The 57671-nt window shown below is 53.9% G+C and carries 53 protein-coding genes and 1 tRNA gene; 20 read left to right on the top strand and 34 right to left on the bottom strand.

Translation table 11 applies throughout. The annotated features are described in order from the left end of the window. Positions 1–160 precede the first annotated feature (160 nt). The gene (gene tssA / locus VNZ60_RS22915; RefSeq protein ID WP_325663331.1) at positions 161–1243 is read left to right on the top strand and encodes a type VI secretion system protein TssA; all 1083 of its coding nucleotides are present in this window, start codon (positions 161–163) and stop codon (positions 1241–1243) included. Positions 1244–1248: 5 nt separating this feature from the next. Here the strand turns inward: tssA and VNZ60_RS22910 are convergent, their stop codons facing one another. The 4 genes from VNZ60_RS22910 to VNZ60_RS22895 form a co-directional block, all read right to left on the bottom strand. Beyond that, positions 1249–2031, bottom strand: coding sequence for an OmpA family protein (locus tag VNZ60_RS22910; RefSeq protein ID WP_325663329.1), 783 nt, complete (start codon positions 2029–2031; stop codon positions 1249–1251). 3 nt (positions 2032–2034) lie between these two features. After that, positions 2035–3021: a type VI secretion system-associated protein TagF gene (tagF, locus tag VNZ60_RS22905; RefSeq protein WP_325663326.1), complete on the bottom strand. Its 987-nt coding sequence runs from the start codon at positions 3019–3021 to the stop codon at positions 2035–2037. Next, complete coding sequence (gene tssM / locus VNZ60_RS22900) at positions 3018–6935, bottom strand: type VI secretion system membrane subunit TssM (protein ID WP_325663324.1); 3918 nt, start codon at positions 6933–6935, stop codon at positions 3018–3020. Before tssM ends, tagF begins: the two co-directional genes overlap by 4 nt. 315 nt (positions 6936–7250) lie before the next feature. After that, positions 7251–8090, bottom strand: coding sequence for a M15 family metallopeptidase (locus VNZ60_RS22895; protein ID WP_325663322.1), 840 nt, complete (start codon positions 8088–8090; stop codon positions 7251–7253). A 395-nt stretch (positions 8091–8485) separates the two neighbouring features. Here VNZ60_RS22895 and VNZ60_RS22890 point away from each other — a divergent pair, with 395 nt between their 5' ends. Continuing rightward, positions 8486–9163, top strand: coding sequence for a hypothetical protein (locus VNZ60_RS22890; protein ID WP_325663320.1), 678 nt, complete (start codon positions 8486–8488; stop codon positions 9161–9163). A 639-nt stretch (positions 9164–9802) separates the two neighbouring features. Here VNZ60_RS22890 and VNZ60_RS22885 read toward each other — a convergent pair. The 4 genes from VNZ60_RS22885 to VNZ60_RS22870 all read right to left on the bottom strand — a co-directional run bounded on the left by VNZ60_RS22885 (position 9803) and on the right by VNZ60_RS22870 (position 11779). Further along, positions 9803–10027, bottom strand: coding sequence for a hypothetical protein (locus VNZ60_RS22885; protein WP_325663318.1), 225 nt, complete (start codon positions 10025–10027; stop codon positions 9803–9805). 85 nt (positions 10028–10112) lie between these two features. Beyond that, entirely contained in the window at positions 10113–10607 is a 495-nt protein-coding gene (locus VNZ60_RS22880) for a DUF6941 family protein (protein WP_325663317.1), read from the bottom strand. Then, positions 10604–11050, bottom strand: a complete 447-nt coding sequence (locus tag VNZ60_RS22875; RefSeq protein ID WP_325663315.1) for a hypothetical protein — start codon at positions 11048–11050, stop codon at positions 10604–10606. The genes VNZ60_RS22880 and VNZ60_RS22875 overlap by 4 nt, the downstream gene beginning before the upstream one ends. 3 nt (positions 11051–11053) lie before the next feature. Further along, the gene (locus VNZ60_RS22870; protein WP_325663313.1) at positions 11054–11779 is read right to left on the bottom strand and encodes a hypothetical protein; all 726 of its coding nucleotides are present in this window, start codon (positions 11777–11779) and stop codon (positions 11054–11056) included. A gap of 115 nt (positions 11780–11894) precedes the next feature. On the opposite strand from VNZ60_RS22870, the gene VNZ60_RS22865 reads away from it, so the two are divergent. Beyond that, the gene (locus VNZ60_RS22865; RefSeq protein WP_325663311.1) at positions 11895–12134 is read left to right on the top strand and encodes an SEL1-like repeat protein; all 240 of its coding nucleotides are present in this window, start codon (positions 11895–11897) and stop codon (positions 12132–12134) included. 511 nt (positions 12135–12645) lie between these two features. Here the strand turns inward: VNZ60_RS22865 and VNZ60_RS22860 are convergent. Continuing rightward, positions 12646–13545, bottom strand: a complete 900-nt coding sequence (locus VNZ60_RS22860) for a replication initiation factor domain-containing protein (RefSeq protein WP_325663309.1) — start codon at positions 13543–13545, stop codon at positions 12646–12648. A 219-nt stretch (positions 13546–13764) separates the two neighbouring features. Then, positions 13765–14040 (bottom strand): helix-turn-helix transcriptional regulator, encoded by a 276-nt coding sequence (locus tag VNZ60_RS22855; RefSeq protein WP_325663307.1) that lies wholly within the window; start codon positions 14038–14040, stop codon positions 13765–13767. 98 nt (positions 14041–14138) lie between these two features. Between VNZ60_RS22855 and VNZ60_RS22850 the strand changes: the two genes are divergently transcribed. Further along, positions 14139–14549 carry a hypothetical protein gene (locus tag VNZ60_RS22850; protein WP_325663305.1) on the top strand — a complete coding sequence of 137 codons (411 nt, stop codon included), beginning with the start codon at positions 14139–14141 and terminating at the stop codon, positions 14547–14549. A 1-nt stretch (position 14550) separates the two neighbouring features. Further along, positions 14551–15786 (top strand): tyrosine-type recombinase/integrase, encoded by a 1236-nt coding sequence (locus VNZ60_RS22845; RefSeq protein ID WP_325663303.1) that lies wholly within the window; start codon positions 14551–14553, stop codon positions 15784–15786. 71 nt (positions 15787–15857) lie between these two features. Here the strand turns inward: VNZ60_RS22845 and VNZ60_RS22840 are convergent. Both VNZ60_RS22840 and rpoD read right to left on the bottom strand, forming a co-directional pair. After that, positions 15858–15936: transfer RNA gene (locus tag VNZ60_RS22840), tRNA-Ile, on the bottom strand. 168 nt (positions 15937–16104) lie between these two features. Further along, positions 16105–18342 carry an RNA polymerase sigma factor RpoD gene (gene rpoD, locus VNZ60_RS22835; RefSeq protein ID WP_325663301.1) on the bottom strand — a complete coding sequence of 746 codons (2238 nt, stop codon included), beginning with the start codon at positions 18340–18342 and terminating at the stop codon, positions 16105–16107. Between rpoD and VNZ60_RS22830 the strand changes: the two genes are divergently transcribed. Further along, the gene (locus VNZ60_RS22830) at positions 18257–18616 is read left to right on the top strand and encodes a hypothetical protein (RefSeq protein ID WP_325663386.1); all 360 of its coding nucleotides are present in this window, start codon (positions 18257–18259) and stop codon (positions 18614–18616) included. The two genes, rpoD and VNZ60_RS22830, sit on opposite strands and share 86 nt — an antisense overlap. Positions 18617–18915: 299 nt before the next feature. Here the strand turns inward: VNZ60_RS22830 and dnaG are convergent, their stop codons facing one another. From dnaG to ybiB, 8 genes are all read right to left on the bottom strand, one after another. Continuing rightward, positions 18916–20712, bottom strand: a complete 1797-nt coding sequence (gene dnaG / locus VNZ60_RS22825; RefSeq protein WP_325663299.1) for a DNA primase — start codon at positions 20710–20712, stop codon at positions 18916–18918. Between the two features lie 43 nt (positions 20713–20755). Further along, a complete protein-coding gene (locus tag VNZ60_RS22820) occupies positions 20756–21205 on the bottom strand; it encodes a GatB/YqeY domain-containing protein (protein WP_325663297.1) in 450 nt (149 codons plus the stop codon). A 200-nt stretch (positions 21206–21405) separates the two neighbouring features. Beyond that, on the bottom strand, positions 21406–21618 hold the full coding sequence (gene rpsU, locus VNZ60_RS22815; protein WP_005665410.1) for a 30S ribosomal protein S21: 213 nt from the start codon (positions 21616–21618) through the stop codon (positions 21406–21408). A gap of 115 nt (positions 21619–21733) precedes the next feature. Next, on the bottom strand, positions 21734–22612 hold the full coding sequence (locus VNZ60_RS22810) for a Wzz/FepE/Etk N-terminal domain-containing protein (protein WP_325663295.1): 879 nt from the start codon (positions 22610–22612) through the stop codon (positions 21734–21736). Between the two features lie 82 nt (positions 22613–22694). Next, complete coding sequence (locus tag VNZ60_RS22805; RefSeq protein ID WP_325663293.1) at positions 22695–23891, bottom strand: BaiN/RdsA family NAD(P)/FAD-dependent oxidoreductase; 1197 nt, start codon at positions 23889–23891, stop codon at positions 22695–22697. A gap of 38 nt (positions 23892–23929) precedes the next feature. Next, the gene (locus VNZ60_RS22800; RefSeq protein ID WP_325663291.1) at positions 23930–25129 is read right to left on the bottom strand and encodes a YbdK family carboxylate-amine ligase; all 1200 of its coding nucleotides are present in this window, start codon (positions 25127–25129) and stop codon (positions 23930–23932) included. A 19-nt stretch (positions 25130–25148) separates the two neighbouring features. After that, positions 25149–26357, bottom strand: a complete 1209-nt coding sequence (locus tag VNZ60_RS22795) for a cation:proton antiporter (protein WP_325663289.1) — start codon at positions 26355–26357, stop codon at positions 25149–25151. Positions 26358–26693: 336 nt separating this feature from the next. Continuing rightward, positions 26694–27692, bottom strand: coding sequence for a DNA-binding protein YbiB (ybiB, locus tag VNZ60_RS22790; RefSeq protein ID WP_325663287.1), 999 nt, complete (start codon positions 27690–27692; stop codon positions 26694–26696). A 146-nt stretch (positions 27693–27838) separates the two neighbouring features. Between ybiB and VNZ60_RS22785 the strand changes: the two genes are divergently transcribed. The 4 genes from VNZ60_RS22785 to VNZ60_RS22770 all read left to right on the top strand — a co-directional run bounded on the left by VNZ60_RS22785 (position 27839) and on the right by VNZ60_RS22770 (position 31586). After that, entirely contained in the window at positions 27839–28408 is a 570-nt protein-coding gene (locus VNZ60_RS22785) for a sigma-70 family RNA polymerase sigma factor (RefSeq protein ID WP_325663286.1), read from the top strand. 128 nt (positions 28409–28536) lie between these two features. Further along, positions 28537–28728, top strand: a complete 192-nt coding sequence (locus VNZ60_RS22780; RefSeq protein ID WP_325663284.1) for a zf-HC2 domain-containing protein — start codon at positions 28537–28539, stop codon at positions 28726–28728. A 71-nt stretch (positions 28729–28799) separates the two neighbouring features. Next, on the top strand, positions 28800–29825 hold the full coding sequence (gene tsaD, locus VNZ60_RS22775) for a tRNA (adenosine(37)-N6)-threonylcarbamoyltransferase complex transferase subunit TsaD (RefSeq protein WP_325663282.1): 1026 nt from the start codon (positions 28800–28802) through the stop codon (positions 29823–29825). Positions 29826–30089: 264 nt separating this feature from the next. Next, positions 30090–31586 carry a DEAD/DEAH box helicase gene (locus VNZ60_RS22770; protein WP_325663280.1) on the top strand — a complete coding sequence of 499 codons (1497 nt, stop codon included), beginning with the start codon at positions 30090–30092 and terminating at the stop codon, positions 31584–31586. Positions 31587–31599: 13 nt separating this feature from the next. Here the strand turns inward: VNZ60_RS22770 and gluQRS are convergent, their stop codons facing one another. Together gluQRS and VNZ60_RS22760 are read right to left on the bottom strand one after the other, a co-directional pair. Next, positions 31600–32493 (bottom strand): tRNA glutamyl-Q(34) synthetase GluQRS, encoded by an 894-nt coding sequence (gene gluQRS / locus VNZ60_RS22765; RefSeq protein WP_325663278.1) that lies wholly within the window; start codon positions 32491–32493, stop codon positions 31600–31602. Beyond that, on the bottom strand, positions 32486–33451 hold the full coding sequence (locus VNZ60_RS22760; RefSeq protein ID WP_325663276.1) for a LysR family transcriptional regulator: 966 nt from the start codon (positions 33449–33451) through the stop codon (positions 32486–32488). Before VNZ60_RS22760 ends, gluQRS begins: the two co-directional genes overlap by 8 nt. A 382-nt stretch (positions 33452–33833) precedes the next feature. Between VNZ60_RS22760 and VNZ60_RS22755 the strand changes: the two genes are divergently transcribed. Then, complete coding sequence (locus VNZ60_RS22755) at positions 33834–34409, top strand: flavodoxin family protein (RefSeq protein ID WP_325663274.1); 576 nt, start codon at positions 33834–33836, stop codon at positions 34407–34409. A 103-nt stretch (positions 34410–34512) separates the two neighbouring features. Here the strand turns inward: VNZ60_RS22755 and VNZ60_RS22750 are convergent, their stop codons facing one another. After that, the gene (locus tag VNZ60_RS22750; RefSeq protein WP_325663272.1) at positions 34513–35391 is read right to left on the bottom strand and encodes a sulfurtransferase; all 879 of its coding nucleotides are present in this window, start codon (positions 35389–35391) and stop codon (positions 34513–34515) included. Between the two features lie 106 nt (positions 35392–35497). Here VNZ60_RS22750 and dnaE point away from each other — a divergent pair, with 106 nt between their 5' ends. From dnaE to VNZ60_RS22730, 4 genes are all read left to right on the top strand, one after another. Next, positions 35498–38965, top strand: coding sequence for a DNA polymerase III subunit alpha (gene dnaE / locus VNZ60_RS22745; RefSeq protein WP_325663270.1), 3468 nt, complete (start codon positions 35498–35500; stop codon positions 38963–38965). A 68-nt stretch (positions 38966–39033) separates the two neighbouring features. Then, positions 39034–40281 (top strand): O-antigen ligase family protein, encoded by a 1248-nt coding sequence (locus VNZ60_RS22740; RefSeq protein WP_325663268.1) that lies wholly within the window; start codon positions 39034–39036, stop codon positions 40279–40281. Beyond that, complete coding sequence (gene msbA / locus VNZ60_RS22735; protein WP_325663266.1) at positions 40278–42035, top strand: lipid A export permease/ATP-binding protein MsbA; 1758 nt, start codon at positions 40278–40280, stop codon at positions 42033–42035. Before VNZ60_RS22740 ends, msbA begins: the two co-directional genes overlap by 4 nt. 75 nt (positions 42036–42110) lie before the next feature. Beyond that, positions 42111–43235, top strand: a complete 1125-nt coding sequence (locus VNZ60_RS22730; protein ID WP_325663264.1) for a glycosyltransferase family 9 protein — start codon at positions 42111–42113, stop codon at positions 43233–43235. On the opposite strand, the gene VNZ60_RS22725 is transcribed toward VNZ60_RS22730, so the two are convergent. After that, positions 43210–44034, bottom strand: coding sequence for a glycosyltransferase family 9 protein (locus VNZ60_RS22725; RefSeq protein WP_325663380.1), 825 nt, complete (start codon positions 44032–44034; stop codon positions 43210–43212). The genes VNZ60_RS22730 and VNZ60_RS22725 overlap by 26 nt on opposite strands. Between VNZ60_RS22725 and VNZ60_RS22720 the strand changes: the two genes are divergently transcribed. Next, positions 43957–44214 carry a hypothetical protein gene (locus tag VNZ60_RS22720; RefSeq protein ID WP_325663384.1) on the top strand — a complete coding sequence of 86 codons (258 nt, stop codon included), beginning with the start codon at positions 43957–43959 and terminating at the stop codon, positions 44212–44214. The genes VNZ60_RS22725 and VNZ60_RS22720 overlap by 78 nt on opposite strands. Positions 44215–44394: 180 nt before the next feature. Here VNZ60_RS22720 and VNZ60_RS22715 read toward each other — a convergent pair whose 3' ends face one another. The 9 genes from VNZ60_RS22715 to VNZ60_RS22675 all read right to left on the bottom strand — a co-directional run bounded on the left by VNZ60_RS22715 (position 44395) and on the right by VNZ60_RS22675 (position 52512). Then, positions 44395–45369 carry a glycosyltransferase family 8 protein gene (locus VNZ60_RS22715; protein WP_325663262.1) on the bottom strand — a complete coding sequence of 325 codons (975 nt, stop codon included), beginning with the start codon at positions 45367–45369 and terminating at the stop codon, positions 44395–44397. 7 nt (positions 45370–45376) lie between these two features. Further along, positions 45377–46840 (bottom strand): ribonuclease G, encoded by a 1464-nt coding sequence (gene rng / locus VNZ60_RS22710; RefSeq protein WP_325663260.1) that lies wholly within the window; start codon positions 46838–46840, stop codon positions 45377–45379. Beyond that, a complete protein-coding gene (locus VNZ60_RS22705) occupies positions 46837–47457 on the bottom strand; it encodes a Maf family protein (protein WP_325663258.1) in 621 nt (206 codons plus the stop codon). Before VNZ60_RS22705 ends, rng begins: the two co-directional genes overlap by 4 nt. Before the next feature lie 95 nt (positions 47458–47552). Then, on the bottom strand, positions 47553–48023 hold the full coding sequence (gene rlmH / locus VNZ60_RS22700) for a 23S rRNA (pseudouridine(1915)-N(3))-methyltransferase RlmH (RefSeq protein ID WP_325663256.1): 471 nt from the start codon (positions 48021–48023) through the stop codon (positions 47553–47555). A gap of 23 nt (positions 48024–48046) precedes the next feature. Then, entirely contained in the window at positions 48047–48676 is a 630-nt protein-coding gene (gene rsfS / locus VNZ60_RS22695; protein ID WP_325663255.1) for a ribosome silencing factor, read from the bottom strand. Further along, positions 48677–49357 (bottom strand): nicotinate-nucleotide adenylyltransferase, encoded by a 681-nt coding sequence (locus VNZ60_RS22690; RefSeq protein WP_325663253.1) that lies wholly within the window; start codon positions 49355–49357, stop codon positions 48677–48679. A 14-nt stretch (positions 49358–49371) separates the two neighbouring features. After that, entirely contained in the window at positions 49372–50316 is a 945-nt protein-coding gene (hemF, locus tag VNZ60_RS22685; protein WP_325663251.1) for an oxygen-dependent coproporphyrinogen oxidase, read from the bottom strand. Between the two features lie 177 nt (positions 50317–50493). After that, positions 50494–51768, bottom strand: coding sequence for a phosphoribosylamine--glycine ligase (purD, locus tag VNZ60_RS22680; protein WP_325663249.1), 1275 nt, complete (start codon positions 51766–51768; stop codon positions 50494–50496). Between the two features lie 18 nt (positions 51769–51786). After that, the gene (locus VNZ60_RS22675) at positions 51787–52512 is read right to left on the bottom strand and encodes a YebC/PmpR family DNA-binding transcriptional regulator (protein ID WP_325663247.1); all 726 of its coding nucleotides are present in this window, start codon (positions 52510–52512) and stop codon (positions 51787–51789) included. 101 nt (positions 52513–52613) lie between these two features. On the opposite strand from VNZ60_RS22675, the gene VNZ60_RS22670 reads away from it, so the two are divergent. The 4 genes from VNZ60_RS22670 (at position 52614) to VNZ60_RS22655 (ending at position 56397) form a co-directional block, all read left to right on the top strand. Next, positions 52614–54116, top strand: coding sequence for a helicase HerA-like C-terminal domain-containing protein (locus VNZ60_RS22670; protein ID WP_325663246.1), 1503 nt, complete (start codon positions 52614–52616; stop codon positions 54114–54116). Positions 54117–54243: 127 nt separating this feature from the next. Beyond that, entirely contained in the window at positions 54244–55155 is a 912-nt protein-coding gene (locus VNZ60_RS22665) for a DMT family transporter (RefSeq protein ID WP_325663244.1), read from the top strand. Between the two features lie 80 nt (positions 55156–55235). Continuing rightward, positions 55236–56210 carry a quinone oxidoreductase family protein gene (locus VNZ60_RS22660; RefSeq protein ID WP_325663242.1) on the top strand — a complete coding sequence of 325 codons (975 nt, stop codon included), beginning with the start codon at positions 55236–55238 and terminating at the stop codon, positions 56208–56210. Between the two features lie 7 nt (positions 56211–56217). Further along, a complete protein-coding gene (locus VNZ60_RS22655) occupies positions 56218–56397 on the top strand; it encodes a hypothetical protein (RefSeq protein ID WP_325663240.1) in 180 nt (59 codons plus the stop codon). A 110-nt stretch (positions 56398–56507) separates the two neighbouring features. Here the strand turns inward: VNZ60_RS22655 and VNZ60_RS22650 are convergent, their stop codons facing one another. After that, positions 56508–57140: a DUF4136 domain-containing protein gene (locus tag VNZ60_RS22650; protein WP_325663238.1), complete on the bottom strand. Its 633-nt coding sequence runs from the start codon at positions 57138–57140 to the stop codon at positions 56508–56510. Between the last annotated feature and the right edge of the window lie 531 nt (positions 57141–57671).

Below are 57671 nucleotides of genomic sequence, written 5' to 3'. Positions count from 1 at the left end.
ATATTTCATGTGGTTTTGAAGTGTTGCGTGGGCAATATTTTATTTATTTCTGCGATAAATTCCTGACCGTGGCGGCAACAGGCTTGCGATGAATGCCTTGCAAGAGCGGCGCCACTTCCTGGCTCGAGTCACTTATCATTTTTATTTGGGTTTGCTATTTATGTTTTCTGTCGATCAATTACTCAATCCTGTCAGCGATTCCGCGCCATGCGGCGGCGACCTGTCTTTTTCCAACGACCTTGACGCAATTGCGCACGCCCGTCGTTTTGATGATCCGTCGCTGGACCAAGGCGAATGGGTCACCGAACTCAAAGAAGCGGATTGGGGTTTCGTCGTCGACAATTGCGCACGGCTGATCGAAACCCAAAGCAAGGACCTGCGCCTGGCAGTCTGGCTGGCGGAAGCCAATGCCAAAATCCGTTATTTCAGCGGCTTGGCCGACGGCTATCAGCTGCTGGCCGGCTTGAGCGACAAGTATTGGGAAGGCCTGCACCCGGTGCCTGACGATGGCGACCAAGAGCTGCGGGTCGGTAATCTGAGCTGGCTATTGTCGCGCTCGGTGCAACTGATACGTGAGATCCCCATCACTGAAGGCCGCGGCACGGCCTTTTCCACAGTCGATTTTGAGTCGGCCAGAATCCGTGCGGCCAATGAGGAAAGAGGCGACGGCGCTGCTGGCGATGGCGTAAAACTGGCGGACATCGAATCGGCAAGGCGCAAATCGTCGCCGAAATTTTATGAAGCATTGCTGGCGGATGCCCGTTTGTGCCAGCAAGCGCTGTTGCAACTGGAAAAATCGATCGATTTCCGGGTAGGTCAGGATGGACCGGCCTTTTCGGCGACTAAAGACGCGCTGGAAAATGTGATCTCGGTCATTACCCGTTTCGCCCAGGAAGCGGGGATCAATACCGGCGCCGGCGCTGCGGCGAAAACCGCCAGCGACCCGCAAACCGCACCCAAGGTGCAGCAGGAGGCAAGCAAGGTGGAAGCAACCCAGACCGTGCTGAACGGCCCGATACAGAACCGTACCCAGGCCTTGATGCAGTTACGCCATGTGGCGGATTTTTTCCGGCGCACCGAACCGCACAGTCCGGTCGCCTACCTGGCGGAAAAAGCCGCCGACTGGGGCGACCTGCCGCTGCACCACTGGCTGCGCACGGTGATCAAGGATCCATCGTCACTGGCACATGTAGAGGAATTACTGGGACTGCAGGGGGCAGGCCAGCAAAACGACGAAAACTGAACCGTCTATTGCGATACCCGGAACTCGATACGACGGTTGCGTGAGCGGCCGTCGGCGGTATCGTTGGTCGTGATCGGCCGGTCCGGCCCCTGGCCGGAAGTTACGATCGCATCCGGATTGATGCCTTTCTGCGCCAGGTAATCCTTCACTGCATCGGCGCGCGCTTTACTCAGCGAAACGTTACGCACCCGCAAACCCTGGTTGTCGGTATGGCCGATGACCTCGACTTTCTTGTCTTTCAACTTCAGCAGCGCGGCTGACATTTCATCAAGGATCCGCATACCGGACGGCGTCAGCGTGGCTTGTCCGCTTTCGAATTCGATGGTGCGGTTGGCCAGGGTCTGGTCCAGGATATTCTGCTCGGAGGCGGAAACCCGCAGACCATTCTTGACGGTATAAGTCGGATTCAGGTTGCCGGCGATTTCGCTGGCGATCTGCTGACGCTGTGCTTCGTTGCTGACTTCACCGTTGATGCTGACTGTATTGCCGTCGATCTTCAGCTGGCCGCGGCTGACCTGCTTCAGGCCAGGATTGATCAGCTTCTGCACGTAGCCGTTCCAGTTGGCCGGCGCCACGACCGCACCGACCGCGATCTGGTCGACTACGCGGTCGGCGCCATATAACTCCTGCAGCTTGCTCAACGCACTCTGCTTGCTGGCCTCGTCAGGCACGGTGCCGCTGACCAGGATCTGCCCCGGTTTCGGGGTAGCGACGGGCGGCGCGGCATTTTGTGCCAGCGCCAGGTTTGACACGAATACCGATGTCAGGGCAATGCTCAGATAACGCATGCGTCAAGCTCCAATAAATACGTCACGAAACGAATCATGAGCGGATTTTAAAGATAGGGTGGGTTGCGCCAGGTAGCTGGCGATTTTCGTGATGCTGTAATCCGACTTGACTTGATCTTCGACCCAGCTGGCGTCCTCGAAAGAAATATGGTGATCGAGAGCGACCTGCGGATCCATGAGGGCTTGCAAGGTGCGCGGCGAGGCGCCGCTGAAGCCGATCACCATTGATGGCTGGTCATTGATCCTGGTCACGAATGTGGCCAGCTCAAAATTACCGCGCAGTAGAAACGGCGTGATCAGATGCAGCCAATAGGACGCCACCAGATTGCGGTACATGGGATCGTCCGGCAATGGCATCACCAGGCTCTTTTCCAGGCGCGACGAAGAACTTGCCATCACCGGCTGCAGCAAGATGCCAAGCGCCAGGATCAGATGCCGCAAAGAGCCCTTGAAACCGGCGTTGCGCAGCATGTTCTCCAGGCCGCCGATGGTCTGAATCTCCATGAAGTCGGTGAAAGCCGCATGGTATGCACCGCTGCCCAGCTGTAATGGAATGCCTGTGGCTGTCAGGTTTTGCAGAGAGAGTGCCGGATCGGTAGCGGCCACAACCTCGGAAGCCTGGGCCTCAAGGCGGTTCCACAGGCGCGCGAACGCCATCGGGCTCTTCGCCGTAAAGTCCTGCGGCTCGTCGATTTCCATGGTGCTGACGGCGAGAAACGGAAAGCGGCGGTTAGCCTGGTCGTTGCTGGCGATCAGGTGGCCGGCAATGGCGCGTCTGCTGCGCGGGCCGATGAAGGCGAAGTGCAGCGGACTGACCGCGTCATAAGCGATTTTCCAGCGCGGTTCGGCCGACAGCAGATCCATGGCTTGCGCCAGCCATTCGTCGAGAATCGACACCAGCGGCACGTTGTCGGTCGCCTTGATGAAGTCGCCGCGACTCGGAATCTTGCCGAAATAACCGATATTGGCTAATTTTTCTCCTGCGCTCATTGTGCGGTCCCTCCTGCATTGACCGCACCTGCCGCAGTGACGGTTGGTGTAGCTGGACTGGCAGCCGGATTGGTAGTCGGATTGGTAGCTGGATTGATAGCTGGATTAGTAGCCGACCCCGCCGCTGTACCCACGATGGTTTCCGGCAGTTTCATGCCGCGGAAACCCTGGCCTTGCTGTGCGCCGCCGTCCGGCGTCTTGGCGCTGACTTGCGGACTGCTGATGATCTTCAGGTTGATCGGCACGGTGATGTTTTCATTGGTCCAGCTCAATTCGAAATTGCCGTCCTTGCGCTTGCGCACCGCGGTATTGATCAAGCGCTCCAGGCCAAAACGACCGGGCTGGTTGGCGATTTCAATGGTACGTCCATCGAAGGTGACTGCCGTGATGCGGGCGCCGGCTACCCCTTGCGGATTGGGCCAGACGAAGTTGGTCCACTGCGCCTGGGTATTGCGGTAACGCAGTTGCTGGCCATCGATTTCGATGGTGTATTCGGTTGTGCCGCCGGCCGGCAGAGCTTGTATCTGGAACACTGTTTGTGCATCTGCCGCAGCAGCGCCGCCGCCGGCTGCTGCGCTGCTGGCGCCCAATGGCGCAACCCAGCGTGAGAAGCTCGACACCATGGTGGGCGAGAGCGTGATGCCCATGTCAGCCCAGGTCTTGGCTGCCAGGGTATCGCCGCGGCGCACTACCAGCGGTCCCATCGATGCATTGACGAACTTGGCGATGCTGCCGTCCGGACCAAAAGTCTGGCCGATTTCGGCGCTGGTCGCTTCGATTTTCGAATTGGCCGCAAACGGATATTTTTCCGACAGGGTTTTCTCGAACGGTGCGTAGACCTGCGCCAGCCAGGTGCGATTCATCTCGGCTTCGGTCGGTTTGATGGTGACAGCGAAAGCTTGGATCAACGGCCGTACCAGAATCGGGCGAATCGCCTGTTTCTGCGAGTCGCTCATGCCGACCAGCATCTGTTCGTCGACATACTTGAGGGCGTCGGCCAGTTCCGAACCGCTGCCGTTCAAGGTTTGCTGCATCAACTGGTTGGCGCCAGGGCCGGTGTCGCCCTGGTTCTTGATCTGGTTGAAGCGGGTACGCAATTTCGACAAGGTTTCCATATAGCCGCCCATCAGCGTGGCATTGTTATCCTTGGCCGTCACCATCCGTGCGACACCGGCAAATTCCTTGCCGACCGGCCCCATAGGAGTCGCAGTAGCGTCGGCACTCAGGTTTAGATTGACGTTAACCCCGGAAGGCGCCTGCCGCAGGATGGTTTGCCTGAACCAGGCCATGAAGCCGCTTTGCGCACGTCCCAGGCCGGTGTTCAGCAGCGACGGATTGTCCCATGAAGTCTGCTGATAGACGCTGGTGACAAACTTGTTGATCGGTGAAGTTGACGGATCGCCAAAGCGGTTCATAGCCTTGACCGCGTTGTCGAACCCACCGAGGTCGGCAATATTGGCGCCTTGCATGAACTTCTGCCATTCCTTGGCGTATTCGGTTTTGTATTGGCTGACCAGAGCTTTCTGGATCTGTTCCGGGCTGCCTTCCAGCGTCAGGTCGTCGTTGGATGCTGTCTTCAAGACCCAGTCGGCGCTTTGCAGTTCTTTGTTCGCCGCTTCCTTGAAAGCGCCCTGGACAAATTTTTCCCAGGCGTCGCGGGTGAATGTACCTGGAATAGCATAGCTGCCGACAATCAGTTCCTTATCCTGGTCGCCAACGATGCTGGCCACGGTGATTGACGGGAAGCGGGTCGAGGCGCGCGCCTTGATGTCCGCGTACACCCGGTCTCTGGCAGCCATGCCACGCACCACGCGGCGCAGATTGTCGCGCGACTGGTCAATCAGGGTCAGCTTGCTTTCTATCGTAGGCCAGGATGGATCGTTGATCTGCGACAGATAAAAACTCATCAGGCGTTCGGCGCTACGGATCATTTGTTCACGCGTCATGTTGCCGCGGTTGCTCTCCAGCCAGCCGCGCCAGAAGCGGGTCAACTGATCGTTCAGATGGCTGGACTCGGCACGCGAGCGGTCGCTCAGCATCAGATAAGTCTTCAATGCGTTGTAGCCGTCTTCTACATTGGTCGGCGAAGAATCTTTGTATTGCTGGGGCGCGCTGCTGCTGCCGGCGCTGGCGGTCGGGGCTGCGGTAGTTGCAGCGGTAGTTGCAGCGATTCCCGACGCTGGCAGCGCGGCATTGGTCGACTGTACCGGACGCGCCATCGGTTCCAGCGAACCGGCGTGGGCATTCATTTCAGACAGGAACGATTCGATATTCGCCGTTACCGGCTTGAGCATGATGTCCTTGATGCCGGCGAAATATTCTTCACGCAATTTCTGCTCCAGCAAATCCCCTTGATACAGGCCGAAACCTAGCGACAGGGGACGGCCGTTGTCATATTTCTGCAATTGCTGGATACGGTCTTGCAGGATCTCCATCGCTTCAAAGCGCGATTGCAGGTCAAGGCGTTTTTCCTGCAGCTTGATGGCCTTGTCCAGGTCTGCCTGGACGTTGGCGGTCAATTGGCGGTTGCCAATGTACGACCAGCTCCAGCCGGCCAAAGCCAGTCCGACCAGTGCGGTGGCGGCGAAAAACATGGTGTAGCGGAGCCGGGTTTTGTGACGGCTGGCATATTGCGAGACCAGGTCCTTGTCGGAAAAAATCACTTTCCTGAACAGATTCAGCAGGAAGAAGCCGTTCTTGGAATGGATCTCCGGCCGTTCCAGCGTTTGCAGTTTGAGGTCGAACCGTTCGGCAATCCGCTCTGAAGAGCTGCTGATGCCGCTGCCTTCCTGCAAAGCGCTAGTGAAATAGAAACCACGGAATACCGGTTTGAACTGGAACGGATTTTCTTCAAACAGCGTGGCGATAAAAGCGCGCAAGGAACCTTTTACTGCCGCAAATTCGAGCGGGAAGGTGAGCACGCCGGGCGGCAAACGGTCACCGCGATTCAAGGCCATATTGGCCAAGCTGATTTCCTTGAGGCCTTCGAACAGTTCGTCAAACCGCTCGTCAAAATATGACAGGACGTCGTGGCTGCTGGTTTTCCTGCTGTAAGGCAAGGTCGCGCCCCATACCCGATCTCTTTCGCCGCGATCCATGTCGTCGAAGAATTCGGTAAAGCCGGTGATCAGGTCGGCTTTGGTAAACATCACATAGACCGGCGCAAAAACTTCCAGCCGCTCGGTAAGTTCCTGCACGCGCTGGCGCAGGTTTTTAGCCAGGTCGATGCCGAACTCGGGGCGGTTGCCGGCCAGTTCGGCCACGCTGACGGCAATGATGATGCCGTTGATCGGTGCGCGGCTGCGATGTTTTTTCAGCAGGCTGAGGAAACTGAACCATTCGGCGCGGTCTTCTTCATGTACCGAATAGCGTCCTGCGGTATCCAGCAAAATGCCGTCGGTAGTGAAGAACCAGTCGCAGTTCCGGGTGCCGCCCACGCCTTGCACGATATTGTTGTTCTTGTCAGCCAGTGGGAACTGCAAACCGGAATTGGCGACCGCAGTGCTTTTGCCGGCGGCAGGATTGCCGATGATCATGTACCACGGCAGTTCATATAAGGCAGTGGCGCCGGATTTTTCGCCAAGCTTGGAATTCTTGATAGTGGAAATAGCTTCCAGCATTCGCTTGCGCAAGGTTTCGGTTTCGTCGCGGCCAACTGCACTGGTTTTGTCGCTGACCTTCTCGGCCTGGCCTTCCAGCATGGAGCTGAAATTTTTCGACGCCGTTTTAGTGCGCTGCCAGCGGTACAGCCGGACCAATCCCCAGATCAGCAGGACGGCAACTAAAAAGATGACGACCCAGATGCCGTCGATTTGCAAGGCGTCTGCAGCGAGAAAGAGAAAGCAGGCTAGCGCCACAAAACCGACTACCGCCAGGGTTCGTGCATTCGTGAGAAATTGCCAAATTCGTTGCATAGGTATCAGTAATTAAGTAGTTGATTTTTTCGGAAATTACGCAAACGGCGCGCGCTGAAGGCGGCCGGATCTACAAATGCTGCTGGTACGCGACCATGCGGTAAGAGCAATTGCTGCTGACAAGGACATGCTGCATGACTGTGTCAGCCTGAACAATGAGCCAGGGTAGGGCTGCCAAAAGCGGACGTCGCCCGCTGGATGCACGTCCCGCTGGATGATGCTTTATCGCTCGATACTATCAATCGCTTCGCCATGCCATTCCTCTTCTTATCGATTTCTCGTCATTTTCACAAATACAGAGCAAATACAGCGGTCTTATCTTTTCATTACGCCCGGCTTACGGAATTCCACGTGACCCAGATCCATCATTTTCCAACGACCGCCCCAAGTCAGTCCAACCGACTCCGCCACTTCGCCGTACAACTGATAACCGCGCATGGCCCACGGATCTTTCTCGGTAATCACCAATTTACCGCTGCGCATAAACGCCGAATCAGCCGCTAGTCCGTACTGGTGGTAGCTCTGGAACGCTTTTGCATTGGTCACGCTGCCGCCCATCTGCGCCAGGGCATTCTGCCGTTCCGGACTACGATAACCTTCAATAATCACCATGTCATAGCCGTACTTCTCTTTCATGATCTTGAAAGTCATCAGCAAGCGCTGAGTGAAATCCGCATCCAGTGCCTGCCAGTTACGGCTTGCGGTATCCAGCATCGGCCGCACCTGCGCCACTTCCTGAGTGGTAAACACCTCGGGCGGCAGCGGCGGCGGCGGTACTAACTGCTCCCCTTCCAACAACGCGGCAATCTGCTGGTTAACCACTTGCCCGGAATCGTCGTAGCTGCCGAGCATGGTTTTACTGCTCAACGTCCAGGCGATTAAAGGCGGTATCAGCACAACCGCCGTCCCGGCAAATAAAACCAAATAATGCCGTTTGATAAATTGCCAGCTTGAGAGCCTCGACGCGTGCAGATTTTGCGAGAAGGATTTTGTGGTCTGGGATCGGCGATCTCTCCAGTTCTGGACCTGGATCCCAATCTGTTGTCGTTGCTTGATTAATGTTAAATAAACAATCTCGCGGACTGCTGGAAATAACAGCAACCCAGCGATGCCGCATGCAAGTAAAAAATAAAGGGCAACGATTAAGACGAACACAAAAACCTTCTCCTGAATATTACCAAAGAAAAACTATAATTTTTTGGTAATATATTGCCAGTTGGCATATTTAGTTGTCAGAGTATACCTTATCAAACTTGGCGTCACGTCGGTCTGTGTTCAATAAATGACATTTGGAGAATTGTGTCTTGCAACCATCTGAAGAAACTGCGCGCGGCTCAGTAAGACCGAATCTGTTATCGGGATCGGCGGCGACAGAAAATAGCAGCGGCAGCATCCTGAATGCCCTGGAAGGCAAGGAATCGCCTTCGAGTGCCATTGCGCAAAAGAAATCCGGTGTAGTGCGTGCAGCACTTGTCATCGCTTTACTGGCGGCAACCGGAGTAGGTGTGTTTTTTGCCTGGGGCCAACGCGGCAGTCAGGTCGACACTGCCATGACAGCCAATGCGCAAACGACGCTTGCCGCTAAGGAGCTGCCGTCAAGCACTCCTGCACTTGCCGCAAACGACGCTGCGCCACCGGAAAAAACAGAATCGCAAGCAGCCGTGATCGAAAATGATCCGGTCTCGCATTCGGAAAAATCCGATTCCATCCCAGTCCAGGCATCGACAGATCCCCGTACCAAATTGACGGAAACCCTGGAAGCAGGTGTGCCGGTCACTTCGACCGCCCTGGCGAAAGCGCTGGAAGAACCCAAGGTTTCGAAATCCAAGCCAGCCAGCAAGAGTGTGGATGCACCGTTGGTAAACCGCATTGTTCAAGAGAAAAAAACGAGCGCCCAGAAAGCGCCGAAAGCGGCCGCCGCTCAGCCGACAGACAGCGATGTCAACATCCTGACGGCGCTGGTTTCGCATGGCGACAGCGTGACCGAACCGTCTAAAACCAAAGAAACTGCCAAATCCAAGCAAGCAGCCAAGAAGAAATCTGCGGAACCTGTTGTCGCACAAAATACGGCCGATACGCCTGATATTGTTGAGCGGAAGAGCGGCGATAGCACAGGCGGCTTGTTACAACGCTGCAAACAACTTGGTCTGATCGAAGGTGAATTGTGCCGCTGGCGCATTTGTTCAGGGCGGTGGGATACAGACCCCTCGTGTAAAGTAAATCGGTAGGGATTTTGTAGTTGGCGCGTATTACGATCTATCGACCGACAAGGTTGTACAGTTCATTAGCCGATAAGAAGAGCCGTGGCATAGAAATGCCACGGCTCTTCTTTCTTTATAGAGAAAGTTCGGACTTCTCGGCAAGCGCTTCAGTGGCGAGAGTGTCGTCCGTAATTTCAGCGGCGCCATCGGGACGGTGTGTGCGCTGACTGCCTCGGGATAGTCTTTGATACGGACTCGCGCTTGATACTGCGAAGGGCCGCGTTTACGGATTTGTGCCATGCCAAAAGTCTCCTGGTTGGAGACCCAATGGCGCAAAAATGGCGCAGAAGTGGGCAAAACTAAAAAACAAAAGGGCCCACATCGCTGTGAGCCCTTTATTTTCTTCGGTGTTACTGGTGGGCCCCCCCAGAGTCGAACTGGGCACCAACGGATTATGAGTGCGACCTGCATCCGATCTGGGGAATTCCTCAATGCGCTCAAACCCTTTCCCAGTCTGGCTTTTACGGGAAATTACACAATTTCCGAATACTCATTAATTCCCAATCTTTCGCTGTTTTTCTCGAATGGATTACACAGAAATTACACGACAAATTCATGTCGTCGTAAGACAGCAGGAAACAAAAAAAGATTTTAGTTAGCTTTGCTCTAAGACCGCACTGTTAGGTGCATGGGATTTTGCGTATCTTCTGTCAGTAGCGGCAAGCCTACGTACTCACGCAGATTGTTTTGCTGTTCCAAGTCCAAACCCTTGTACATGCCAGCCTTGAAGTTAGCATCAATCTGCTTCTTGTCCAACAGAAAACGGTTGTCGTCATACACCGCTTCGTCTACCGGCAGTTCGACGCCGGAATACCCTACTGCCTTAACCATAATTGCTCCCTCAGAAGTGCACTGAAACGATACCAGAGCGCCGCCTCCACTTCCTCCGACTTAACCCACAACCTATTTCTGCAGATTAGGTCTTAGCTTTAGCTTTAGCTTTAGCTTTAGATGCACCTTTTCGGCTTTTCTTCGTAGGGGGCAAGGAGGTATTTTCTCCCGAAACGATAGCCTGTATCGGTTGCGAACCTACGAGGGCAATAGGAAGCGAGAGACTTTCGACGATCTTTTTTCTTTTGCCATCAATACTGGCCATTCGGATTTCCAGATCGCCGGGAGCAGACAAAGTTATGCCTTGGAATTGAACAACCGCTCTATGACGCAATTTACCATCGTAATTGACTTGAACAGGGAACGAAGTCTTTTCTCCGTTGTTTGTTATTTCAATACTGTACTCTGTCCGTTCCGGTTCAGAGACATCTCTTGAAGTAAGCCAAGCCAACGTTAAACGTGGCACGATCACAGGGAATTGAGGAACTTCAAAACTCTCCACAATTTCGATCAAAGACAAGGTGTTTGCCTGAGCGTCGGTTATTGCGGTGTTGGCCGCAATAAGAAAATGTGATTTCAATTCTGACCCCTGTTCATGATGAAATTCCGTGCTGTATTGCTGACACCTCTTGATGATCCTGTTCTCGGCAAATTAGGTATCGTTAGCTTTGTGACTGTCATTGCATAATTGCGGTTGGAGAACTGAGTAACTGACAGCAATTCGCTCACCCACATCACCTTTGATTGTTGTAGCGCATTGTGGACATTGGTTGGAATAGGGGCATCGCTGGATTTCTGAATAATCGCTTGAGTCAAAAGAAGGATAATCGTCGTGCTTTGCAATGACCGATCAGAATTTTTCAGTTCCTGAAGAACTTTGTCCGATAGTTGTTCTATGGAGAATTTTTCAACCAAGTACTGAACAAGCGGATGCGTGCGAAGTCGATTGAGAAGGTAGGTCGTAGTGTTTGCCGTCCCGACTGCGACCATAGCATCGTCAAATGCACTATGTTTCAAGCTCATAATTTATTGGCCTAGAATGATTTTCGACAAAATAATGGACTCACCTGAGTGATCTACACGATAAAACTTGTAATCGACTCCGTACGGACTTTTGTGAACCCAATGTAAGTACTCTGCACCCGCCACGCCCCATTTGCTAACTACTTGCGGAAACTTCAATGGGCCATCGGGAATTAAAGCAACAATACCAGAATGGGAAACGGTGCCGTCTGGGTCATAATAAAGGACAACGTCTCCCGGCATGACGCTGGCGATATCTACCAATTTATAGCCGTCATCCACCAAAATTCTTACAATTGACGTTGCGTCATCAATACATGTTCTGCGTGATCCGAACGTTAAGCCATGACAGTTATAACGCCCCGAAGCTGCGGTGCGCAATTTGGCTTCATACTGGGTAACAAAGCGTTCTACCAATGTATTTTCATTGCCAACAATATCAAAGTTTTGTTGGTTTGGTATAGGCCAGCGACCAGAAGTTTCAGTCGAAATACCTGTCTGCATGTTTAATTGGTTATGAAAAATGAACTTATATCCAATAGTACTCGACGATGGCACTAAAAAGCCACCTTTCGTCGATTGGCCGCGTTTCTGTTGCTTGGACTTCTCTGGCGCTGTCCACAGCATCCGGATAGCAAAAAGTCCAATCGTCAAGGCTAGGCTAAGTGCTTGATTAAGTTGGTGACCCGGACCGGAGCGGAATCGAATCACCGGCACAAGGATTTTCAATCATCGGTTCGCCCCCAGCATGCCATCGGGTGCCCTCCGTGGTTTGGCAATTGATTGCCAGTTCAGATTCACTGGATTGCTTGCCCGGATAACGCTGGCGGCAGAAAGACATTACATGGATGCCATTACTGACCTTGGCGTGTGCTTTCGATTCGGCCAAGGCGTGCAGCGCGACATTCTGCAAGCCGCTGAACTCTTCATGCAGGCAGCGGAAGAATCGGGTGACGTTGTTGCAATGGGCAATCTAAGTGACCTGAAGGACGAATTGCAATTGATGGCTGAACAGGGAAATGCCATGGCTGCAGCGTATGTAGCGCACACAGAAAAATATGTGAGCGTCATCTCTCATGTTTAGTACCGGCAAACAGCAAAGGGCCTGCGGGGATACCAATTTTCACGGGGCAGAAAATCCTTATTTTTGCAACTGATTGCCGAATCGGTTTTGCTACTCCCTTAGTTCTGTATGCCCCATTAATTCAAGGTTGGAATCAACAAATATCGTCCGAAATCTGGATGAAAGCGGCAAAAATATACGTTGCAACTACGAGAATGGCCTAAATTAAACGTTCAAAAATTAGGTGTATCTTTGGTGGTAATTAGTGGTTTGTCAAAGATCGTTACGCCTAACAAAATTAACCGTATATCAAATTCGGTATTGAATTTCATGTGCGGCGTTGGCAATCAATTTCCGCACTCAAGGTCGGTAATTTTCTTGGCCTGCGAAATTAAGTAATAAATATGAGGGGCAAGTTAGGGGGTTAAGTTCGATTTGTCAAAGGCCATTCTCCCCGCTCCAAATTTAGTGTCATATTCGTGCGGGGTTGGCAATCAATTGCCGAAGGTAGCTGACAATTGCCTCCCCCCAGTCATGGCGTGATTTTCGCCAAGGCGTTCGGGAAGTGACCCCATAATTTTTCGGGTCGCCACCACCATACCAAACAGGTCTTTAATTTTTGCCGAAACACCTTTTTCTCGTATGGCAAATATCCCCGAAAAGCAGAACCAGAACCATTTTCTTCGCAGGCGTCTAGTAGCTTATGGAATTCGCTGTCAATTGATATTTTCCGCGCTCTTATCGGGTCAACGATGCTGATTTTGTTAAAAGGGTTCGGCAGGTGCATTAGCAAATCACAGGGTTTGTGGCCGGGGTGAGTAAGCCGCGCTTCAATGCGTGTCCAGATTGCATAGGGCGTTTCCAGTCCTTTTTTTTCCAAAAGCTGTTTCTTCTTATCGTAAAACGCGTGCCTGCTATCGCTCTTCTGAGCACCAAGGTATAAAGTCCCTTTGATCCCATTTTCCACAATAATTTGCGAATCACTAATATGGGTGCGGAGCGGAATAAACGTGTGCATTGGATGACTTAAGAAGTCAGCATAGACCTCGATGTATGAAACCTTTCCTTTTTTGAACAGGTAATCGTAGTCTAGAGGCGCGATGGCTAAACTAACGACTTTCTTGATTTCTTCAAATTCGTTTTCCGAAAATTTATCTGGGTACAAATCCAAGCGGAAATAGCGATGTTCATATTCCCGTGCCAAGGTAAGCTGAAACGCAATCTGCTTGCTGTGCAACTCGAAGTTTAGACATAGATAATCATCAGTAATAGGCTTTGGAAAGGTGATCTTCCAGAAGGGCGACAATTTTTTTTTATTCGATACCAAGTCCCAAATATTTTTTCGTATAAGGCTATGAAGTTCTTTGCCTTTGAGACTTAAATTGAATGCAATTCTGTCGATGCCTACACGCCTTATGATGCTCAAGGCCATTTTGAATCACTCCATTGGTTAATCTCATAAATATTGTTTTCTTGACTGACTGCTTTCCAACTTACTTGCTTACTAGCAGGCAGACCATATTTCTTATCCGACCACGCTGCGAACTCTGAATCTCTATGGGGTCTAGGTGCTGCTTAAACCGCATGGACATTGAGGCTCACTCCATTGACTCCTCGCTGTTTGACTTATTGCGCACATCCGGTTGGCGGCTTACGCCAATTTGATTTTCAAGCGCCCCACCTTTCTCATGTCTTCCAGCGCTCTGGCTTGACTGGAACTGATTAAATCACTTCGCTCGTCTATCCATGTGTTCAGATCGGTCAGCTTATAAAAAATACGGCCCCCAAGTTTGCAGAACGCGGGGCCTTTTTGAGTGCAACGCCACATAGCTAAAGTTTTGGGTGACACGCCCAGATAAGTAGCGGCTGCATCTGGTCGCATCCGATCCTGTGGCTTGTGTTGTAAGTTCAAATCAGGGTAAGTCATTTCGTAGTCCTTTCTAAAAATATGTATTTGAAAGACTACGCTTGATGAGGTATGATGTCAACTGTCGGAGAACGTTTGTTCATCATGGAGGATTGAAGATGGCTTTGAAAATTAGTCGGGAAGCGAAGAAGGATGTTTTAACGCTGCGGGTGTCAGAAAAAACACGGTATGGGCTGGACTTGCTGTCTCGCGTCACCGGAAAAACGTTGTCGCAGTTGTTGACGGAGTCGCTGGAGCCGCTGCTGCAAAGCGCACAATTGCACCTTCCCAATACGCAAAGTAATTTATTCAATCTGACATGGTCGCCATTCGATTCAGATCGGCTGGTGAATTTAGCCGTTACCGCGCCCGATCTGCTGACCCTTGATGAGGAGCGCATCTGGACGGTGATCCGTGAACAGCACGAGTTCTTCGACGCTAATGGCGACCCGAGGCGCGATGCGATACGGGGAAAATGGCCGCAGATTCAGCAAGCCACTGCCAAGTATCAGGAGAAGATGGAGGAATAAAATGGCAAAGAAGTTTTCGAAATTAACCAAGCTTGGGATGCAACGTCTGAAAGCTGGTGAGCAAATTATCGAGCATGGCATCGAGTTTGAGCGAATGCGTGACGGTGATGGGGCATTTCGCATCAATATTATGGTCGATGGAAAACGCATACATCGCTCATTAGGCAGGGAGTCAGAGGGGATGACGCCACTTGTTGTTTGGAAGGACATGGCTGAAATGCGCAGCAACTCCGTCAATGAGCGATTGGGGCTTGCCAAAGGACGGAAAAATCATATTTCCTTTAGCGTGGCCACGCAGCGCTACCTTGAGGAACTTGCCCGGAGCAATGGCAAAGACATACCGGAAAAACGTCGGCGATTGGCGTTGCACCTTGTGCCATATTTCGGAAAAATGGAGCTTTCAAGAATTGACTCTCTGAGCGTCGAACGCTACAAGAAATTGCGATGCGGGGAGCCGTCGTTGCGGGGCGGGGTACGACGCGGCGCAACTGCAAAGGATCGCGTGCCTGCCGACTCAACAAAGCTTACTAGCCGCGCAACCGTCAACCGTGAGATTGCGGTACTGTCCCATCTCATGAACCGCGCACTAGAGTGGGGCTGGATTTCGTCGCTGTCCGTGAAGCTGCGCCGGTTTAAGGAAGAGCAGACGCGTTTTGAATACCTCACCATCGACGAAATGGCCGCACTTCTATTGGCTGCGGGTGGCGATTCCAACGCGCAGATTTACCCATTTATTTGCATCGGACTGCATACGGGCATGCGAACCGGCGAGATTCTTTCACTGCGTCCCGAATTCATCGACTTTGACAAGCAAGTCATTCACTTACCAAAGGCGAAAGCGGGAGCCAGAACGGTTCCGATTTCCGAGGCGTTACGAGAATATTTGAGAAGTTACCTGCAATCAATTGCCGCCGATAGTGATTGGCTCTTTGCTTCAGCCAGATCAAAATCTGGACATACCGAAGGATTGCGCGATCCTTGGCTGCGTGTAGTCGATCAAGCTGGCTTAAAGGGGCGTCCCATCACGCCACACACGCTTCGACATACGGCGATTACACATTTAGTGCAAGCGGGGGTGGACTTGCCGACAGTACAGAAGGTGTCCGGCCACAAGACCTTGCAAATGGTTGTCCGGTACTCCCACCAGAACCAAGAACACGTGCAAGACGCTTTACGGAAATTGGATGAGCGTATTGCCCCAGACAAAAAAGTGGAGCCAATTGCCAGTGCGGCGTGACCTGATTACACAGGAATTACACATATGAAAAAGGGTTACAAGCGCAATTGCCTGTAACCCTTTGTTTTATATGGTGGGCCCCCCCAGAGTCGAACTGGGCACCAACGGATTATGAGTCCGCTGCTCTAACCAAGCATGAGCTAGGGGCCCAATTCCTTAGGGCGCTGTAGTGGCGCGTGCTTGCGGTGTCTGCATATCCCGCTTAAGCACACTACAGTATCTTAAAATCAATCCCGTATTATAGAAAAATACCTGGATGAAAGGTAGGCGAATTATCGTGAATCGTTCAAAAAAATATTGAATGATTCACGGATAATCTTAATTACCTTCCAGGAAGCTCTTCAGCTTGTCGGAGCGGGACGGATGGCGCAGCTTGCGCAGCGCTTTAGCCTCTATTTGACGAATCCGTTCACGTGTCACGTCGAATTGCTTGCCGACTTCTTCCAATGTATGGTCGGTCGACATTTCAATACCGAAACGCATCCGCAATACCTTCGCTTCACGCGGGGTCAGCGAGTCCAGGATATCTTTCACGACACCACGCATCGATGCATGCAATGCAGCATCGGCCGGCGCCAGCGTGTTGTTATCCTCGATGAAATCGCCCAGATGGGAATCGTCGTCGTCGCCTATCGGTGTTTCCATCGAAATCGGCTCTTTGGCGATTTTCATGATCTTGCGGATTTTGTCTTCCGGCATTTCCATCTTGATCGCGAGCGTCGCTGGATCCGGCTCAGCGCCGGTTTCCTGCAGGATCTGACGTGAGATGCGATTCATCTTGTTGATCGTTTCGATCATGTGCACCGGAATACGGATGGTGCGCGCCTGATCGGCGATCGAACGCGTGATGGCTTGGCGGATCCACCAGGTTGCATAGGTCGAGAATTTATAGCCGCGACGATATTCGAACTTGTCGACTGCTTTCATCAAGCCGATGTTGCCTTCCTGGATCAGATCCAGGAATTGCAAGCCGCGGTTGGTGTATTTTTTTGCGATCGAGATCACCAGCCGCAAGTTGGCCTCGGTCATCTCGCGCTTGGCCATGCGAGCTTTCTTCTCGCCGGCACCCATCTTTTTGTTGATGCCGCGCAGATCCGGCAACGGCAGCACGACGCGCGCCTGCAAGTCGATCAGGCGTTGTTGCAGTTCTTTTACGGCAGGTACATTACGGCTGAGCACGGTGCTGTACGCATGGTTGCCGTTGACTTCGCCGTCTACCCAGTCGAGATTGGTTTCGTTGCCAGGAAAAACCTTGATGAAATGCGGGCGCGGCATGCCGCACTTGTTCACCGCGACGTCAAGGATCTGACGTTCGATTTGACGCACTTCATCAACTTGACCGCGCAGGGTGTCGCACAATTTTTCGACGACTTTGGCGGTAAAGCGAATTCCCAGCAATTCGTTGGAAATGATTTCCTGTGCCTTGACATAAGGCTTCGAGTTGTAGCCTTCTTTTTCGAAAGCCTTGCGCATCTTGTCGAATTGGGTAGAGATGGTTTCAAACTTGCCGAGCGCATCACGCTTCAGTTGTTCAAGTTGTTCGGCCGAGAAGCCGGCAGCACCGGAGGTCGAGCTGGCGTCATCTTCTTCCTCGACTTCTTCTTCCTCTTCTTCGTCTTCTTCGCTGTCGTCATCGGCGGCAGCTACTGCTGCACTGGCGGTCGCGGCTTCGTCCGTCTGATTAGGATCGACCAGGCCATCGACGATTTCATCAATCTTGATTTCGTCCTTGCCGATCTTGTCGGCAGCCAGCAAAATCTCGGCGATCGTTGTCGGGCAGGCGGAAATTGCCTGGATCATGTCTTTCAGGCCGTCTTCGATGCGTTTGGCGATTTCGATTTCGCCTTCGCGCGTCAGCAGTTCGACCGAACCCATTTCACGCATATACATGCGGACCGGGTCGGTGGTGCGGCCGAAGTCTGAATCGACGGTAGACAGCGCAGCTTCCGCCGCAGCTTCCGCATCGTCGTCGCTGGCAACGGTGGCAACGTTATCCGACAGCAGCAGCGTTTCTGCGTCTGGTGCTTGTTCGGAAACGGCGATGCCCATGTCGCTGAAAGTACCGATGATGCCTTCGATGGCTTCCGGATCGATAATGTTTTCAGGCAGGTGATCGTTGATTTCGGCGAAAGTCAGGAAGCCGCGCTCCTTACCCATCTTGATCAGGGTCTTGAGCTTTTGACGGCGCGCTTCGAGTTCTTCTTCGCTAGCTTCGGTGTCGGACGAGAAGGCGTCTTTCAGCAAAGCCTTTTCCTTGGCTTTGCGATCTTTCGCCTTGGCCTTGTCGACAGCTTTCAGTTCAGCGCGTTCGACCGCATTGAGTGCCGCGACTTCGTCGTTTTCCGGTTGGAATTCTTTTGGCTTGCGACCACGACGTCCTGGTACCTTCACCGACGGCAAGATGTAGCCGGAAGTGTCAATCGCCGCCAATGTTGCGGCATCCGTGGTTTGACTTACGCCTGATCCAATCATGACGCTAACGTCGGCTTTAACTGGAGCCGCCGCTGCATTTTTGGCTGATTTGACGACTTTGAGTTGTGGTTTCTTGTTTGTCACAGGGGCTTTCGATTTCACAGATACTGGTTTTGCAACAGTTCTTGATGCTTTCGTGGTCGTTGCAGTTGCTTTAGAAACTACTTTCTTACTAACGGGCTTCACCGGCGTTTTGGATGCAGCTACCGTTTTTTTGACGGAGGACTTCGAGTTGGAGGAGCTGCTTAAGTTGGCCTTGGCCGCTACCGGCTTCGCATTTTTTACGGAAAGTGTCAGGGGTTTCGCGGGTCTCTTCATTGCATTCGCCATGGAATCAAATACCAATTGGTTACACTGATTTGCGCGCTGCAGCTTCCTGTACTCTGTCCGTTTGAATTTTGATAAGCTTAAATCGCTGACAGAATTACCTGAGCGCCTGCTATTGCTATCCTTACTGCTTTCCTCACTACCTTCCTATCCGTCTAAATCAATCTGGTGCTACTATCAATTCAACGCCCAATTCGGCTAGGCCTAAGGTGTTGAATCTAAAGCCTTTAATTATAGCATATGGAGGGGCTTTCCTCCAATGCGGGCGGCCCTGTTGTGCCGCCCGATTTATTTCTTTTGCGTCGATTTGCCTAAGTTTTAAGCAATTGCTTAGCGCAAATTCGTTTCCGCTTCTGCTTCGCGCCGTAACTGTTCCTGTTTTTGCATCAATTCCCGGTAACGATTGCGCGCTTCTTCGTTGCCAAGTCCGGTCGCCGCCAGCTGATCAAGTTCGTCTTTCAATATCTTCATTTTAGTCTGGCGAATTGCACCCGCCAGTTCTAATCGCGCCGCTTCCGTTTCGGATTCCGATTCTGCTGCAATTTCCGCAATCAACGATTCAAAATCCTCGCCGCCTTCACGCAAATGCTCAGCCAGCGTTGCAAAATTGGCTTGTTCGCCCATCGCATGGCTTGCGGTGATCAGGCGTGCCAGCATTTCTGCGCGATCCGGTGCAAAGTGCGCGACGGCGTCCAGCGCTGCATCATCCAGTTCTGAGGCAAACGCCGGGTGGGCGACCAGCAAACGGATGATTTGCCGCTCCAGCCCTACCGGCGCCGGCCGATTGCTGCGCGGCGGAGCACGGCGCGCGCTGGCAATTGGCTTGGCCAGTTCAAACAAGGTCTCGATTTCGTTTGGCGTCGATTGCGTCAACTGTGCCAGGCCGCGTACGATTTGCAGCCGTAATGACGACGGCGGCATCAATTGCAATAAAGGCTTGGCATCGTATTGCGCCCGCGCACGTCCTTCGGATGTGCTCAAATCGGCTTCGCTCGTGACCTCGTTCAGTAAAAATTGCGATAACGGCATGGCGTCATGGATCTGGCGCTCAAATGCTTCTGCTCCCAGTTCTCGCACAAAGCTGTCCGGATCGTGTTCCTGCGGGAGGAACAGGAATTTGATGACTTTATTGTCGGTAGCATGCGGTAGGCAGGCATCCAATGCGCGCCGCGCAGCTTTGCGGCCAGCGCGATCGCCGTCAAAGCTGAAGACCACATGATCGGTCTGGCGCAGCAATTTATGCACATGGGTCGGTGTGCATGCGGTTCCCAGTGTGGCCACCGCCTGTGGGAATCCCAGTTGGGCCAATGCCACCACGTCCATATAGCCTTCAGTCACCAGTACGTATCCGGCATCCCGGATTGCCTGGCGCGCTTCGAACAAACCATACAGCTCGCTACCCTTTTGAAATAGGGGTGTTTCCGGCGAATTCAAGTACTTGGGTTCGCCGCTATCCAAGACGCGGCCGCCGAAGCCGATAACTTGCCCTTTGGTATTGCGTATGGGAAACATGATGCGATCGCGAAAGCGATCATAACGCTTGCGATTATTGCCTTCTTCGTCCGTGCGATCGATCACCAGGCCCGATTCGACCAGGGCGGTGACTTCATAGTCAGGGAAGACCAGGCGTAAGCTATCCCAGTTGTCGGGCGAGTAGCCCAGTCCGAACCTGGCGGCAACCTCGCCAGTCAAGCCGCGTCGTTTCAAATAGTCGACGGCATGTGGCGCGCTGCGCAAATGTTGCCGATAAAAATCGCAGGCGGCGCTCATGGCGTCCGACAGAGCCAGGCTCTTTGCCTGATACTCAGCCCGTTGCGCCGGCGGAATCTTGTCGTCGTTGTCCGGCACCGTCATGCCGACGCCTTGCGCCAGATCTTTTACAGCCTCAACAAAACCGAGGCCCGAATATTCGATCAGAAAACCGATCGCCGTGCCATGTGCGCCGCAACCAAAGCAGTGATAAAACTGTTTGGTCGGGCTGACCGTGAAACTGGGCGATTTTTCGTTGTGAAAGGGGCACAAGCCCATCAGGTTTGCGCCGCCTTTTTTTAACTGCACGTACTTGCCCACCACATCAACAATATCGACGCGGTTGAGCAGGTCCTGAATAAAGGATTGTGGGATCACTTAGATTCGACGACAGGCAATATTTTATCGGGCAATCAGGTGCTCAAGCTTTGGTCAGCGCGGTTTTCACCAGTGCCGAAACCGCAGTCATGTCGGCGCGGCCGGCGAGCTTGGGTTTCAATATGGCCATGACTTTGCCCATGTCTTGCGGACCGCTGGCGCCGCTGGCGGCAACGGCCGCAGCTACTTCAGACTGGATTTCTGCATCCGTCAGGCCGGCTGGCATGTAGGCGGAGAGAATCACCAGTTCGGCTTTTTCAATGTCGGCCAGATCCTGGCGGCCGCCGGCTTCAAACTGGCTGATGGAATCTTTGCGTTGCTTGATCATCTTTTCGATGATGGCAAGCACGTGGGTGTCGCCCAACTCGATGCGCTCATCCACTTCTTTTTGTTTGATGGCTGCAGTGATCAGCCGGATGGCGCTCAGTTTTGCGGTTTCTTTGGCGCGCATCGCGGCCTTCATGTCTTCGGTGATCTGTTCTTTCAAGCCCATGCAGTTCTCCATTCGGTGGTGTTTTTCATCTGAAATCAGAAAAAATCAGAAAAACAAAATGCTGGATTATTGTGGCGATCGTGCAACGCTACCGTTGATGCCGAAAAAAACGGCAAAACCCGCTGCGGAGCAACACCGGAGCGGGTTTGTAACGCGATTCAGTCAGCCGCACTGAGTGCGATGAAGAATCAGTGCAAATATTAGTACAGTTTTTTCGGCAATTGCTGGCTGCGAATACGTTTGTAATGACGTTTCACAGCAGCCGCCAGCTTGCGCTTGCGCTCGGCAGTTGGCTTTTCGTAAAATTCACGTGCACGCAACTCAGTCAGCAGACCTGTTTTTTCAATAGTGCGCTTGAAGCGACGCATCGCAACTTCGAAGGGCTCGTTTTCTTTAAGACGAATTGTGGTCATGTAAATTCAAACCAAGTTTGTGTAGGGAAGAGCGAGATTATAGCCGGGAAAATGGATAAATGGAAGTGTTATCCCTGACTGTGTAAATATCGCCGTTTATTTGCAACACTCCTGCTTAACGCCGTGTTTTTGGAAGGTTGCGGTCTCGAAACAGAGCCAGTGCGATTCCGGCAATCGTGCCAATAATGAGGCCGCCCAGCAGGAACAATACAAGATTTGGGAAAAAGGACTGCTCCGGTACAAAAATAGCATCGGCCACTTTCGTGGGGAATGCTTTGATTTTTGTGTCTAGATCTGCCAGACCAGCGTGCTCCGTTTTCAAGTCGCGTATTAATTGGTCTTGCTTTGTTAATAAATTAATGACTACTATGCTTGGCTCAAATTTGGCGCCGTTCGGAGACGCTGCCGCATTCTTAAGGCTAGCTTCCAAGCGCGCTTTTTCGACTGTCGCTTGAGTCATCTGATGCGTATTAGCCTCAATCCGTTCATTCAGATTTTTTATCATTGGCGCAGCGAGTGATTCATGTGCACGGATTAAGGCTTGTAACGTGGCGTTTAGAGAGGATTTGGCTTCCTCTTGGGAGAACCCGGCAACGTTTACATCAACGAAGTCGGTGCTTTTCCCCGGAATAGCCTTGAGACTTTTGCGGAAAAGATTTGTGCGGCGGTCGCTATCCTCATTCAAGGGAAGGCCGACACTCTCCAATGCTTGGTCTTGCAGTTGGCGTTGTTTAAGATGCTCGGCGACTTGTCCGGTAGTCTCAATTAGAGCCGTTGAAGTCGTTGGTAATTGACCAATTTGCAAGGTGGCCGATGCCCGCCATTTTGGTGGCAATATTGACCAGAGCGCCGTGGCGACGAGGATGCAGACAATAACGCATGTTGCTAGCACGATCCAATGGCGTTTCACGCTGCCCCATATAGCTGAAAGATCAATCAATTCAGCGTCTTCGACTGGGATAGAACTAGTAGTATTTGAAAAATTATTCGACATGGGAAAGGGTTTATTTAATTTATACGTTATTTATCTGGCGCCATCTTACAGCGGGTTAGATGATCGAGGTGCAATTCTGTTGTTAAATAGCAAATCCAGCCGCCGCTGCCGACGCCCAGGCCCACTGAAAATTATAGCCGCCGAGCCAGCCTGTGACGTCGACCGCTTCACCGACAAAATACAAGCCCGCGATTCGATTGGACATCATGCTCTGCTGTGAAAGTTCCCTGGTATCGATCCCACCCAAGGTGACTTCTGCTTTGCGATAACCCTCGGAGCCGTTGGGCTGGATCGCCCAGCGATTGACCGCGACGCCAAGATCTTTCAGCAAGCGGTCGGGAGTGTCTGCCAGGCGGGCCGCTGGGTCAAGCTTGTTTGCCTCGATGATGCCGTGCGCCAGGCGCGCCGGAAGCCATTGCGCGAATACGTTCCCGAGGTTTTTCTTGATCGATGTTTTACCATCGATCAGCGTCTGGGTAACATCAATTTCGGGTAACAGATTTAACAGCAGGGGGGCGCCGCTCTTCCAGAAACTGGAAATCTGCAGGATCGCGGGCCCGGATAAGCCGCGGTGTGTGAACAGCAAGTCTTCCTTGAATTCGCCGCGATTTTTTTTGTCGCCGGTGCCCACTTCGACCGGCAGCGCAATCCCGGCCAACGGTAAAAATGGCTGCCAGGAGGTGGCGTCGAACGTCAGTGGCACTAGGCCCGGTTGCGGTTCAATCACGCGCAGATCAAATTGACGGGCGATGCGATAAGCAAAGTCGGTGGCGCCAATTTTCGGGATGGACAAACCGCCAGTAGCGATGACGACGTTGCTGGCCAGAATTTCTCCGGCGCTGCTGTCGATCCTAAACAGATCGCCGTTCTTGCCCACACTGGCAACGCTGCAAGGCATGCGCCAGCTGACATTGCCCAGATCGCACTCGGCTTTTAGCATGGCGATGACCTGCTCTGAAGAGTCATCGCAAAACAGCTGTCCCTTGTGCTTCTCGTGATAACCGATCCGATAGCGTTTCATCAGGCTGAGGAAGTCTTGCGGGGTGTAGCGTGACAGGGCGCTTTTGCAAAAATGCGGATTCTGCGACAGGAAGTTCTGCGGCCCGGCGTTGATATTGGTGAAATTGCAACGGCCACCGCCCGAGATGCGGATCTTTTCCGCTAGTTTGGTGGCGTGATCAATCAGAACAACCTTTTTCCCACGTTGTCCGGCTACTGCGGCACACATCATGCCCGCAGCGCCGGCGCCGATAACGGCGACATCAAATTGTTTTTGCATCGATCTTTGTTAAATAGATATTTAAATACAAGCTATTGCTATTGGAAGTACGGCGGCGGCTCTTGCCCCATCCATAGTTCCGAAGACAGTCGCATCATGTCATTGAGCGAGCCGCGCTGGGTAAATGTCTGCCTGAGCCAGTCGGCATCGCTGAGGCGCTCATCTGCCATATGGCGCAGGCGTTTTATGGTCAGTTGTTCAGCGTCGTTCTGAGTATACCGTTGTAAGTCCTGCAGATGGTCGAGCAGATGCTGGTAGATCGGCAATTTGAACGAGTCGGCCGGGGTGTTGCCATGTAACGCCATAGAGCCGTTCAGGCCGTAACGGCTGGCTTCGAAGCGATTGTACTGGTATAGCAAATAAAAATCGTTGGTGATGACAAACGGTCTTTCCGTCAAAATCCAGCGTGCCAGCAACTGCGCGTAGCACCCCAGATGCGCGGCGTGTTCGATCGTCAGGGGCGTGTCGCAGACGCGGATTTCAACCGTGCCGTACTCCGGTTTTGGCCGGATGTCCCAGTAGAAATCCTTCATGCTGGCGATGATCCCCATGCGCAGCAACTCATCGTAATACGATTCGAAATCGGTCCATCGGGTCAGCACAGGTGCGGTGCCTGACAGAGGGAACGCGCGCACTACATTGCTGCGCGAGGATTCGAATTTGGTGTCCGCGCCTTGATAAAACGGCGAAGCGGCCGAGAGCGCGATGAAGTGCGGTACGAAACGCGAAAACGCATGCGTCAGATATAGCGCGTCGTCGCCGTTTGGCACGCCGATATGGATATGCTGGCCGAAAACTGTGAATGTCTTTGCCAGATAGCCGTATTTTTCATGCAGATGATGGAAGCGTTCACTGGGTGTAATCCGTTGTTCGTTCCAGTGTTGAAAAGGATGCGCGCCGCCGCCGGAGACGTCGATATTCAGATATTGCGCGCCCCGGTTCAGCGCCGCGCGCAAACCTTTTAATTCCTCGATCAGATGGTCGACCTGAGTATGCACGTCGGAATTCAACTCGATCATGCCTTGTGTCATTTCCAGCTTGATCTGTTTTTGCAAGTCACGCGGCTCGATCCAGGTCAGCAGGTCAACCGCATCGCTGGCCAGGTTGTAGTTGCGGCGATTCACCAGCTGCAGTTCGAGTTCAATCCCCATCGTGAACGGGCTTGAACTGGTGAACGGCAAGATGTCCGTTTTTTCGGCATCGGTCTGGAGCTTGTCGGTTTGCGTGTTTTCAGTCATAGGTTCACCTTTGCATCGTTCATTCGCGTCCGCTTTCGCCGGATTTGATCAAGGCAAACTGGGTTGCTATCGGCCCCAGCAATTCCAGAACAATCAAGCAGCCGGCCAGCAATGGCAGTACGTCAGCGGTGGTGTGGGGGTAGAGGTAGGCGGTGGTTTGCATCAATCCCAGCCCAGCCTCCGTCATCGGCAAGGTTCCCAGGGTGATCAGCGCCGCCTGTTTCCATTTCATCTTGGCAAAATGCGCAAATGAAAAGACGCCGCAAGCCATAGCGAGAAAGCGTGCCGCGATGAGTACCGCAACCGAGGCGCCTACCATTGACAGGTCGGACAAACGGATCGAAGCGCCTATGGTGACAAACAACATCACGATGAACAGTTCGTTGGCGACGCCAAACTCAAGTTCCATCAGATCATACTGATGATCAAGATTCTTCGACATGATCGCGAAGATCAGCATGGTGAGCAATATCGGCAGCTGCAATGCGTGAGCGGCGCCGATCGCCAGGCTGATGACAGCGATCACCAGCACAAACTGACGGCTCGGCTGACGGCCGAGCAAGCGCGCCAGCGGGATCATCAGGCGATAAGTCAGGTACGCCAATACCAGTGAACCGCATAGCGAATACAAGGTATGCGCCAGCAGCGTGGTGAAGGGAGCGGCGCTTTCATGGGCGACGACAGGCAGCACGGTATACGCGGCCAGCAGCGCAACGAAATTATTCAGCGCCGTCATGGCGGCAAGGCGGCGCGTCACCTGGCCTTCCGCCTTGAGATCGCGCACTACCACCATGACTACCGCCGGCGCTGTAGCGATCGCCAGCACGCCGCCAAGCAGAGCGAGCACACGAGAAGTGCCAAACCAGATCAGTGCGCCGCTGACAAACCCGAAACACAATACGGCGCTCAGGACCACCGTTGCCAGCAACCATTTTTCCCGTCGTAACCAGCCTATATCGACATAGCGGCCCAGTTGATATACCACCAGCGCCATCGCCATGTCGGCAAAAATATTCGCCAGTTTGAGCACGTCGCCTGACAACAAGTTGAGACCGCCTACGCCCAGCACGAAGCCGACGATCAAGTAGCCGGTGATGCGTGGAAACCAGGGATTTTTCGTTACGATATGGCCGCCCACCAGCCCGAACAGCAGCAAGCTGCCGAACAATAACAGCGCATTCCATTGAATGGGCTGTGCTAGTGCAAAGGGCGGAAGAGTCCAAGCCATGGATCCTCCAGAAAGTTAGTCTTGCAGCAGTATCGCTACGCTGGGCAAGATGCCGTATGGGCAGATGAATGGGTAATGCTGAAAAGGGTATTGCTTGAAAGGGTATTGCTTTAAAACATGACTTACACGGTGTTAAGCGCACTCTCCTTGCATTGATTTTTTTTGTGCCGCGCTATCGGATTTGTTGAGAATCCTATCTGAGGCCAGTCTGAAATTCTTTGCGGCAATGTTTTGACGGCTGCCCAATAGTACATTCAGTATAGGTATCCTGTTTCATTTTAGATCAGTCTGGTTGGTCCGCCGCCGCGAAAATTAGTTCCCTCGGGAAATTGCTAGCTAGGGCTTACCGATATCGGCCGAATTGTATTGCGTGTGCAAAGCCCGGCAAACCTTCAGACATTGTTCGAGTTGTCCGGCGATCGGTTTTGGGATCAATTCCGGCTGCGCCAACGCCTGTTGTATCCAGCTGGCGGTGGTGGCGGCATCACGCTGCCCGGGCAGGGCGGGCATCTCGTCGGCGATGTTTTGTTTCTCTATCAGCGTGGTTTGCGTGCCGGCATGCAACCAGTCGATTTTTTGCGCCTTCCTGGCATTTGCTACCGTTTCGCCTTCGGTGCCACGCATCAGAAATATGTCGCCGCGTTCAGCCGCGGCGGCAGTCTTGAAATAAGCTGTCAGCATAGTCAGGTATTCCGGATGCGTGTATGAACTCAGGCGCAGGGCCGGAACCACAAACGGTTGCATGATTTTGACCAGGGTATGGGTTGAATTACGGACCCCGAGAATCCGCCGCATGGCAAGCAATCTTGCCATTTTCGGCGCCAGTGCATCGATCGGCATGAAGGCCGGCAGGCGTTGAGCAAAACATTGTTGAGCCTGCTCGATGCTCGCGCAGATTGGCTGGCCCAATGCTTGCAAAATTTCCGCGCTGGTGACCCGGCCGGGATCTGTCAGAACCCCGTGCAACAACACCGGCACACCCTCGCGCGCCAACAACATGGCCAGTAAAGGAGTCAGGTTGGCCATATGGCGTGCACCGTTATAACTGGGGATGACTACCGGGGCGTACACGCTGCTGTTAGTGAGCGGTATCTGTGGAAACGACGCTTCGGCTGCTTCCAGGAAGCCGGCGATTTCTTCTACCGATTCACCTTTGATGCGCATCGCCAGCAGGATACCACCCAGTTCAAGATCCGAGACGCGGCCGTCCAGCATGGCAGCGTACAAGTCATGCGCGTCGTTGCGTGACAGACTGCGGGCACCGTCCTTTCCTCGCCCGATCTCCTTGATGAAGCGAGCTGCTGCGAATGGTTCGGGCGGCGAAATATTTATCATGTGTAGATAGCAATCAGGATTGACCGGCATTGAATGAAACTGGACGTATCGCCAGGATTTTACTTTACCAGCCTCAGTCCATGGCCATCGGGTAAAATCGTCGCCACTCAACCAGCTTGTTCTGGTTTCTTCTTATCTAGGCTTATATGGCAATCGATCCTCGCCAGCTTGAAACATTGCGGCCGCAATTAGTGCGTTTTGCCGCGCTACAGTTGCGTAATGACGCCTTGGCCGAAGACGCTGTCTCGGAAACCATACTCGCAGTCCTGGAGCATCCAGACCGTTTTCAGCAGCAGTCTTCGTTTAAAACCTATGTCATTGGCATACTTAAACACAAATTGCTGGACCAGCTACGGCGCGGCAAGCGCGAAGTGCAACTGAGCAGCGACGATGATGACGCCGATCGTAGCGATGCCGACATGATCGATGCTTTATTTACGTCCGCTGGACATGCCATGGAAGCGGCGCCCAGCTGGGGCAATCCGGACCAGACACTGGAACGCAAGGAGTTTTTCGATATTTTGCAAATATGCATCGACAATTTGCCCGCCAAAACCGGGCGCATTTTCATGATGCGAGAATGGCTGGAACTGGATACCGATGCGATTTGCAAGGAGCTTGATATTACCGCCGCGAACGCTTGGGTGTTGCTATATCGGGCGCGGACACGGCTGCGCGAATGTTTGCAACTGAACTGGTTTGGAGCACAAGCTTGAATTTCCAACCATCGTGCATAGATAAATACGGCAATACCCGCTTATTCCCGGCTAATTGTAAGTATTGCATCCGTGGCACGACCAATCCTGGATGCCGAAATTCTGGCACGGTCAGTTAATTTATTTTTATGTCATATAAACGCTTGATTCCTCACTGTCGCGATACACAATTGCTCCTGTCCCAGGCGCAGGATAGCAATCTGTCGCGATTAACCCGGGTCCGGGTGCGCATACATCTGTGGACCTGCACGGCTTGCACCAGGTTTTCGCAGCAGCTGGCTTTCATGCGGCAGGCGATGCAGCAACTCGGCAAGGATTAATCGTCGCCAACACGCGAGTGTCTGCCGCGCTTTCCTTTACAATGCGGCATTGTATAAATATTGCCCCACCCATGATTGTTCTCGGCGTTGAATCTTCCTGTGACGAAACCGGCCTAGCGCTTTACGATACCGAGCGCGGCTTGCTGGCCCATGCCTTGTATTCGCAAGTGGCGATGCATGAGCAGTACGGCGGCGTGGTGCCGGAACTGGCCTCGCGCGACCATATCCGGCGTGCTATTCCTTTGTTGCAACAAGTGTTGGCTGAAAGCGGCGTTGCACGCCACGACATCGATGCAATCGCCTATACCCAGGGGCCGGGCTTGGCAGGGGCGCTGCTGGTCGGCGCCTCGATTGCTTGCGGTCTCGGACTGGCCCTGGATAAACCGATGCTCGGCGTGCATCATCTGGAAGGGCATTTGTTATCGCCGCTGTTGGCTAGCGATCCGCCCAGCTTCCCGTTTGTCGCCTTGCTGGTGTCCGGCGGCCACACACAATTGATGCGGGTCGACGGGGTTGGACAATACGCCCTGTTAGGCGAAACACTGGATGACGCTGCCGGCGAAGCGTTCGACAAATCGGCCAAGCTGCTTGGCCTTGGTTATCCAGGTGGCCCGGCGATTTCACGCCTGGCGGAATTTGGCGATCCGTCGGTGTATCAGTTGCCGCGGCCCATGCTGCACTCTAAAAATCTGGATTTCAGCTTTTCTGGTTTGAAAACAGCGGTATTGACCCTTGTCAAAAATCACACGGCCAATATTTGCGACCAGGACAAGGCCAACATCGCGCGCGCCTTTGTTGATGCTCTGGTTGAGGTGCTGCTGGCTAAATGCCTGGCGGCGTTGAAACAGACCGGTCTCAAGCGCCTGGTGATTGCAGGAGGAGTTGGAGCCAACCAGCAATTGCGCAGCGCCCTCAATGCGGCGGCTGAAAAGCGGCGTTTCCGGGTGTATTATCCCGAGCTGGAGTTTTGCACCGATAACGGCGCAATGATTGCCTTCGCCGGCGCCATGCGCTTGCAGATCAATCCGCAGGCGGCGCAGCGCACATATGGCTTCAATGTGCGGCCACGCTGGCCGCTCAATGAACTCGGTATCTGAGCAAATTCCCAGCTAGGCGTATAATGCGCGACTGTGGTACAAAGCGTGTCGGTAATGATGTCAAATTGGTAATCCGGCTTGCGGCGCTTGTTTTTATTGTGACAACGGCGCCTCCACAATCATTTGGCTCGAAAGGTGTCGCCGTTGCTTGTCTTGGATAAGCACCGATCGTCATCAATCAGCCGACACGAAATTCACGAATTCAATTGAGAGCAAATAAAGCCTTTGTTTGAGTGCATCCTGCACCGGAGGCCGCCAACTACCATGTCCGACATACAGTCCGAGATTCAAGCCGATCCAGCCGTGCCAACCACACCCTCCGTCCGTTTCGCCGACTTTGGGCTGTCTCCAGATATCTTGCGTGCGCTGACCGATCAGGGTTATGTCCATCCAACTCCGATTCAAGCGGAAGCGATTCCGGTGGTATTGCAAGGGCGCGACGTCATGGGTGCGGCACAAACAGGAACCGGCAAAACTGCCGGTTTTTCCTTACCGATCATTCAGCTGTTGCTGGCGCACGCCAACACCAGCGCCTCGCCAGCGCGGCATCCGGTGCGTGCTCTGATTTTGACGCCTACCCGCGAACTGGCCGATCAGGTGGCCGAGAATGTCCGCGCTTATTGCCGCCATACTCCCTTGCGTTCGACCGTGGTGTTTGGCGGCGTCGATATCGCACCGCAAACTGCCGCTTTGCGCTCAGGCATCGAAATCGTGATTGCTACCCCGGGCCGCCTGCTGGACCATGTGCAGCAAAAGACCGTGAACCTGTCGCAGACGCAAATCCTGGTGATGGACGAAGCCGATCGCATGCTGGACATGGGTTTCCTGCCTGATTTGCAGCGCATCATCAATCTGTTGCCGAAAGAGCGGCAGAATCTGATGTTTTCCGCCACGTTTTCGGGCGAGATCAAAAAGCTGGCAGCCACTTTCCTCAAGAACCCTGTGACGATCGAGGTGGCGCGCAGCAATGCGACTGCTGACAACGTGACGCAAACCATGTACCACGTCAATGAGCAAACCAAGGCAGAGGCGGTGTCGTACATTATTCGCGAGCGCAACCTGAAACAGGTGATCGTTTTTTCGAATACAAAAATCGGCGCATCGAAACTAGCCCGTCATCTGGAAAACGAAGGCGTCAACGCGTCGGCGATTCACGGCGACAAGACGCAGAATGAGCGTATGGCTGCGCTGGAAGCATTCAAACAAGGTGAGATTGAAGTGTTGGTAGCGACTGATGTCGCCGCACGTGGCCTGGATATCGCTGAACTGCCATGCGTGATCAATTTTGATTTGCCTTATAACGCCGAGGATTATGTACACCGGATCGGCCGTACCGGTCGTGCCGGGGCTTCAGGCGATGCGATTTCCCTGTATGCCGACAAGGACGAACGTTTGCTGGTCGATATCGAAAAGATGATCAAGCACAAGTTTGTACGCGCGGAGCTGACCGGGTTTGTCGCCAAGCCGGCAAGTGTTGAACGCGAGCGTTCCGGACGTGGCGCCGATGCGCGCAGCGATCGTGGCGATCGTAATGACAGTCGCGGTGTCGCCTCTGGCCGCAGCGCTCAGCATACGCGCAGCGCCTATACCTCGACGCCAATCTCGCGCAAGGAAAAAATCGATCCGTGGTTCCTCAAACCTTACGAACCGACGCTCGCCGCCGATATGGATGCATCCAGCGTAGTGCCGGCAGGCGCCGGCGCCATCAAGCCGCCAAAGGTAAAGTTGGCGGCCTTGCTGGGTGGCTTGCCAAAGCGCTAGTTGCGCTGGTTGTTTAGCCGTGGCGACTCAGGTCGAGATTCGCCCATGCTGTAGTGGCCAGTGGCCAGAATGCGGCTACGCTATCGACTTGTCCGATATCAAGTCCCAGGAACCAGGCAGCCTTGCTTAGCGCATGTAGCGGTTGCTTGAGATCGATAGCTTGTGCGCCATTCTGTTTGGATAGTTTTTCGCCGTCTGCGTTGGTGATGACCGGTACATGCAAGTAATGCGGCGTCGGCAGTTTCAGCTGATGCTGCAGATAAATCTGGCGCGCGGTCGAATCCAGCAAATCGGCGCCGCGCACCACGTGCGTAACGCCTTGATCGGCGTCGTCGACCACCACCGCCAGTTGGTAAGCCCAAAAACCATCCGCCCGTTTCAGTACGAAATCTCCCACTTCTATCGCCAGATGCTGCTGTACGCGGCCAAGCCAGCGATCGTCAAAAATAATCAGTTCATCGACATGCCCTGGGTCCGGCACGCGCAGACGATAGGCGCGCGCTGGTTTACCGACAGGTAAGCCGCTGCGGCAAGTGCCGGGATAGACCGCTGCGCCATCGGCCGCCACACAGATGCGGGAATCGACAATTTCGCGGCGCGTGCAACCGCATGGATAGGCCAATCGCCCGAGACGATCGAATGCCGCTTCATACAATGCCGTACGCTGGCTTTGAAACACCACTTCGCCATCCCAATGCATGCCGAGCGTGCTCAGATCTGCCAGGATAGACTCAGCCGCACCCGCCGCGGTGCGCGCTTCGTCGACATCTTCCATCCGCAGCAGCCAGCGGCCATGATTGGCCTTGGCGTCTAGGTAACTGGCCATCGCCGCGACCAGCGAGCCGGCATGCAACGGTCCGGTGGGCGAGGGGGCGAAGCGGCCGATATAACTTGTTTGATTAGACATTGTTGATCGATTCGTGATGATGCGGCGCCACTGCCGGCGCCAGAGATCCAAGCAGCGCGTGCTGAGTCGCGGGTTCGCTGAGTTGCGCGATGAACCATTTGAGAGATTTTCCCATGACCGGCGTACGCCAGGCGATTTGTGTCTTGTCGCTGGGTTTCGCTTCGATGGTTTGTTTTTCGATCAGTGCGCCAGAAGCAAAATAAGGAGCCGCCATCCAGCGCGGCAAATGGCCGCAGCCGAGGCCGCTGAGCTGGGCTTGCAGCTTCGCTGGAATCGACGGTACGGTCAGGATGTCTTGTCCGCTTAATAGTCCTGAAGTAATGCTGGGCAAGGTGCGGCCAGTGTCGCCGACCGCTACCGCGCGATATTGTTGTATCAGGCTGGCAGTGAGCGGTTCTGGCGCGTTTGCCAAGGGATGTCCGGGAGCAACAGCGAAGACCCAGTCAATGACACCCAACTGGCGGGTTTGGAACCCGCCGCTCATGCGGATGCTATCGGGACCGCTATGCGGTGCGCCAATTGCCAGATCAGCGCGGTCCGATAACAAAGCCTCCCACACTCCTGACAACGCCTCGTGCGAAATGCGCAGGCGGGTGCCGGCATTTTCACGATCGAAGGCCTCGATCAGCGGCAGCAGGCTGTCAAACGGGATGATGCTGTCGAGGACGATGCGCAGTTCCACTTCCCAACCAGTTGCAGCACGTTTTACGCGGCGTTCCAGCTCTTGTGCCGCCAGCAACAGATGGCGCCCTTCAGCCAGCAATTCGAGGCCGGCGCTGGTCAGTTTTGCGCGATGGCCGCGGCGGTCGAACAGCAGTACATCCAAATCTTCTTCCAGCTTGCGCACACTGTAGGTGAGTGCCGAGGGAACGCGATTGAGCTCGACGGCGGCGGCGGCAAAACTGCCTTTGCGGGCGATCGTATCGAGAACTTGTAAAGCTTCCAGCGTCAGATTCATCGGGGCTCGGCGAGTATAAATATTGCAAAAATCTCATTCAGATAAATTGAATGATATATCGAAAATTAAGGTCTGTCTTAAGCTGTTCCTTCGCTCTATAGTGCCAAGTAATGCAGCGGATTCATATGGAATATTTCTATATTGAAATAAATTTTCGGATATATCATGATCGAATTGCGCGATAGCCGAGATTGAGATCGCGCCAACATGGTTGTCTTGACTTGCATATCCGTTTTTCGTTCGCTGGGCATTATGAGCCGCAGCGAATCAGAGTTGAGGCTTGATAGCGGAAAGCTGGCCGAACCTATTGTTGTTTGATTTGCCGCTTTAATAGTTGTTATTTATTTTTTTAATCAAATTCTTACGTCAGAAGGACATTGTCATGACTAAAGTTGCTGTCGTTTATCACTCCGGCTACGGCCACACCAAAAAACAAGCAGAAGCGGTGCACGCCGGCGTGCTGCGAACTCCAGGCGCAGTGCCTGAATTGATCGCGATTGATGCCGAAGGCAATCTGAGCGATGCAGCCTGGGCTTCGCTGGAAGCAGCCGACGCCATTATTTTTGGCACGCCAACATACATGGGGATGGCTTCCTGGCAATTCAAGAAATTTGCCGATACCTCATCGAAGCAATGGTTCGGTCAGAAATGGAAAGATAAGATCGCAGCCGGTTTCACCAATTCGGCCACGATGAATGGCGACAAGGGCTCGACCATGAGTTACCTGATCACTTTCGCAATGCAGCACAGCATGGTTTGGGTTGGCACTGGTTTGATGCCATCGAACAGCAAGGCGGCGCAACGCAATGATGTGAATTTCGTTGGCGGTTTCTCTGGTGCGTTGGCGCAGAGCCCATCCGACTCGTCGCCGGAAGAAAGTCCGTCCGCAGGCGATCTCGAAACAGCCAAATTGTTTGGCAAGCGTGTTGCAGAGACGGCGCAGAAATTCAAGAAATAATCGAAGGGGGGAGGGGCGAAGATTGAAATCGGCCCCTATCCAGTCAGAAAAAAAGCCCGCGTGAAATTTCACGCGGGCTTTTATTTGGGTTCTGCGGCTAGGTTTAATGCGCAGTAGAAGCTTCTGCCGGCGCCGCCACGGCTTCCGGCTGGCAATGCGGGCAGGATTTTCCGGCCACGTATTGCGGTGACAATTGCTGGCGCGGCGTCACCACTGCGCGGCAAGCGTAGCATTGCACGGTAGCGGTTTCCTGCAGCTGCGGATTGAGTGCGGTGCGATAGTCGAACACGAAGCAATCGCCATCATAGTGAGCGCCGCCGCATTCCTCGAAATATTTGAGAATCCCGCCTTCCAGCTGATAGACGCTGTCGTAGCCGATATCTTGCATATGGATCGCAGCCTTTTCGCAGCGGATGCCGCCGGTGCAGAAGGTCACAACCGTCTTGTCGGCCAGTTCGTCCTTATGTGCAGCGACTACCGCTGGAAACTCGCTGAACTTCTCGATACGGTAATCAATCGTGTTTTGGAAAGTGCCGACATCGACTTCAAACGCATTGCGGGTATCGAGCATGACCACCGGCCGGCCGTTGTCGTCGTAACCTTGGTCCAGCCAGCGCTTCAGGGTCTGGGCTTGTACCGCCGGGGCGCGCCCCAGTTCCGGCTTGATCAACGGGTGCTTCATCGTGATGATTTCAGCTTTCAGCTTGACCAGCATGCGGGTGAAAGGTTGTTTTTCCGAATAACTTTCTTTCACTTCCAGATCGGAAAACCGTTCGTCAGCGCGCAGCCAGGCCAGAAACTGGTCGATTTGCTCACGCATGCCGGCCAGGAATAGGTTAATTCCTTCCGGGGTAAGCAAGATCGTGCCTTTTAGTTGCAATTGCTTACAAATTGCAAGAAATTCAGGACGTTTCTGTTCCGTGTCTATGAAAGTGACGAATTTATAGGCGGCGATATTAACGTAAGGATGATTGGACTGCATGGCTTGCTTCTCGGTAAGTCGTTGATTTATCAGTATTATAAACGCCGACAGCAGGATTGCCCAATTTTGCCCGTAGCCAGCAGGGCCTCAGGGTAAAATACCGGCCATGACGACACCGCAATTTATTCATCTCCGCCTCCACTCTGAGTATTCCATTGTCGACGGCTTGGTACGCATCGACGATGTAGTAAAAGCCGCAGCCAAGGATAGGCAGGCAGCGCTTGGCATCTCCGATCTGGCCAATCTGTTTGGCATGGTCAAATTCTATAAGGCTGCGCGCGGCAAAGGCATCAAGCCGATTATCGGCTGCGATGTCTGGATCACCAATGACGACGATCGCGACAAGCCTTCGCGTTTGCTGCTGCTGGTCAAGAACCGTGGCGGTTATCTGCAATTATGTGAGCTGTTGTCACGCGCCTGGCTGGAAAACCTGCATCGCGGCCGCGCGGAAATTCGCGCTGAATGGCTTGCCGACCTGAGCAGCCAGAACGGCGGCAACGGTTTGATTGCCTTGTCCGGCGCCCACTTTGGCGACATCGGCATTGCTATCGACAACGGCAATCCGGGTTTGGCTGAACGTTGTATTGAACGTTGGGCGACTATTTTCCCCGACAATTTCTATGTCGAGATCCAGCGCGCCGATCAGCCCAATATGGAAGCGCATGTAAGGCAGGCAGTGGCGCTGGCTGCCAAGTTCGGCGTGCCGGTAGTGGCGACCCATCCTATCCAGTTCCTCGACAAAGAAGAATTCATCGCGCACGAAGCGCGCACCTGTATCGCTGAAGGTGAAATGCTGGCCAATGCGCGCCGTGTACGTCGTTTCAATGATCAGCAATCGTTCAAGACCCAGGCCGAGATGGCCGAGCTGTTCGCCGACATGCCGGCGGCGCTGCAAAATTCGATTGAAATTGCCAAGCGTTGCAACCTGACGCTGCAACTGGGTAAGCCAAAGCTGCCGGATTTCCCGACGCCGGATGGCATGACGATCGGCGACTTCCTGGTACGCGAGTCACAAGAGGGATTGGAACTGCGTCTGGCGCATCTGTTCCCGGATGAGGTCAAGCGTGAACAGCAGCGTCAGCGCTATCAGGACCGCTTGAAATTTGAAACCGACACCATCATCAAGATGGGTTTCCCCGGCTACTTTCTGATCGTTGCGGAATTTATCCGCTGGGCCAAGCAGAACGGCGTGCCGGTTGGGCCGGGGCGGGGTTCGGGCGCCGGTTCGCTGGTCGCGTATTCGCTGCAGATCACCGATCTGGATCCGCTCAAATACAATTTGCTGTTCGAACGTTTCCTGAATCCTGAACGGGTATCGATGCCCGACTTCGATATCGACTTTTGCCAGGAAGGCCGTGATCGCGTCATCCAGCACGTCAAGGATTTGTACGGCAAGGACGCGGTGTCGCAGATTGCTACCTTCGGTACGATGGCGGCCAAGGGCGCCATCCGCGACGTTGGCCGGGTGCTCGATTTTGGCTACAACTTTTGCGACGGCATCTCCAAACTGATTCCATTCAAGCCGGGCAAGCACGTAACGATTGCCGACGCCATCCAGGAAGAGCCGATGCTGGCGGAGCGCCTGGAGAACGAGGAAGAGGTCAAGCAACTGCTCAACCTGGCGCAGCAAGTCGAAGGCATCGCGCGCAACATAGGCATGCATGCCGGTGGTGTGCTGATCGCGCCTGGCAAACTGACCGATTTCTGCCCGCTCTACACACAGGGCGGTGATGCCGGTGTGGTCTCGCAATATGATAAGGACGACGTCGAAGCGGTCGGCCTGGTCAAGTTCGACTTCTTGGGTTTGACCACGCTGACAATTCTTGATCGCGCAGTGCGCTATATCAAACAGCTCGATCCGGCCATGGCCGATTTCAGCCTGGAAAAGCTGCCGCTCAACGACCGCGCATCGTATGAACTGCTGACCGCCGCTAAAACGGTCGCCGTGTTCCAGCTGGAAAGCCGCGGCATGCAAGGCATGCTGAAAGATGCGCGGCCCGACCGCTTTGAAGACATTATCGCGCTGGTGGCCTTGTATCGTCCGGGCCCGATGGACCTGATCCCGGATTTCTGCAAGCGTAAGCACGGCGAGCGCTTCGATTATCCAGACCCGCGCACTGAAGGCATCTTGTCGGAAACCTACGGCATCATGGTGTATCAGGAGCAGGTGATGCAGATGGCGCAGGTGGTCGGCGGCTACTCGCTCGGCGGCGCGGATTTGCTGCGGCGGGCGATGGGTAAAAAGAAGGCGGAAGAAATGGCCGAGCATCGCCAGATTTTCCGCGACGGCGCCGCCAAGGATGGTTTGTCCGAAGCCAAGGCCGACGAGATTTTCGACTTGATGGAAAAATTCGCGGGCTACGGCTTCAACAAGTCGCACGCTGCCGCTTACGCATTACTGTCGTATCACACCGCCTATCTGAAGGCGCATCATCCTGCCGCGTTCATGGCCGCCAACTTGTCGCTGGCGATGGACGACACCGAAAAGATCAAGATTCTGGTGGAAGACTCACTGGTGGTGTGCAAGCTGACCCTGCTGCCGCCGGACATCAATCTATCGGATTACCGTTTTACGCCCGAAGGCGAGCCGGGTAAAAAAGCCACTTCGATTCGTTACGGACTGGGTGCGGTCAAGGGCTCGGGACAGAACGCGATCGAAGCCATTATCGCCGCGCGCCAGGAAAAGCCTTTCGTCGATTTGTTCGATTTCTGCCTGCGCGTGGATAAGCGCCAGATCAATCGCCGCACCATCGAATCGCTGATACGCGCAGGTGCGTTTGACTGTTTCAAAGTTGATCGCGGGATTTTGCTGGCTTCGGTGGCGCGCGCCATGGAAGCGGCCGACCAGAAACTGGCGTCCGCCAATCAGGTCAGCCTGTTCGGCGGCGACGACAGCGATCTTGAAGCGCCTATCGAATATGTACAGGCGACGCCGTGGACCGATAAGCAAAAATTGACGGAAGAAAAGAGCGCCCTCGGTTTTTATCTGTCAGGCCATTTGTTCCACGCCTACGCCGCCGAAGCACGTCGCTTCGCACGTACCCCATTGGGCAGCTTGGAGCCGTCGCGCGAACCGCGCACCTTGGCGGGAATTATTTCCGGCTTGCGGGCGCAAATGACGCAGCGTGGAAAAATGATGATCGTCACGCTCGACGATGGCAGCGCAACTGTCGATGTCACCGTCTACAGCGAACAGTTCGAACCGAACAAGGCTTTTTTCAAGGAAGACGAATTCCTGGTGGTGCAGGGCAAGGTTTCGGAGGATCGTTTTAACGGCGGCCTGCGGGTATCTGCAGAAAAAGTGATGGACATCGCCACTGCGCGGATTCATTACGGGCGGCAAATGGTGCTGTCGCTGGCGTCGCCGGCGAAAAAAATCGATGCTGTGCAGCTGAAAGACATGCTATCGCTGCATCGCTCGGAGACTGGATTGCCTTTAACGCTGCGCTATACGAGCGATCAAGTGGCTTGCGAAATATTGTTCGGCGCCGAATGGCGAGTGTCCCCTAGCGACGGCTTGCAACTGGCTTTGGCGGAGAAACTCGGGTCGGAGGCAGTTGCGGTGGAGTATTGAGTGTGATGCCTCATGCATGCAATTGCGCTTGAATACTCATTTCACAGTTTTAAATTCGGAGAAGAAATTTGTCTTATATTAAATGGCCTGTAATTATGGCCATTCTGCTGTTTCCGGCACTTTCCATCGTGTTGCACAATGCCGGCAATACCTGTTTATATGTGCTTCTGATTTGCAGTATCGTGGCTCTGATTTGCCGTTGCAAACCTATGGGGATCGGTTTTGGTCAACTGTTAAAGGAATACTGGCCGCTCCACCTTGCGATGGCGTCTTTATTTATTGCTGTGATTCTGAATCAGTTATCGCTCGGGGCCTTTGAAGCGCGGCAATATGACCGAGCCTTACGGCTGGCTGTATTTGCACCGGTTTTTTGGATAATTCTGGCGGCTCCTCTGAAGTACTTAAAGAGTGTGCAATGGGCTTTTATTGTTGGCATCATTGCGGCAGTGATCAAGATCTACCTGGGTACAGACGGAGGGACATCTAGGCCAAGTAATATCGGATTTTTGCTCATCATCGCGTTTTCCGATATCGCATTATTGTTGGGCAGTATGACCTTGCTTTCGATTGGCTGGAATAGCCGGCGCGACAAAGCCGTCATCTTGCTGAAATTCCTCATTTTCTGCGTCAGTTTGTACATCACTATTTTGGGTCAATCCAGAGGAACCTGGATTGCCATACCCTTTTTCGTTGTATTCGGAATCCAGTTCTTGGGTGGGATTCGGATCAGGCATAAGTTGATGGTGGCTGTATTGGCTCTTGTTGTAATGATGGCGATGTTCTCGTTGAGCAGCACGATACAGACCAGAATTGCCGAAGCGAAGTCGGACGTCACTCAATATTTAGACGGGAAAAATGTGGATACGTCCCTAGGCATCAGGCTTCAGCTCTGGCGCGTATCTTGGGAGCTGTTCAAGGAACGTCCGGTTTTTGGAATTGGACGGGAAAATTTCAGCTCTGGTTTGGAGGAGTTCTCTTCTAAAAAAATGATTAGCCCGGTCGCGGCGGCTTTTGCCCACTCTCACAATGAACTTATCTTTAATATGACTATATTGGGGATATTCGGGTTGCTGGCGAATTTATCGATTTATTGTGTGCCTGCATATTACTTTGGCAGGGAAATACGTCATCCTGATCGCTATGTGAGAACGGCGGCAGGGATGGGCATGCTCCTGCCTCTAGGTTTTTTCATTTTTGGCCTTACCGATTTAATGTTCTTTTGGACAGTCCTCGGCGGATTCTATTGCATGAGCGTGGCCACATTTCTTGCCATCATAATCAAGCGTAAAAAGAACTTAGAACAGACGGACATATGAGCGCATCTTCCTATACAACCTATTTCAAGCGGCTGGCAGTACTGCATCGACCGTACAAAAAACGATTGGCGCTTGGTCTGCTTGGGATGGTAGTGACCGCGGCAACCGAACCGCTGGTAGCTTACATTTTTAAAATCCTGTTGGATAACGGCTTTGTGGAAAAACCTACATTTCCGCTGTGGCTGGTGCCGGTTGCTGTGATTGGCGCATTCGTCGCCCGCGGCGCCTCGACTTTTTTGACAAGCTACATGACTAATTGGGTGTCTAGCCGAGTGCTGACGACATTGCGGCAGCAAATGTTCAATCGCATCTTGCATGTGTCGATTGATTTCCACGCTACCCATACTGTAGGACGTGTGATCAATTCGATCATGTTTGAAGTACAGCAAATCATAGAAATGATCAGCAAGTTGTTTACGTCGATTGTGCGTTGCGTGCTGACGGTAGCGGGTTTGTTGGGCTACATGCTGTTTATCAGCTGGAAATTGACGATTGTCGCCTTGGTGTTGATGCCTCTGATGATCCTGGTGGTGCGTACTACCGCCAAGCGCTTGAAAAAGCTGAACAAGGATTCTCTCGACGTTAACGCACAATTGACGCAGGTAATCGAAGAAACCACGCGCGCTCAGCAGGTCATCAAGGTGTTTGGCGGCGAGCCTTATGAGAGAAAGCGATTCGAGGAATCGGCGGAGCATATACGCCACTACAGCATGCGCATGACCAGCACTTTCGCCGCCACTGTGCCGGTCACGCAAATCATGATGGCTTGCGCGATGTCGGCGATGATCACGATGGGTTTGATACAAGCAAGTCACGCACAGCTTACCGCAGGCGATTTCGTCTCATTTTTAGCGGCGATGATCGCCTTGCAAGTACCCCTCAAACAGCTGGCCGAAGTGAATGGCCCGCTGCAACGCGGCATGGCCGCGGCAGAAGCTGTATTCAAGTTGATCGACAGCCCGGTCGAACGCACCGGCGGCATACAGCTGGAGAAACGTGCAAACGGGAAGATCGAATTTTCCAATGTCGGTTTTTCATATCCGGGTCAAGGCAAGCCGGCGTTGACGGGCATTAACCTGAACGTGAAACCTGGTGAAACCATCGCTTTTGTGGGGATGTCGGGAGGTGGGAAATCCACTCTGGTGAATTTGATTCCCGGATTTTATTCGGTGACTGAAGGCCGTATTTTGCTGGATGATTTGCCGATCGAGGACATATCTTTGAATAGCTTGCGGGCTCAAATAGCGATGGTCAGCCAGAATGTCGTGCTGTTCAACGACACCATCGCTGCCAATATCGCCTATGGCGACAGCGCGCCAGATCGCACACGGATTGAAGCGGCTGCCAAGGCAGCTTATCTGACCGAGATGATCGCCGCCTTGCCTGAGGGTTATGAAACGCAGATCGGCGATAACGGTTCGCGTTTGTCTGGTGGACAGCGCCAGCGGCTGGCGATGGCGCGCGCTATCTACAAGGATGCTCCTATCCTGATCCTGGACGAGGCGACTTCCGCACTCGATAGCGAGTCGGAACGGGCCGTGCAGGCAGCGCTCGACCAGCTGATGCAGGGCCGCACCACTTTCGTGATCGCACACAGGCTGTCAACTATCGAGCGCGCCAGCCGCATCGTCGTGCTCTCGAATGGCAGCATTGTTGAAGTCGGCAGCCACGATGAATTGCTGAGCAAGCAGGGCGCATACGCAAATTTATACCACCTCCAGTTTTCCAAAGACGCGGTGAATGTGGAGATGTAGTGCAGGGGATCTGGGGCACCGCATTTGAGATCGCCGATCTGCCTCATCTGAAAATATCGTCTATAAGAAAATCTCATGACAGCACAACTGGTTCCGGCCGAAATATTAAAAAAAGCAGATAAAGTCTTGTTCATCGCCCATCTTGCTCTCGGCGATTTTACCTATCTGCAAAATTGTTTCCAGGCGTTTGCACAAGCCTTTCCGCATATCAAAATCCATATTTGGGTGGATGAGGTGCGTCGAACCAAAAAAACGGCGGCCTGGCCCTATTTAAAGAAATATGCCTTGTATGACTGGTTAGCTGAATGTCCTTTCGTCGCCAAGATTTATCAGCAGACCTATAGCCCCGCCTTATTTGAGCAATCAATCGTTGAGGCACAAGAACAGCACTACCCGCTGGTGGTCTCGCTGTCGACCTTGAGGCCGCCGATGTACGCGACGCTGGCGCGCCAGATCAGTCCACAAGGTTTCGTGGCGGGCATGAAAAAGCCGGCTGGAATGCTTGCACTGCACAAACACTTGGCGTATCGCAAATTAGATGCAGCTTTTGACCCTGACCGCGTGGCGCCGTCGCGGGTGCATATCAGTGATGTTTATGCCGCCTGGTTTAATCGTTTGTTTGGAATGGACAGCACATCATCGGCACGCCTGCCTTTCGTGCGGATTCCGGAGCAGTGGGGGCGCTACGCACAGGAACAGTTAAAGCAGTGGGGCTTTGAACGTGACCGCCGGCAATCTGTCAATCCGGCTAAGCTGGTTTTCATCAATCCTTACGCCAAAACTCGCAAACGCTGCTGGCCGCTGGAACGCGTGGTCGAGCTCGTCACCGCATTAAGAGCGCAGGAAGCTTGGAAAGACACCCGCTTTATCGTAAACGTGGTGCCTGAGGAAATGGCGCAAGCCAAAATATTCTTCGACGGCCATGCGCTTCAACGCTTGCAATTATTTAGTGCGCAGGAAAATTTTTTCCAGTTGCCGGCGATGTTGCGCGAGTGCGATCTGATTATCTCGGTTGAAACTGCGGTGATGCATTTGGCAAACGCGGTGCAGGTACCTGTGATTGCGTTGATGCGGCAGAAGAACCCTGAATGGGCGCCGATCGACAAGGAAAACAGTCGCATCATTACCACTGCGCATCGTCGGGATTGGGTAAAGGCGATTACGGTAGCGCAGGTTATCGCTGTTTTGAATCAAAAATAGGCAAGCCTTCGGATTCCTCTGCTTGCGCCTCCTGCCGCCACCGTAAAACGATTTTTTCGACACTTTCGGGTGTGATATTTTCCATGCAGGCGCAACTCGCGGCCTGGCTATCTTTGCAGCCGGGGCAACTGATCGGTAAACATAAAACTTCCGCCCGCTTTCCTAGCGGTTCCCAACGGCCCGGATGCATCGGCCGGGTTGGCGGGAACAAACCGAGTGTGCGCTGACCCAGTGCGGCAGACATGTGGAGTGGGCCGGTGCCGCTTGCAATCAAGCCATCGGCCGCCTCAATCAGTGAGCTCAGTTGGTCAAGCGTGAACTTGCCGCAGACGTTGCTCACATTTTGCAATTCGATTAACTCTGCGGCATTGTCAGCCAGCCATTGCCCTTCGGCAGAGCTGCCGGTTAACCATAACTGGACATCCGGATATTTGCTTAAGCGCTTGGCAAGTGCGATGTAATGCTTGATCGGCCACTCACGCCCATGTCCATTCGATTTTGTATGAATGATGAGATTGAATGGATGTGGCCGGAGTAACTTGTTTATTTCCGGATTCTCTGGGACGTTGAAGTCGTAGAGGGCGGGAATGGCAGCACGTTCAGGGATGGTGTCGAGGCCGAAAGGGCGCAGAAATTCGAAATTGAATTGCGCCTCATGGTGTTCCGAGTTGCCTTTCTTGAACCGTACCCGGCGATTGCAATACAGCATCTGGTATAGCTTATGGCGGGCATTGCCGATACGGTTCGGGATGCGCGCTTTGAAAGCCTCAACCGCCTGGCGTTTGTTCGGTTGCGCCAATATGATGGTATCGACGTCAGCATGCGCAAAATAAGCGGACGGATTCAGCAAGAAGCTTTCAAGCTCCACCACTTCATCGACGCTGCGGCATTGTTTGACAACCGGGGCGGCATAGGCCCGGCACAGAAAGCTTATTTTCAGAGCCGGATATTGCTGTTTCAAATAGGCAGCAATAGGTAATGTCAGGATAACGTCGCCGATATTGTCGGTGCGGCATATGAGGACGTGGGAGCTGGTTATTGCCATCTTTGAATCGGTTAAGGCCGTGGTTAAGGCCGTATTTGCGTTGGGTTGTAGAAATTATAACCGGCGGTCATGACGGCCGGTGAGGTTCTAACTTTTGGTTACGTCTTGAGCACTTTACTTGGCAGCCAGATATTTCATATACCACTTGAAACTGTCCAGCCTCTGCCCTCGTTTCATCAGGAACCGGGAATACATCCTCATCTCTTTATAGTTTCTTGGCTGCGGATCTAGCGCCAGATCTGCCCAGGGGGAGAGTGCCTGGTATTTGACGAACAAGTCTCTGGACGCATGCAAACACCAGTCGTTCCAAGGTTTTACCGCGCCGGCGAAGTGAATGAAGACCACCTCGCCGATAGCGCGCATCTGGCGCTTGTCTTTTTCCAGATCATGGATCAGGTCATAAAGGAAATTCCATTTTCTGTCGATATACCTGATCTTTCCTTCCAGGACCACGTTGAGCGCGTCCTGATCCGGGAATCTGTATTCCTTGCCGTTTTCCAGAATCGAAAGGATGGTTTTCTCGGTGATTTCCTGCGTCATCCAGTTATCGACGTGCATATACATCACGCCGGAATTGAAATACTTTTGCGACGACAATTGCAGGGCTGCGCAGCGTCTTCTGGTGGTTTCATCGGCGTCCGGCACGACAATCGCCGCGCTATCGCCGAAATCCATTTGGGTTAGCTCAGCCATGCTGCCGACGCACAGGATATCCGCATCCAGGTAGAGCACCTTGTCGCACATGCCACGCAGGGTGGAGGGGATCAACAGGCGCGTGAATATGGTCGGCGAATAATAGGAAAACTGCGAGATGTGCGCGAACCGCTGGAATACCGCTGGATCGATAATGTGCACATGCGTCTTGAGCTGGTACATCTGTTCCAGCTGCTTGAAGCGCCTGCGGTTATCCTCCGATAGCGAGAAGGAGAACACGTGGAAAGTGAAGGTCACGCCCGGACTGTTGGCGATGATGGAGGCGATCGTCGCTCCCATGCTGCGGCAATAGTGATCGTCGACGCAGAAGGCGATGTGGAAAGAATCGTCGGAGTTGTTAGGCGCGGCAGGAGAATGCGGTAAAGAACTATTCATGTAAGCCTTACATAAGAATGATGTCGTATTGCTCCTGCGGATAAACCGTTTCCACTTGCAGGGAAATCGGTTTACGAATGAAATCGCCCAGCATGGCCAGATGCTGTGATTCCTCTTCGAGGAACATGTCGACCACCACCTGCGACGCCAGGATGCGGAATTCGCGCGGGTTGAATTGTTTGGCTTCGCGCAGTACTTCGCGCAGGATTTCGTAACAAATGGTGCGCGCAGTCTTGACCTGGCCCTTGCCGTTGCAGGCTGGGCAGGGCTCGCACAAGATATGCGCCAGCGATTCGCGAGTGCGTTTGCGGGTCATTTCCACCAGCCCCAGCGCGGAAAATTCCGATACCGATTTTTTGGTGCGGTCGCGCAGCAGGGCTTTGTGCAATTCAGCCAGCACGGCAGCCTTGTGCTCGTTGTTCTCCATGTCGATGAAATCGAGAATGATGATGCCGCCCAGATTGCGCAGCCTGAGCTGGCGCGCTATGGCATGCGCCGCTTCCAGGTTGGTCTTGAAAATCGTATCGTCGAAATTACGCCCATTGACGAAACTGCCGGTGTTGACGTCGATGGTGGTCATGGCTTCGGTCTGGTCGACAATCAGGTAGCCGCCGGACTTGAGCGGCACGCGCCGGCTCAATGCTTCCTGTATTTCTTCCTCCACACCATACAGATCGAACAAGGGCCGCTCGCCGGTGTAATGCATCAGCCGAGCAGTAACCGACGGCGTATAGCTGGCGGCGAATTCTTGCAGTTTCTGGAAATTTTCGCGTGAGTCGACCTGGATGGTAGTGGTCTCATCGTTGACAAAATCACGCAGCACGCGTTGCGCCAGACTCAAGTCCTGATGCAGCAAGGTCGGCGCCGGCTTGGTTTTTGCCAGCAGCGTGATGGATGACCAGGTCTTGCGCAAATACTCGATATCCATTTGCAGATCGGCTTCCGAGGCGTCTTCGGCCATGGTGCGAATGATGAAACCGCCTTTTTCCTCGGGCGGCAGAAGCTTTTGTACTTTATCTTTCAGCAGTTCGCGTTCAGCTTCATTTTCAATTCTTTGCGAAATGCCGATATGCCGGTCTTGCGGCAGATACACCAGCATCCGGCCAGCGATGGAAATCTGGGTAGACAACCGGGCGCCCTTGGTGCCGATCGGATCTTTCACCACTTGCACCGTCAGCGACTGGCCGTCGAACAACAGTTTTTCAATCGGCGTTTGCTGCGCCGCCTGGCCATCGTGGGCGCGGGTTTCCCAGATGTCGGCAACGTGCAGGAAGGCTGCGCGTTCCAGTCCGATATCGATAAATGCCGATTGCATGCCGGGCAGCACACGCACCACTTTGCCCAGATAAATATTGCCGGCCAAGCCGCGCGACAAGGTGCGCTCGATATGCAGTTCTTGCACCGCTCCCTGGAAAATCAGGGCGACGCGGGTTTCCTGGGGAGTGATATTGACGAGGATGTCTTCGCTCATAAAATGCGGATGCCTGCCTGTTGTAATAATTGTGCGGTTTCGAAAAGAGGTAAGCCCATGATGCCTGAATGGCTGCCGCGTATGCTTTCGATGAAAATCGCCGCCGGCCCCTGGATGCCATAAGCGCCAGCCTTGTCGTAAGGCTCGCTGGTATCGCAGTAGGCTTCGATCATGGCCTCTGATAACTCCTGGAATAAGACGTCGGAAAGCTGCGTGAGTTGCCAGTTTTGTTCGCCGTGGATGACGGCAACGCTGGTGAGGACTTGGTGAGTACGGCCTGACAAGAGTCGCAACATTGCAATCGCCTCGGATTTGTTAGCCGGTTTGCCGAGAATCCTGCCATCGATCGTGACCGTAGTATCGGCCGCCAGGATGGGGCGCACCGGCAAGCTGCGCCAAATCATCATCTGACGAGCAGCGAGGGCTTTTTCCATGGTCACCCTGGTGACGTAAGCTTGCGGCGATTCTTCCGGCAAGACTTCCTCGCTGACATCGGGGCCGCGCGGCGTCTGGTCGCGCAGCAGCAGCAGTTCAAATGCGACGCCAATCTGTCGCAGCAACTCCCGCCGGCGCGGGCTTTTCGAAGCAAGATAGATTTTCTGGTAAGGGTTTTTCATTGCTGGCGGCTACGGCGAATGCGTCGTCTGATAATTCCAGCGATTATTACAGAGTTAGATGCGTATTGGGTGGCTTATTGGCCCGCTCAAGGGGCTCACACGCGATGATAAGGGTGATTCTGGGTAATCGACCAGGCCCGGTAGAGTTGCTCCGCCAGCAGTACCCTGACCATGCCGTGCGGTAAAGTCAGGCTGGAGATGCGTAGCAGGCTGTCGGCATTGGCCTTGAATTCAGGATCCAGGCCGTCGGCGCCGCCGATGATGAAGGCGACATCCCGGCCGTCGCGCTGCCATTGGGTCAGCTGCTGCGATAACTGGACGCTGGTGAGGTCTTTGCCACGCTCATCGAGAGCGATGATGCGCACGCCTTTTGGCAGCACCGCCTCGATCCGGCTGCGTTCCAGCGCCATGGCTGTTTCGGCGGTCTTGCTGCCGGACCGTTCGACCGGCTTGATTTCCTTGAGGACGATGCGGCAGTCCGGCGGCATGCGTTTCGCATACTCGCCGAATCCGCTTTCTATCCAAGCCGGCATTTTATGGCCGACTGCAGCGATGATGAGCTGCATGAGGATGCTATCGACGCAGCAGCTTATTCAGCCGCTTTGGTTTTTGCCGGAGCGCGCTTGACAGCGGGTTTCTTGGCCGGAGCCTTCTTTGGCGCCGCAGTCTTCTTCGGCGGGATCGAACTCTTCGATGGCGCTACCTTGATGGTTTTGCCGACCGCCTTCTTGACGCCATCAGTCTTGACCGGCTTCTTGCGCGCTGGTGCTTTCTTCGGTGTTTCGTCTTCTGCCTTCAACGCTTGCGAAGTAGTCAGATGGCGCGAAACCTTCTTCGGCGCTTCTTCCTCTGCTGCGGTGCGGGTAGAAATCCGTTTGGCGGCGCCGAACTTGACTTCTTTATCACCCCAGATTTCTTCCAGGCGGTAATAAGCACGGATCGCCGGTTGCATGATGTGCACCACCATGTCGCCCATATCGACCAATACCCATTCGCCGGTATCTTCACCTTCGACGCTGAGAATGGTGCCGCCGTTTTCTTTGACCTTATCGCGGACCGAGGCGGCCAGCGCCTTGGTTTGGCGATTGGAGGTGCCGGAAGCAATCGCGATACGATCGAACAAACCGGTCAGGTGGACCGTGTCGTAGACGCGAATGTCTTGGGCTTTGACGTCTTCGAGTGCATCGATGACGAGGGTTTGTAGTTTTTTGATATCCATTTAATTCTTATAGAGATGATGTTGTTCAATATAGTCCAGTACTGCCGCCGGGACCAGCGTGTCGGGTCTTTTTGCATTGTGCAGCGCGGTACGAATTTCTGTTGCCGAAATGTCTACAGCTAAATTTTTCGCCAGGTAGGTCAAGCCGTGCGCGCTCTGGCGAATCTGCTCCGGGGTGGCGGCGCGGCGTGTAAATTCGCGCGTGACCTCGGCTGGAACCTGCGCTTCATCCATGGCAAAACCGGGTCGCGAAGCGACGCCCAGATGGGCATAATCGAACAGGCGGTCCCAACCTTGCCAGCTGTTCAAGTGCTGCAACTGGTCCGCACCCATCAGGAACACGATAGACGCTTGCGGCCCAAGTTCGGCCCGCAATGCTTGCAACGTATCTATCGTGTACGTCGCGCTCTGGCGTTGGATTTCCTGCTGGTCGATGACGACCGCCACGCTTTGCTGGCTAAATGCGAGCCTGGCCATCTCCACCCGTTGCTCCGGGCTGGCTTCCAGGCCGTGTTTTTGCCAAGGATTGCCGGCTGGAATCACCCGCAACTGGTCTGGCGCCAACAAGGTCACAAAGTATTTCGCCAGTGCCACATGACCATTATGGACTGGATCGAAACTACCGCCGAGAACTGCGATGCACGGCCTGGGCCGAGCTTGGGACGTCTGATTGGATGTCATCGGGGAACTGCCCATCAAACCCACTCGCGATGGATCAGAAAATCGGTATATAGCTTGGCTTCCGGGCTTCCTGCCGCCGGTTGCCAGTCGTAACGCCACTTGACCACGGGCGGCATCGACATCAGGATGGACTCGGTACGTCCCCCGGATTGCAGACCGAACAAAGTGCCGCGATCATACACTAAATTGAATTCAACATAGCGGCCACGGCGATATGCCTGGAAATCTCTTTCGGTTTCACCGTAGGGAATATCCTTGCGGCGCGCCAGGATCGGCGTATATGCCGGGATAAACGCATTGCCGACGCCTTGCATCATGGCAAAGCTCTGTTCGAAACCCAATTGGTTGAAATCGTCGAAGAAAATGCCGCCGACGCCGCGCGGTTCCTTACGATGTTTCAGATAAAAATAATCATCGCACCATTGCTTGAAACGCGGGTAGAGCGCCGCTTTGCTGTCCTTGTCGGTGGCACTGTCGAAGGGCGTCAGGGCGTCGCGGCAAGTGCGGTGAAAGTGTTCGACGTCTTCGGTAAAACCGTAATACGGTGTCAGATCCATGCCGCCGCCAAACCACCATACCGGTTCCTGGCCTTCGGCGCTGGCGATAAAGAAGCGCACGTTCATGTGCACCGTCGGCGCAAACGGGTTACGCGGATGCATGACCAGCGACACCCCCATGGCTTCCCATCGGCGGCCGGCCAGTTCGGGACGGTTGGCGGCTGCCGATGGTGGCAGGCTTGTGCCCATCACATGCGAGAAGCCGACGCCGCCGCGTTCCAGTACATTGCCTTCTTCGATGATGCGTGAATTGCCACCGCCGCCTTCGGCGCGTTGCCATTGGTCGCTGCCGAATGATTTACCGTCAATCTGCTCCAGCGCCGCGACAATGCGTGCTTGCAGGTCTAGCAGATAGGATTTGACGGCCGTGGCCGGATGGTCGGGAGTGATGTTTGAGCTCATCGTGTTGAAAAAGGGGGAGATAAAATGTCCGCGTTTGTTAATACTGAAAACATACGGCATTCTCGAATAAACTCTGATGCGTCATTCCCGCGAACGCGGGAATCCAGTTTAGGCAGCAATTTGGATCCCCGCTTTCGCGAGGATGACGGAGCAATATATCAATACATTCAAGCTCGATCAGCCATGTTTTTTCAGTGCGCGCCAGCCGATATCGCGGCGGAATTGTGCGCCGTTGAAATGAATCGCGTCGACCACGTTGTAGGCCTGCTTCTGCGCCATTTTGACGCTGTCACCCAAGCCGACCACGCACAAGACCCGGCCGCCGGAAGTCGTCAAACGCTCGCCGTTCAAGGTGGTGCCGGCATGAAACGTCACTGTATCGACAGTCTCGGCAGGAATCCCTGAAATCAGGTCATCCTTGCGCGGGGCGTCGGGGTAACCGGCTGCGGCCATTACCACACCGAGTGCGGTGCGTCGGTCCCATTCCAGTTCAATCGTGTCCAGCGTACCGTTGACGGCATGTTCCATCACCATCAGCAGATCGGTTTTCAAGCGCGCCATGATCGGCTGGGTTTCCGGGTCGCCCATGCGGCAATTGAATTCCAGCGTCTTCGGATTGCCTTTATCGTCGATCATCAGGCCGGCGTATAAAAAGCCGCTGAACGGAATCCCATCCTTGGCCATGCCTTGCACCGTAGGCGTAATGATTTCGCGCATGACGCGGGCGTGCAACGCCGGCGTGACGATAGGGGCTGGCGAATAAGCGCCCATGCCGCCGGTGTTCGGGCCCTGGTCGTCATCCTTGAGGCGTTTGTGATCCTGGCTGGTGGCCAGCGGCAAGATATTCTTGCCGTCGACCATGACGATGAAGCTGGCTTCCTCGCCCGCCAGGAATTCCTCGATCACCACGCGCGCACCGGCGTCGCCGAGGCGATTGTCGGACAGCATCATGTCGACCGCGCCATGCGCCTCTTCGATAGTCATGGCAACTACTACACCCTTGCCGGCAGCCAGGCCATCGGCCTTGATGACGATCGGCGCGCCTTTTTCGTCTATGTATTGATGGGCGGCGTTGACGTCGGAAAAGGTTTGGTATTCAGCAGTCGGGATATGATGCCGCTGCATGAAGGATTTGGCAAAATCCTTCGAGCTTTCCAGTTGCGCCGCTTCACGTGTCGGTCCGAAAATCTTCAGGCCGCGATCGCGGAAAATATTCACGATACCTGCAGCCAGCGGCGTCTCCGGGCCAACCACGGTGAGCGCGACATGTTCACGCACAACGAAGTCCGCCAGCGCTGCCGGGTCGGTAATGTTGATGTTCTCCAGTCGCTGATCGAGTGCGGTGCCGCCATTGCCGGGCGCCACGAAGACGGTTTGTATACGCGGGGATTGGGCTATTTTCCACGCCAGGGCATGCTCACGGCCACCTGAGCCCACTACGAGAATTTTCATAAGAGTATACGATCCGTGTCAGTCTTCGATGACTGCGTTACTGTAAATTTCTTGCACGTCGTCCAGGTTTTCCAAGGCGTCGAGCAGCTTTTGCATCTTGATCGCATCATCGCCCGAGAACACGGTTTCGGTTGCCGGCTTCATGATGATTTCAGCCATTTCGGCTTTGAAACCGGCTTTTTCCAATGCCTCTTTGAGCGCCGCAAAATCATGGGGTGTGGAAATAACTTCGATTCCGCCTTCGTCGTCGGTGACAACATCCTCGGCTCCGGCTTCCAATGCCGCTTCCATCAAGGCATCTTCATTGGTGCCGGGAGCGAACAGCAACTGGCCGCAATGCTTGAACATGAAAGCCACCGAACCTTCGGTGCCCATGTTGCCGCCGAACTTGGAAAATGCGTGGCGGACTTCGGCCACGGTGCGGATTCTGTTGTCAGTCATGCAATCGACGATGATGGCAGCGCCATTGATGCCGTAACCTTCGTAACGCACTTCTTCATAGTTGACGCCGTCCAGGCCGCCGCTGCCGCGCTGGATTGCACGGGTTACGTTATCCTTCGGCATGTTGGCGTCGGATGCCTTGTCAATCGCCAGCCGCAAGCGCGGGTTGGCGTCGGCGTCGCCGCCGCCCATGCGGGCAGCAACCGTGATTTCCTTGATCAACCGGGTCCATATTTTGCCGCGTTTGGCGTCGGTGGCGGCCTTCTTGTGCTTAATGTTGGCCCATTTGCTGTGTCCAGCCATGATGGTTCTTTCTTGCTTGAGTTAGCTATAATCAAAGCGCAATTTTACCATATTGCACTTTCTTGAAATCCACTGAAATCCATTTCCCAGCCTGCTAAAACATGTCAAATCCCCTCCTGATTGCCAAAAATGTCCAGCAAGATCTGATGCTTCTGCCGGCGTTGGTGAATCGCCACGGCTGCATCACCGGCGCCACCGGCACCGGCAAAACCGTGACCTTGCAGGTCGTCGCGCAGGCACTGTCGGATAGCGGTGTGCCGGTCTTCATGGCGGACGTCAAAGGCGATCTGTCCGGTCTCGCCAAGGCTGGCGCAACCTCGGCCAAGCTGAAGCAGCGCCTGCAGATGCTGGGCGTCGATGAGCCGCAGTGGGCAGCGACGCCGGTGACTTTTTGGGACGTGTATGGTGTACAGGGGCATCCGGTGCGGGCCACCATTTCCGATATGGGGCCCTTACTGCTGGCGCGCATGCTCAATCTGAACGATACGCAGCAGGGCGTATTGCAACTGGTTTTCAAGATTGCCGACGATAACGGTTTGCTGCTGCTGGATCTGAAGGATCTGCGGGCGATGCTGCAACACGTCGGCGATAACGCCGCCAGCTTCCAGACCGAATACGGCAATATTTCGGCCGCCAGCATCGGCGCCATCCAACGTGGGCTGATCAGCATCGGCGAACAGGGCGGCGAACAGTTTTTCGGCGAACCGATGCTGAATATCGATGATCTGATCCAGACCGACGGCAATGGCAAGGGCGTGATGAATATCCTGGCGGCCGACAAATTGATGAACGCACCGCGTCTGTATTCGACCTTTTTGCTGTGGCTGCTGTCGGAACTGTTCGAGCATTTGCCGGAAGTCGGTGATCTGGATCAACCGAAGCTGGTGTTCTTCTTTGACGAGGCGCATTTGCTGTTCAGCGAAGCGCCCAAGCCCCTGCTGCAAAAGATCGAACAGGTGGTGCGCCTGATCCGTTCCAAGGGAGTGGGCGTGTTCTTCGTCACGCAAAACCCGCTGGACATTCCCGACTCCGTGCTGGGCCAACTGGGCAACCGCGTACAGCATGCGCTGCGCGCCTACACGCCGCGCGACCAGAAGGCGGTGCAAGCCGCCGCCGATACCTTCCGCGCCAATCCAGATCTGAATACCGCGCAGGTCATCAGCGAGCTTGGCGTCGGCGAAGCACTGGTGTCTTTTCTGGATGACAAGGGCTGTCCGAATATCGTCGAGCGCGCCTTCATCCTGCCGCCGGCATCGCAGATCGGCCCGATCACCGATGACGAACGCAAGCAGTTGATGGCAACGTCGATAGTCGCCGGAGTGTATGAGACTGCAATCGATCGTGAGTCCGCATACGAAAAATTAAAGGGACGTGCTGCAGCCACTTCAACCACCAAAGATGGCGCCGAGGCAGGCACTGATTCTTCAATCGGTGCAACCGTCAGTTCATGGGGCAGTGTGCTAGGTGGACTGCTCGGCGGCGGCTCTGGGCGCAAAGACACGGTGGTCCAGGCTGTCATCAAATCCGCTGCACGCACCATCGGCTCGCAAGTAGGACGCGAACTGATTCGCGGCGTGTTGGGATCCTTGCTGAAAAAGAAGTGAAAAAAAGTGAAGCACCCGTCATCGACGATTGCGGTCTTCGGGCGGCCAGGAGGACTTGCTTTTTTCTATCCGTTCCCTTAGCAACGCAATCTTCACATACCTATTACAATTCAAAAACGGGCAAGCAATGAGCAGCAAGTTACACCCTGGAAGTCGCCAGTTTTTTCTTGGCGGCCTGGCAATTGCGGTTGCGGGCGCGATTCTATTCTCCGCCAAGGCTATCGTCGCCAAGCTGATTTATCGCTATCCGGTCGATGCCGTATTGCTGATCACGTTTCGCATGTTGTTTGCACTGCCCTTGTTTGCTGCCGTGGCTTTGTGGAAGGCGCGCAGCGAAGCGCCGTTGTCGAATCTGGACCGGGTGCGGATCGTAGTGCTGGGATTGATCGGGTATTACCTGTCGAGTTTTCTTGATTTTCTCGGCTTGCAATACATTTCTGCCGGACTGGAGCGCTTGATACTGTTCTTGACGCCCTCGTTCGTGTTGTTGATGTCGTTTTTATTTTATCGGCGCCCGGTGAGTTGGCTGGAATGGATGGCCCTGCTGATTTCTTACCTGGGGACGGTGCTGGTGTTCCTGCACGATGTGCGCCTGGGGGGATCGAATGTCGGCCTGGGCAGTGCGCTGGTGCTGGCTGCTGCAATCAGCTATGCGCTATACCTGATGCTCTCTGGAGAACTGGTGAGCCGGGTCGGCGCGATGCGGCTGGTGGCATATGCAATGTGCGTGTCTTGCGCCGCATGCATTGTGCAGTTCATGCTGCTGCGGCCGTTGCCGATTCTGTTGCAGCAGTCTGCGGCTGTGTATGGTTTGTCTATCTTCAATGCTGTGTTTTGCACGGTGCTGCCGGTATTCCTGACCATGATTGCAGTGGCGCGCATCGGCCCCGCGACTGTCGCGCAGGCCGGCATGGTGGGGCCGGTCTCCACCTTGTTTTTGGGGGCGTTGATTTTGGCAGAACCGATTACGGCGATTCAGCTGACCGGCACCGGTCTGGTGTTGGTGGGTATTTATCTGATTTCAAAGAAGAAAACATAGAAGAAAACATAAGAGCAAAAAAAGCCGGGATTTGAGGATTTCGAGGAATTTAGACGCACTATTTGGAGGTGAAAATAATCATGGTAAAAGCAATCAGGATGTCGCGGACCGGTGGCCCGGAGGTGATGGAGTATGTCGACGTCGAAGTGGGTGACCCGGGGCCGGGCGAAGTGCGGATACGGCATGTCGCTTGCGGCTTGAATTTTATCGATGTCTACTTCCGTACCGGCTTGTATCCGCAGCCGTTGCCAGGCGCCCTGGGGCAGGAAGCGGCCGGTGTGATCGAGGCAGTCGGCGCCGGTGTGGAGCATGTCAAAGTCGGTGACCGCGTGTCGTACGCCACTCGCCCCAATGGCGCGTATTCCGAAGCGCGCGTGATGCCTGCCGCGTTCCTGATCAAATTACCGGATTCCATCAGTTTCGATACTGCTGCAGCAATGACGTTGCAGGGTTTGACGGCGCAATATTTATTCCGCCGCACTTTCCCCTTGCGCGGTGGCGAGACCATTTTGTTCCATGCCGCTGCCGGCGGTGTCGGCCTGATCGCCAGCCAATGGGCCAAAGCGCTGGGCGTGACCATGATAGGCACGGTCAGTTCAGCCGAAAAAGCGGCGCTGGCGACTGCCGCCGGTTGCACCCACGTGATCAATTACAAAACCGAGAATTTCGTCGAGCGGGTGCGTGAAATAACCGGCGGTAAAGGCGTGCCGGTGGTCTACGATTCGATCGGCAAAGACACTTTCATCGGCTCGCTGGACTGCCTGGCGCCGCTGGGCACCATGGTCAGTTTCGGTAACGCTTCCGGCGCGGTACCGCCGTTCAGCTTGAACGAACTGGCCTCGCGCGGCTCGCTGACCATCACCCGGCCCTCGCTGCCTAGCTATATTTCCAATCGTGCCGCTCTGGATGCGGCGGCGGCAGACTTGTTCCAGATGGTGGACAGCAAAAAAATCACGATTGAAATCAATCAACGATATGCTTTAAAAGACGTGGCGCAGGCGCATATCGATCTGGAGTCGCGCAAAACTACCGGCTCTACCATCTTGATCCCCTGAGGCATTTATGAATGACCCTTTGAAACAGCAGCCGGATACTCACCTGGACAATCCGATGAATCATCCGGAGGAACCGGCGACTGGCAGCGAAGGTTCGCCCAAGTTTGGCCGCTTGCTGATCGTGCTGGTGTTGGCGGTCATCCTGATCGGTTTCATCACGTTTGCCAGCGAATGGTTTTATAGCTGACAAACGCCGTGCGCAATAAAAACAGCCTGTGGCCTCACCGAAGTGGGGGCACAGGCTGTTTTTCCGTAATCGGGCTTACATCGGGCTTACATCCGACTTACATCGGATTTCTATTTTTTCTCTTCAACCTTCAATTCAACCTGATGCGGGACACCGCTTTTCCCCGGGAAATCGGTAAAAGCGCTACGCACCATATACGGCATCACGGCCGGCAGCGAGTTGGTCTTGCCTTCGCTGACAACGGTGACGTCATACAGTTTCTGGCCATCGCCGGCACGCGTGATGGCTACGTTCAGGCGGCGCTGGTACAACTGATAATCGTATTCGCGCTGGCCTACCACTTGCGGCGTGTACCAGAACGGGTCGTAGAACGGGCTGTAAAATCCTGGACGTCCCCAGGCATAAGGTCCGTAAGGGCCGTACCACATAGGGTCTGCCACCACCGGTTCGACTACGTGCACGTCGCGCGCGGCAATATCGTAGTTAAGAGCGACTTTCAATTGCGGAGTAGCGTTGTCAGCTGCTGCGAATCCCAGGCGCTGTAATTCCGTGCGCACCAGATTTTCATAATTCTTATATTCCAGATCGTTGCTCTGAGCCGCCGTGTGTTCGAACGCATAGGATTTATTCGGCAAATCGGCAGGCCATTCGTTGAAGGCAACCACGTCGCTGCGGATGACCGTGGCACAACCGCCTAGCAGCAATGTTAGTGCAGCTAAACAGAGAATAATGATGCGTTTCATGTGATTCCTCTTGGTGGGGGATGGGCATGCCGATTCCATGATTTGCCTGATAGGCAATATCCGGCGCCGGCAACGCCGATTCTGTCCGGCTGGTTAACATACTGAATTACATAGCTGAACGATGGCCATTTTAGCCAAGTCTTCATAGTGCTGCTCTATCGCTTTGTCACTATCTGTAAGCTGACGGATAGGGTTTGTGGCTTGGTAAATAATAAATAGTGCATTTATGCTAATTTTAAGCGAATTTCCATGCCGGCACTTTTATTCGCGGCTTGATATCGACAGATCATCGATAAGGCGGCAATTCCGTTGCAAATTGCATGATGGTTTTGCTCTTTGATTGGTAGAATCACAGTCTGCCCGAAATATTGAGACTGACCAGCCACGTTATTAAGCAACGTTATTAAGCAAGTCACTGAGCGATCCTTAGCAGACCCACTTAGTTGCCCTTAGTTGCCGACTGTAGTTATCAACCATAGTTATCGACCATTGTCATCAATCGTAGTTATCAATACTAACCGTTACCAGACT

The organism is Collimonas sp., from assembly GCF_035566375.1.
GTDB lineage: Bacteria > Pseudomonadota > Gammaproteobacteria > Burkholderiales > Burkholderiaceae_D > Collimonas.
The sequence above is the reverse complement of the archived record's forward strand: the minus strand, read 5'-3'. Positions and strand labels throughout refer to the sequence as shown.

Bases quoted from the DNA above. Each gene is read 5' to 3' on its own strand.
- tagF (WP_325663326.1), bottom strand. From the start codon at position 3,021: ATGAGCGCAGGAGAAAAATTAGCCAATATCGGTTATTTCGGCAAGATT.
- VNZ60_RS22805 (WP_325663293.1), bottom strand. From the start codon at position 23,891: ATGCAAAAACAATTTGATGTCGCCGTTATCGGCGCCGGCGCTGCGGGC.
- VNZ60_RS22845 (WP_325663303.1), top strand. From the start codon at position 14,551: ATGGCAAAGAAGTTTTCGAAATTAACCAAGCTTGGGATGCAACGTCTG.
- rlmH (WP_325663256.1), bottom strand. From the start codon at position 48,023: ATGCAGCTCATCATCGCTGCAGTCGGCCATAAAATGCCGGCTTGGATA.
- VNZ60_RS22750 (WP_325663272.1), bottom strand. From the start codon at position 35,391: ATGCAGTCCAATCATCCTTACGTTAATATCGCCGCCTATAAATTCGTC.
- VNZ60_RS22810 (WP_325663295.1), bottom strand. From the start codon at position 22,612: ATGTCGAATAATTTTTCAAATACTACTAGTTCTATCCCAGTCGAAGAC.
- VNZ60_RS22800 (WP_325663291.1), bottom strand. From the start codon at position 25,129: ATGACTGAAAACACGCAAACCGACAAGCTCCAGACCGATGCCGAAAAA.
- VNZ60_RS22755 (WP_325663274.1), top strand. From the start codon at position 33,834: ATGACTAAAGTTGCTGTCGTTTATCACTCCGGCTACGGCCACACCAAA.
- VNZ60_RS22660 (WP_325663242.1), top strand. From the start codon at position 55,236: ATGGTAAAAGCAATCAGGATGTCGCGGACCGGTGGCCCGGAGGTGATG.
- ybiB (WP_325663287.1), bottom strand. From the start codon at position 27,692: ATGATAAATATTTCGCCGCCCGAACCATTCGCAGCAGCTCGCTTCATC.
- VNZ60_RS22890 (WP_325663320.1), top strand. From the start codon at position 8,486: ATGACAGCCAATGCGCAAACGACGCTTGCCGCTAAGGAGCTGCCGTCA.
- VNZ60_RS22720 (WP_325663384.1), top strand. From the start codon at position 43,957: ATGGCGGGCATTGCCGATACGGTTCGGGATGCGCGCTTTGAAAGCCTC.
- hemF (WP_325663251.1), bottom strand. From the start codon at position 50,316: ATGAGCTCAAACATCACTCCCGACCATCCGGCCACGGCCGTCAAATCC.
- rng (WP_325663260.1), bottom strand. From the start codon at position 46,840: ATGAGCGAAGACATCCTCGTCAATATCACTCCCCAGGAAACCCGCGTC.
- VNZ60_RS22670 (WP_325663246.1), top strand. From the start codon at position 52,614: ATGTCAAATCCCCTCCTGATTGCCAAAAATGTCCAGCAAGATCTGATG.
- gluQRS (WP_325663278.1), bottom strand. From the start codon at position 32,493: ATGTCTAATCAAACAAGTTATATCGGCCGCTTCGCCCCCTCGCCCACC.
- VNZ60_RS22785 (WP_325663286.1), top strand. From the start codon at position 27,839: ATGGCAATCGATCCTCGCCAGCTTGAAACATTGCGGCCGCAATTAGTG.
- VNZ60_RS22830 (WP_325663386.1), top strand. From the start codon at position 18,257: ATGACGCTAACGTCGGCTTTAACTGGAGCCGCCGCTGCATTTTTGGCT.
- VNZ60_RS22715 (WP_325663262.1), bottom strand. From the start codon at position 45,369: ATGAATAGTTCTTTACCGCATTCTCCTGCCGCGCCTAACAACTCCGAC.
- VNZ60_RS22850 (WP_325663305.1), top strand. From the start codon at position 14,139: ATGGCTTTGAAAATTAGTCGGGAAGCGAAGAAGGATGTTTTAACGCTG.
- dnaE (WP_325663270.1), top strand. From the start codon at position 35,498: ATGACGACACCGCAATTTATTCATCTCCGCCTCCACTCTGAGTATTCC.
- msbA (WP_325663266.1), top strand. From the start codon at position 40,278: ATGAGCGCATCTTCCTATACAACCTATTTCAAGCGGCTGGCAGTACTG.
- rsfS (WP_325663255.1), bottom strand. From the start codon at position 48,676: ATGGATATCAAAAAACTACAAACCCTCGTCATCGATGCACTCGAAGAC.
- VNZ60_RS22770 (WP_325663280.1), top strand. From the start codon at position 30,090: ATGTCCGACATACAGTCCGAGATTCAAGCCGATCCAGCCGTGCCAACC.
- VNZ60_RS22690 (WP_325663253.1), bottom strand. From the start codon at position 49,357: ATGACATCCAATCAGACGTCCCAAGCTCGGCCCAGGCCGTGCATCGCA.
- VNZ60_RS22675 (WP_325663247.1), bottom strand. From the start codon at position 52,512: ATGGCTGGACACAGCAAATGGGCCAACATTAAGCACAAGAAGGCCGCC.
- VNZ60_RS22855 (WP_325663307.1), bottom strand. From the start codon at position 14,040: ATGACTTACCCTGATTTGAACTTACAACACAAGCCACAGGATCGGATG.
- VNZ60_RS22730 (WP_325663264.1), top strand. From the start codon at position 42,111: ATGACAGCACAACTGGTTCCGGCCGAAATATTAAAAAAAGCAGATAAA.
- VNZ60_RS22760 (WP_325663276.1), bottom strand. From the start codon at position 33,451: ATGAATCTGACGCTGGAAGCTTTACAAGTTCTCGATACGATCGCCCGC.
- VNZ60_RS22650 (WP_325663238.1), bottom strand. From the start codon at position 57,140: ATGAAACGCATCATTATTCTCTGTTTAGCTGCACTAACATTGCTGCTA.
- VNZ60_RS22820 (WP_325663297.1), bottom strand. From the start codon at position 21,205: ATGGGCTTGAAAGAACAGATCACCGAAGACATGAAGGCCGCGATGCGC.
- tsaD (WP_325663282.1), top strand. From the start codon at position 28,800: ATGATTGTTCTCGGCGTTGAATCTTCCTGTGACGAAACCGGCCTAGCG.
- VNZ60_RS22865 (WP_325663311.1), top strand. From the start codon at position 11,895: ATGGATGCCATTACTGACCTTGGCGTGTGCTTTCGATTCGGCCAAGGC.
- VNZ60_RS22665 (WP_325663244.1), top strand. From the start codon at position 54,244: ATGAGCAGCAAGTTACACCCTGGAAGTCGCCAGTTTTTTCTTGGCGGC.
- VNZ60_RS22795 (WP_325663289.1), bottom strand. From the start codon at position 26,357: ATGGCTTGGACTCTTCCGCCCTTTGCACTAGCACAGCCCATTCAATGG.
- purD (WP_325663249.1), bottom strand. From the start codon at position 51,768: ATGAAAATTCTCGTAGTGGGCTCAGGTGGCCGTGAGCATGCCCTGGCG.
- tssM (WP_325663324.1), bottom strand. From the start codon at position 6,935: ATGCAACGAATTTGGCAATTTCTCACGAATGCACGAACCCTGGCGGTA.
- VNZ60_RS22910 (WP_325663329.1), bottom strand. From the start codon at position 2,031: ATGCGTTATCTGAGCATTGCCCTGACATCGGTATTCGTGTCAAACCTG.
- VNZ60_RS22875 (WP_325663315.1), bottom strand. From the start codon at position 11,050: ATGAGCTTGAAACATAGTGCATTTGACGATGCTATGGTCGCAGTCGGG.
- VNZ60_RS22780 (WP_325663284.1), top strand. From the start codon at position 28,537: ATGTCATATAAACGCTTGATTCCTCACTGTCGCGATACACAATTGCTC.
- rpsU (WP_005665410.1), bottom strand. From the start codon at position 21,618: ATGACCACAATTCGTCTTAAAGAAAACGAGCCCTTCGAAGTTGCGATG.
- VNZ60_RS22655 (WP_325663240.1), top strand. From the start codon at position 56,218: ATGAATGACCCTTTGAAACAGCAGCCGGATACTCACCTGGACAATCCG.
- VNZ60_RS22885 (WP_325663318.1), bottom strand. From the start codon at position 10,027: ATGGTTAAGGCAGTAGGGTATTCCGGCGTCGAACTGCCGGTAGACGAA.
- tssA (WP_325663331.1), top strand. From the start codon at position 161: ATGTTTTCTGTCGATCAATTACTCAATCCTGTCAGCGATTCCGCGCCA.
- VNZ60_RS22860 (WP_325663309.1), bottom strand. From the start codon at position 13,545: ATGGCCTTGAGCATCATAAGGCGTGTAGGCATCGACAGAATTGCATTC.
- VNZ60_RS22705 (WP_325663258.1), bottom strand. From the start codon at position 47,457: ATGAAAAACCCTTACCAGAAAATCTATCTTGCTTCGAAAAGCCCGCGC.